A 57,671-nucleotide genomic window follows, 5' to 3' on the forward strand; every position below is an offset into this window, starting at 1 on the left:
AGTCAAGGAGCTTACAAAAAGATGAAGCCTTCTCTGCTTGATTTTAGACTAAAAGAGTTACAAGAGATTGTTAAACCACAATTTAGGGCTAAGCAGATTTTTGGATGGCTCTATCATAACTATGCTGATAGCTATGAGGATATGAAAAACATCCCAAAAGCACTCAAGGATGAATTAGCCAAAAAATTTGTTCTAAACCCTCTTAAAATAGTAAATAAAGAGTATTCAAGTGATGGGACTATAAAGTATCTATTTGAGCTTCAAGACTCTAAAACAGTAGAAGCAGTTTGGTTAAAGATGAAAGATGCTCAGCTTAATGATAGCGGCGAAGTTATTCAAGAAGCAAAGTACACAATCTGTGTTTCAACTCAAGTAGGGTGTAAAGTCGGGTGTTCGTTTTGTTTAACTGCAAAAGGCGGCTTTAGTAGAGATTTAAGCGTTGGCGAGATTGTAGGGCAGGTTGTAGCACTAAAAAGAGATAATGAACATAAACACAACAGAATGATAAATATAGTCTATATGGGCATGGGTGAGCCGCTTGATAATCTTGATAATCTCTCACGCGCTATAGAGATATTTAAAGAAGAGGATGGACTATCTATATCAGGTAAACGTCAAACTGTCTCTACAAGCGGTCTTAGTAACAAGATAGATAGGCTAGGAGAGATGGATTTGGGCGTTCATATTGCCATATCCCTTCATGCAGTTGATGATAAGCTTAGAAGTGAGCTAATACCTATGAATAAAGCCCATAATATAGCTTCCATCATAGAGGCTGTTAAACGCTTTCCTATAGATACAAGAAAAAGAGTTATGTTTGAGTACTTAGTTATAAAAAATAAAAATGATGATATTGGCTCGGCAAAGAAACTTATCAAGCTTCTATCGGGGATTAAAGCAAAAGTGAACTTAATCTATTTCAATCCATATCCCGGTACCCCGTATGAGAGACCATTAAAAGAGGATATGCTTGCTTTTCAGGAGTATTTGGTAAATCATGGTCTGCTCTGTACTATACGTGACTCTAAGGGCATAGATATAAGTGCAGCCTGCGGACAACTAAAAGAACAAGGTGAATTTAGCAAGGCTAAAGAGAGAGACCACCTGAGCGGGAAGATAGAGGGCGAAGCATAATGGGTTATGTAGAAATTTTTCAAATTGTATTTTTATCTATTGCTTTTGTAGTTGCAATAGTCAGCTTCATTATAGTTTCCACAAAGCGCTAGCTTCTTTAGAAAACGAATATTTTGCAAACAAAGAGAGGCTTTTAAAAGTAGCCCATTTACTTAAAAGAGCTAATAATGCTATTATTCTAACTGCTATTTAATTTAAGGAGTCAAAAATGAGCTATAAAAAAACAAACGCGGATAGGATAAAAAGAATTTATCAACTTTGTGAAGATCACTTTGGTGGTATAGTGTTTGTCGGGATAAAATTTCACAAAAAAATAGGCTGGATAGCAAAAGCACAGTTTGATGATGGTTTTGAAAATTTGACTGCTGATGGAGAGACAAGTGTTGAAGCTCTGCGTAATTTAAAGAATCGTGTTAAGAAAATAATTAAAAGATATAATGCTGTTTAAGAATAAAAATATCAACAACATCTCTATACAAAACGACCAACACACCAGGGAGGTCGTTTATAAGCATAATGATACCTTACATATATAAATAACTCATAAAAAAACTCAATTTATCTCTTAAAAAGAAATTATTCTAAAAAAATTATTCTTTATTTCATCTATTTGTGTACTATTCACACATTGTTCTAATGTGTGAATAGTAGAGCGGTTAATTCAAAAGAATTTGAAAATTTCTCTATAAATTAAGAATAATTTTATATAAATATTTGCTGAAATGCAAATTTTTATATAGCGCTCAAACTCCCTATTTTAGGGAAATTTAACAATTTTAGAAAAATTTGTTATATAATTATATGAAATGTCTTTGAATATTACACAGAACTATTCACATAGATTTTAATTTCGCTCCATTTTCTAGGAGTAGTAGCTATATATGGAGCGATTTGCTACTCATGCTCTTTATGCAAACCTTCTCAAAATCAATACTGCTTTTTATTCTATATTTAACGCCATAAAGCTCGAACTCTAACTCATTGGCATGTAAAAGCAATCTTCTTGCGCCACTTAAACCTACTCTTATTTTGGAATCTAGCTCTTTATCTAGATACTTTACTACGTCTGCTTCCCTCTGTCCATAAATTGGATCACCGACTATAGGATGTTTCACATGAAACATATGTACTCTTATCTGATGTTGTCTTCCTGTATGAGGAGAGCACTCAACTAAGGTAGTATTTAAATCAGAAAAATATTTCAAAGGTTTTACATATGTCAAGGAGCTCTTTCCGCTCTCATCAACTTTAACTACCATTCTTACAAGTGCACTCTTTTTATCATCATATCTAAGCAACGGCTCCTCTATCTTTAGCTCATCTTTTAGCTCCCCATGAACCATAGCCAGATACCTCTTCTTTATCTTACGCTCTTGAAACATCATTTTCAAATCAATTTCACTTCTCTTATCTTTTGCGCATAACACAAGTCCGCTTGTCTCTTGATCTATTCTGTGAGTTATATTTGCATCTTTTCCATATTGAGCTTTTAGCTCATCTATAAGAGAGTAGGGTGTATATCTATTTTGAGGATGAATAAGCATTCCGCTTGGCTTATCAAATAAAACAAACCTCTCATATTCAGCATGAGCTTTTAAACCTTTTGTGAGCGGTTCAAAAGCAATAAACTCTACTTCACCCTCTATCTCTCTAGAGGATACGTTTACAATTTCGCCGTTTACTCGCAAGCGGCCTCTAGCTATAAAACTTTGAGCCTCTCTTTGCGTATAGCCAAGTTCCTTGATAAGAAAAATAAAAGCTCTCTGCTTCTCTTTAACAAACAATTTTTTTAAAACAAACGGCAAATTTTAATCCTTTGTAAGTCTAAACTTTGTAAAATAAAGCACTATTAATTGTGCGAATTTTAGCACAAAAACATAAGATAATAATCATAAGGGCAATAAATATGATCGAAAGATACGCAAGAGAAGAGATGAGTTCCAAGTGGACAATGCAGGCAAAATATCAGGCTTGGCTTGATGTTGAAAAAGCTGTTGTAAAAGCATGGGCTAAACTTGGAAAGATTCCACAAGAAGATGCTGATAAAATCATTAAAAATGCAGGCTTTGATATTAAGAGAATAGATGAGATTGAAGCTGTAACCCGTCATGACCTTATCGCATTTACTACCAGCGTATCTGAAACACTTGGCGAAGAGAGTAGATGGTTTCACTACGGCATGACAAGTTCTGATACTGTTGATACCGCAGTAGCGCTTCAGATTAAAAGCTCTTTAGAGTTAATCATAGAAGATGTTAAGATGATTATGGAGTCTATCAAAAAAAGAGCGCATGAGCATAAGATGACTCTTATGGTAGGAAGAAGCCACGGAATACATGGAGAGCCTATAACATTCGGTCTCGTGTTAGCTGTATGGTATGATGAGATGGCAAGACATTTAGAGAATCTTGAACAAACACTTGATGTTATAAGCGTTGGGCAAGTTAGCGGAGCGATGGGCAACTTTGCACATGCACCCCTAGAGCTTGAGGAGTATACATGTAAAGAGTTAGGGCTTAAGCCTGCACCTGCATCAAACCAAGTTATACAACGCGACCGTTATGCAAGACTTGCAACGGCACTTGCTCTTATGGCAAGCTCTATTGAGAAGTTTGCCGTTCAAGTTCGTCACTGGCAAAGAACAGAAGTGTATGAGTGTGAAGAGTATTTTGCTAAAGGGCAGAAAGGCTCATCTGCAATGCCACACAAACGAAACCCTATACTAACAGAAAATATAACGGGACTAGCTAGAATGATAAGAGCCTACGCAACACCAGCAATGGAAAATGTAGCTCTTTGGCATGAGAGAGATATTAGCCACTCCTCAACTGAGAGATTTTGGCTGCCCGATAGTTTTATAACAAGTGATTTTATGCTTCACCGAATGAATAACGTTATAGCCAACTTAACTATTTATCCTGAGAACATGATGAAAAATCTAAACCTAACTGGTGGACTTGTTTTTTCTCAAAGAGTACTTTTAGAGCTTCCGCTTAAAGGTGTAAGCCGTGAAGATGCTTATAAAATTGTTCAAAGAAATGCAATGAAGGTTTGGGAAGAGATACAGCAAGGTAAACCTACTATAAATGAAAAGGGTGAATCTCTTTATCTAAATCACCTCTTAGCAGATGAGGAGTTAAGAAGTTCGCTAAATGAAGAAGCTATACGTGAATGTTTTAACTACGACTACTATACTAAAAATGTAGATAAGATTTTTGAGAGAGTTTTTAGAAAATAAATGACATAATTGTGCTAATATTCCTTTAGCGCAAATAGAGATTTAAAATGAATATCAAACTACATGAACAATCTAGGAAAGTGAATGATAACTATAATAAAAAGAAACGGCAGAACAGAAACGCTGGACATAACTAAGATTCAAAAGTACACTTCAGCGGCTGTTAAAGATTTAGATAATGTATCTCAAAGTGAACTAGAAGTCGATGCACAGATTCAATTTCGTGATGGTATAACATCAAAAGAGATTCAGCAAACCCTTATAAAAACAGCAGTTGATAAGATAGACATAGATGCTCCAAACTGGACATTTGTCGCTTCAAGGCTATTTTTATTTAATTTATATCATCAAGTAAACGGATATACAGGCTACTCATCTCTAAAAGAGTACTTTGAGAGATGTGAAAAAGAGGGGAAAATTCTTCTGGGTCTAAAAGAGATGTATAACCTTGATGAGTTAGAGAAACATATAAAGCCCGAACGTGATATGCAGTTTAACTACCTTGGAATAAAAACACTTTACGACAGATATTTGATAAAAGATAAAAAGGGCAATCCCATAGAGCTTCCTCAACATATGTTTATGGCAATAGCAATGTTTTTAGCTCAAAGAGAAGAGAACAAAGAGGAGTGGGCTATAAAGTTTTATAACATGGTTTCAAAGTTTGAAGTTATGCTCGCAACTCCTACTCTATCAAATGCAAGAACACCTAGACACCAACTTAGCTCATGCTATATCGGTTCAACTCCTGATAACATAGAAGGAATTTTTGACTCATATAAAGAGATGGCACTTCTTTCAAAATTTGGCGGAGGAATAGGTTGGGACTGGAGTAACGTTCGCTCAATGGGCTCATTCATAGATGGGCACAAGAATGCGGCAGGCGGAACTATTCCTTTTCTAAAAATCACAAACGATATAGCAGTCGCAGTTGATCAGCTAGGAACTAGAAAAGGTGCTATAGCCGTTTATATGGAGCCTTGGCATATTGACGTAAACGACTTTTTAGATCTAAAGAAAAACTCAGGCGAGGAGCGTCGCCGTGCTCATGACCTTTTTCCTGCACTTTGGATAAATGACCTCTTTATGCAGAGAGTTCAAGAAGATGAAATATGGACGCTTTTTGACCCTTATGACTGTAGTGAGCTATCAACGCTCTACGGCGAAGAGTTTAACAAAAAATATAAGGAGTTTGAAAGCGACGAGAGCGTAATAAAAGAGAGAGTAAAAGCTAAAGATCTTTGGAAAAAAATATTAACATCATATTTTGAAAGCGGTAGTCCATTTTTATGCTTTAAAGATAACGCTAATCGTGCAAACCCTAATAGCCACACCGGAATAATCAGAAGTTCTAATCTCTGTACAGAGATTTTTCAAAACACAAATCCTAATCACTATAAAATAAAATTCATTTTTGAAAACGGCGATAGCGTTAGTTATGAAGAAGAGGAGATGATAAAGGTTGACAGCGGATTAATAAAACCTGCCAAAAAAGTTACCGCTCTTGATTCAATAAACGGGCGAGAAATCTTCATGGTTGAAAAAGAGAAGATAGATGGCGACACGGCAGTTTGTAATCTCGCCTCTGTTAACCTCTCCCGTATAAATACGAAAGAAGATATTGATAGAGTTGTACCGATTGCTATTCGTGCACTTGATAATGTAATAGATCTTAACTTCTATCCGCTTGAGAAAGTAAAACGCACTAACATGAAAACCCGTGCAATAGGTCTTGGTGTTATGGGTGAAGCACAAATGCTTGCACAAAAGGCTATAACTTGGGGATCACAGGAGCACTTTGATAAGATAGATGAGATAATGGAAGCTGTTAGTTTCAACGCTATCTCTGCATCTAGTGATATTTCTCTTGAAAAAGGTTCATACCCAGAATATGAAGGCTCAAAGTGGAGCAGAGGTATAATGCCAATGGACCATGCAAACCCTGAAGTTAAAAATCTCGTTGATCGCGGTGGACTCTTCGCATCATCTTATGAGTGGGAAGAGCTTCGCGCAAAAGTTAAAAAACAGGGTATGCGAAACGGTTATTTAATGGCTGTAGCACCTACTAGCTCCATCTCTATTTTAACCGGAACAACTCAAGCTATAGAGCCGGTTTTTAAACGAAAGTGGTATGAAGAGAATCTATCTGGACTTATTCCTATTGTAGTTCCGGAGCTTTCGCCAGAGACATGGGCATACTATACTCCTGCATATGACTTAAATCAGACGATTCTAATCAAAGCAGCCGCAATTCGTCAAAAATGGCTAGATCAAGGTCAGAGTCTAAATATATTTATAACGCTTGATAAAGCAAGCGGGAAATATCTAAATGAGATTTATATGCTAGCTTGGAGGCTTGGTCTAAAATCTACTTACTATCTTCGTTCTCAGTCTCCTGAGATGGCAAGTGACGTTGAAGACAGAAGTATGGAGTGTGTAGGTTGTCAATAAAATGAAACCCCTGCTTAAAAAAGATATAGAGGGCTTTTTAAAGAGATTTAATAGCTTTATAGACTCAGAGTTTAGATCTATAGAGATTATCTCTCCTACAGCTCTTAAAATTACTCTAGCTACGCAAGATTCCGCAAGAGGATTTGACTGGATAACAGTTAATATGGAGTTTAGCAATATTAGTGATGCACAACTGCCCAAGAGCTCAAAACTCCAACATTTAGATATGGATGAAGGTATAACACTAATATCTGAAGATAACCAATTTGGTTTTGGGGTAGGCAGCTACAGTAGTTTCTCTAACATAACAGACTCGGTATGTTATATAAAAGCCGACTCCATAAAATACCTAGAGGGTCAATTTTAAAGTCTTCGTTAGCTCTTCATAAACAATTTAGTTATAAAATTTTATCAATTATAAAAAATTGAAGGAATTTAATCATGAAAAAGCTCTTGATACTATTTACTCTAGCACTTACACTTATCTATGCCAAAGATAGTGTTGATTTTAAATATGCACCTAAAAATTTGGAAAGAAGTTTTCCAAGCACACAAAATCAGATACTCTCCTACAACAACATTTTAGAAAATGTAAGAACAAGTATTGTAAATATCTCTATAAAAAAGGAGATAAAAGGGAATCTCTACAGTGCAAACCCATTCTTTAACGACCCATTTTTCAGAGAATTTTTCAAAGGTTACGGGGATATCCCCCAAGAGAGAATACAAAAGTCGTTAGGCTCAGGCGTCATTGTCTCAAAAGATGGATATATAGTTACCAACAACCATGTAATCGACGGAGCTGATGAGATTATTGTTAATTTGGCAGGAGATAAAAAAGAGTATGAGGCAAAGCTCATAGGAAAAGATGAGAAGAGTGATTTAGCTGTCATTAAAATTGATGCAAAAAACTTAAATGCAGTAACTTTTTATGACTCAGATAGAGTAAAAGTAGGCGATATAGTTTTTGCTCTTGGAAATCCTTTTGGAGTCGGCGAGACAATAACACAAGGAATAGTCTCTGCAACAGGCAGAAGCGGTGTTGGAATAGTAGAGTATGAGGATTTTATACAGACAGACGCCTCAATAAACCCAGGTAATTCAGGCGGTGCACTTATAAACTCTGCCGGACATCTTATTGGAATAAACTCGGCTATTATCTCAAAATCGGGCGGAAATGTCGGTATCGGCTTTGCAATCCCTTCAAACATGGTAACATCAATAGCAACAAGCTTGATAGATAGCGGTAAATTTACCCGCGCATACCTTGGAGTTACCATAGCAGACGTAAGTGAAGATATGAGTAGCTTTTATGATGAGAACTACGGTGCACTTATAACAGGAGTAGAAGAGAACTCTCCTGCAGCAGAAGCGGGATTAAAGAGAGGCGATTTAATCATCTCTGTAAACGGTAAAAAAATTGAGAGTGCAAGTGAACTTAAAAATACAATAGGTTCTTACGCTCCAGGAAGAGTAGTTAATATAAAGTTCTTAAGAGAGAAAAAAATAGATATTGTAAATGTAGCTCTCTCTACTCTAGATAATAAAATAGTAAGCGGCGAGTTTAAATATAAAGGAATGAAGCTTGTTCAAGTAGACTCAACACATAAACAGCGTTTTAACATTACAATTAACGGTGTTCTTGTCACGGAAGTAGATCAAAATAGCGAAGCTTTTAGCTTGGGAGTAAGAAGCGGCGATATTATTATTCAAATTGAAAATAGTGAAATAAATACTCTAGATGAGTTTATAAAAGCAACTGCAACACAAGAGAAAAAAAGATTTTTTATCTATAAAAGAGGCGGCATATATGCTATTGTCTTATAACAAAAGGAGTCAATCATGAGAGTTATATGTCCACACTGTAAAAGTGTAAACAATGTACCACAAAAAGAGTCGTACAAAAAAGCAAACTGCGGAAAGTGCAAAGGTTCACTTCTAGATACTAAGCCTATTGAGTTGACAAACGCTGATTTTGATGAGGTAGTAGTCAATAGCGATATTGCAGTTATAGTAGATTTTTGGGCGCCGTGGTGCGGTCCATGTAAGATGATGGCTCCAACTTTTCAAAAAAGCGCAGAAAGTTTCCCTCTAAAGGCACTCTTCACAAAAGTAAATACTGAAAATGAACAAGCTCTAGGAGCTAGATTTGGAATCAGAAGTATTCCGACTTTAGTGGTATTTAAAGATGGCAAAGAAGTTCATAGAGTCTCCGGTGCTTTAGATGAAGCCTCTTTAAATAAAATGGTTGCACAATTTATATAGTATAATTGTCAAAGAGAAAAAAGGGGGATATTATGAGTAAAGATACAGTAACACTAACAGACAATCGCAACGGTAAAAGTTATGAATTTCCTATATTAGACGCTACAGTAGGTCCATCGGTAATCGACATCTCAACTCTCTATAAAGAGACTAAGATGTTTACCTATGATGAGGGGTACACCTCTACAGCCTCATGTAAATCCGACATAACTTATATTGACGGCGAAGAGGGAAAACTTATGTACAGGGGCTATGATATAGCATATCTTGCAAAAGAGAAAACTTTTTTAGATACTGCTTATCTTCTTATAAATGGTGAGCTTCCTAGCGAACTTGAGTTAAATAACTTTGCACTAGAGATGAAAAAACGCTCATTTGTACATGAAGGAATAAAAAAACTCTTTGACTCTTTTCCTGATGACGCACACCCTATGGCTATCCTCTCTGCAGGAGTCTCTGCTCTTTCTACATTTTATTTTGGTCACTTAAATGTAAAAGGTGAAGAAGAGTACAGCGAAATGGCAAATAGAATAGTCGCAAAAATTCCTACTTTAGCAGCCTTCTCATATAGATACTCAAACGGATTACCTATAATTTATCCCGATATAGAGAGAGGTTTTACCGAAAATTTCCTATATATGTTAAGATCTTATCCTCATGATTATATAGAACTCAAGCCTATTGAGATAAAAGCTCTTGATACTATCTTTACTCTCCATGCTGACCATGAACAAAACGCTTCAACTACTGCCGTTAGAAATCTAGCCTCTACAAATGCTCACCCCTATGCCGCTATTAGCGCAGGAATAGGCGCTCTTTGGGGAAGAAGTCATGGCGGAGCAAACGAGAGCGTTATTCGCCAGTTAGAGATGATTGGAAGTGTTGATAAGGTAGATGAGTTTATAGCACGCGCAAAAGATAAAAATGACCCGTTTAGGCTAATGGGATTTGGACACCGTGTCTATAAAAACTTTGACCCGCGCGCCACAATCCTTAAAAATATTCGTAACGAACTTATGAGTGAGCTTGGTATAAGCAGTGAACTTGTTGAAGTTGCAAATAAAATAGAGCAGATAGCACTAAGTGACGACTATTTTATAAGCCGCAACCTCTATCCGAATATAGACTTTTATTCAGGCTTAATTCTTCAAGCACTCAAAATTCCAAAAGAGATGTTTGCTGTTATCTTTGTTATAGGAAGAACGCCGGGATGGATTGCACAATGGAGCGAATTAAACCAGCAAGAAACGGTAAAAATCGCAAGACCTAGACAGCTATACAGAGGTCCTAAAGAGAGAACTCCAGAGTATTAAGACTCTGGATAACTCAATAAAACATGATGGCTAATTTAAAAGTAAACCTGCAGAAACCAAACATGCTCTGCTTAACTCCACACGCTTTTTAGCGTCTAAACTACTCTTAATATCAATATTTAATGCAAAAATATATAATTTATTAGATTTTTCCAACCACCCCACAAACCATCCAATGCCCTCATTTGGTGCATTTTGCCAACCTGTTTTACCGTAAAGCCTTAAATCTTTTTTCTGCTCAAGAAGAAGAATATCATGTATACTTTGTTGAGTTTTATCTGAATATGGCAATATTTTTTGCGCTAGTTTTGTTAAAAATAGGACTTGTTCAAGAGCACTGATTTGAAGTGTGCCATCCAACCAAAAACGATCAATATGTTCCCCTATATTTTCATTTCCATAATTAAGTAAAACTATATGCTGTTTCATTTGTTTTAAGCCGATTCGTCGTGCTAACTCTTGATAAATTGGTACATTGAAGAGTTTAATTGCCTCTCTTAAGCCCATATCACGCTTCCACTCTGGAATAAACGGGTTATCTGGACCGATATAAGGTACAAGCTCTTCTACATCCTTTAGAGTACCTGTAGCCAAACCAATTAGTGAGTTTGTAATCTTGAAAGTAGATGCGGGACTGTATCTTTTTATCGACCTGGCATTATTATATATCTCAAACTTATTCTGCTCAACATCATAAAGAACAAAAGTACCTTGGACATCGGCTTTTTGAAAATTCAAATCAAAATCTGAATTTTCATCTACACCAAACAGTAAATTTGGCTGGATAACAAATAGAACTAAAAAAGCATATAAAATATATGCTAATTTTTTATATACGAACAACAGTAGTCAGTAACAGTTCTGATTTTTAAATCAAATGATGAGTTTGCAGGAACATTGAAGCTCTCAGGTGTCTTTAGTGTTTTCCAATCTTCACCCGGAAGTCTAATATCTAACTCTCCAACCATCATCTCCATAATTTCAGCCTCTACAGTGTTAAAAGTATATTTACCCGGCATCATGATTCCAAGAGTTTTTCTTGTACCATCTGCAAACTCAACTGTTCTGCTTGTAACTTTTCCATTATCATAAATATTTGCTTTTTTTATAACTGTAACATTTTCAAATTTTGACATCAATTTTCCTTTTTTTAAAAATTATACTCTATTCCCAATCCAAGAGTCTTTGCTGACCCTCTAACCCCCTGATATGAGTAACATCTTGGGAGACTTCTATAACACCTTTATAGTTGCCTTCATCATCCCTAATAGCAAAATAACGAATATGTACAAATTTACCTTTAAATGTTATCCAAAACTCAGCCTCATCTCTACGACCGGCTTTAAACTCTCGTAAAATCATCAAAACTTGATCAACACTCTTGGGAGGATGGCAGAATTTTACCTCACGACCTATAATCCCTGCACTTCTTGGAAATACTCTATCATCCCCGCGGTTATAAAATATAACAACATCATTCTCATCTACATATGTTATATCAACAGGCATAAATTTTAAAAGCCAGTTTATCTGCTCAGGTAACATGTAACCTTCATCTAGCTTGATTCTGTTTTCAAGTGAAAAAGGTAGTTTACGTTTTTGTTTATCTTGTGAAGGGTGAATATATTCGCCTTCTACATGTGGAGGATAGGCAATAGGTGCTTCATCAAACATCCAGCCAATCTCTTCATCCCCCGCTCTCATCTCTTTCCAATCATCTTCATCAAGCATATTTAAAGCATTTGGCAGAAGTCTTCCCTCTTCAACCTGCATGATATGTTCTAAATTTCCAAAAACTACCTGCAACTGCTGCATCAGTGCAGGCATATTTTTCTCTTCTACTAGAGCTCTTGCAGTTTTTATCTCCGCTCTTATATCATCATGAAATGCCCACATATTTTGACTTGGGCTTGTCCAACCGTACTTTTCCAAATATGGAAAAAGCTGATTCTCTTTTCTTGCAAAATGTTTCTCAACAAGACAAAGTTTTTTAAATTTCTCTTGGAACTCTTCAAAATTTTCTACTATATCTATACTATTAATACTTGAGATGAGTCCTCTCATTAACATATTTTCTTCTAAATAGACTCTTGCCGGATGACCCTCGGGTAAATTTGTAAATGTATTCATAATTTTCCTTAATAATTTAATAACAAAATTATACTGCTTTAAAATTTTTACTCTTTGATATATAACAAGAGAAATTTTGTTAAAGTTTAAATTTAACTCTTTGTGAGTGTGTTATTGCAACGGCAATAGCATCTGTTATATCAAGCGGTTTTATCTCTTTTTTTACATTTAAAAGTCTCTTTGCCATAAAAGCGACTTGCTCTTTCGTAGCTTTACCGTTTCCGGTAAGTGCTTTTTTAACTTGAAGTGCCGTATATTCGTTAAATTGTCCAAACTGTTGTAGAAGCATAAGCATAATTGCCCCTCGAAACTGCGCTAATTTTATAGTCGTTTTAGGATTATGGGCATAAAAAATATCTTCGATTGCAACTTCATCTATTTTATGATTTTTAAATATATTTTCAAAAGCTTCAACCATTTGTGGAATCTGAAACTGCAACTCTTCGGCTTTTATTTTAATAAGCCCTGCTTCAATTAATGAGATTTTACCTTTATCTAAAGATACAAGAGCATAACCCATTTTTCTAGTACCTGGGTCTATTCCTAAAATTGTCATCTTCACCCTATTGCTTTAATATTTACACATTATATATTAACAATTTTAATCTACTCATATATTTCTTATTCACATAGTTCACAAATCTGTTATTCACATGATTTTAACTCTATTTATGGCAACTGTTGCTATTATTCACAAATATTATACATTTAGAGGAAGAGTTGTGAATATAGGTCAAAAAATTTTACTTCTGTTAAAAGATGAAATACCGGAGATTGAGTATAACCGATATATAAAACATCTAATTTACGATATGAAAAAATCAACAAATGCAGCTGCCATTTTTTATGCCCCTAACTCTCTGGTTTTAAACTGGATAAAAAACAGATACAGCGCAAAAATAAAACACCTATTTGAAGTACACTACTCATCTAAAGTAGATGTTAAAATTTTACTAAAAAATCAGATTGAATCTAAAAAAGCAGAACAAAAAAAAGAGCAAAAACATCAACTATCACTATTAAATCCATCACACACTTTTGAAAATTTTATGGTTGGAGGTTCTAACCAGTTTGCGTATGCTGCAGTTAAGAGTGTTAGTGAAAAAGCAGGAATTCTTTATAATCCTCTCTTTATTCACGGTGGAGTCGGACTTGGAAAAACTCACCTTATGCAAGCAGCAGGAAATATTTTTCAAAATCAGGGAAAAATTGTTATATATACCACAGTTGAACAATTTTTAAATGACTTTATACGTCATGTAAGAAATAAAACTATGGAGAGATTTCAAGAGAAGTACCGTAAATGTGATGTTCTCCTTATTGATGATATCCAGTTTTTAAGCAATAAAGAGGGGATTCAAGAGGAATTTTTTCACACCTTTGAAGCTCTTAAAGGTGTCGGTAAACAGATAATATTAACGGCAGATAAACACCCTAAAAAGATAGCAGGATTAGAAAAAAGACTTCAAAGCCGTTTTGAACATGGTCTCGTTGCTGATATTCAACCACCTGAACTTGAGACTAAAATAGCCATTATAGAGAATAAGTGTAAAATAAATAGAGTTGTTCTTTCTAAAGATATTATCAATTATATTGCAACTGTTATTGAGAGCAATGTTCGTGAAATAGAGGGTATTTTATCAAAACTACATGCCTACTCACAACTTATGCATGTAGATATTGATTTACAATTTACAAAAAGTGTTTTAAAAGATCAGCTTCAAGAAAACCGTGCTAATCTAACTCTAGATATTATTACTCAAAGCGTTGCAAAAGATTTAAATATAAAACCAAGTGAAATTCGCTCAAAAAGTAGAAGTAAAAACTTAGTTTATGCAAGAAGAATTGCTATTTATCTATGTCGTGATTTAACACACAATACCATGCCTCAACTCGCTCAATACTTTGGCATGAAAGATCATACGGCTATAAGTCATACACTTAAAAAAATAAATGAATTAATCCAAAATGATGAAGACTTTAAAGTCAAAATTGAGGAATTAACAAACAAAATTACATCTTCTTCTTAAAAAAAAGATATAATTACTTAAGTGAACAGATGTGAAAGAAACACTATCGGTTTTAAACATCTAAAGAGCTCTTAAGATAGGAGTTAATTGGGGATATTCACATTATCACCCCCTCCTACTACTAATACTATAATTTTATAAAATAAATAGGAATTCAGATGAAGATAACAATACAAAAATCTATTATTGAAAATATCTTGGTTCATACTCAACCTTTTTTAGAAAAAAAAGATACTTCACAAATAACATCCCACCTTTTAATAGATGTTTCAAATTCAAAATTAAGCATTAAAGCTACAGATTATGAGATAGGTCTTTTAGTCTCAACTGATAAAGTAAACATTATCGGTAACGGAACAGTTACGGCTAATGGTAAAAAACTCTTAGATATTGTCAGAATTTTAAAAGATGGAGATATTAATCTAGAAGTAAAAAATGATACTCTTTATATCTCTCAATCACACTCTAATTTTAAATTACCAACATTTTCTTATAGTGAATTTCCTTCATTTCCTGCCTATGAACAAAAACCTCGTATAATGATAAATTCACACTCTCTTATAGAGTCTCTTAAAAAGATAACTCCTTCTATAGATATAAATAATCCTAAATTTGAATTAAACGGTGCTCTTATTGATATAAAAGAAGATAGTATTAATTTTGCATCAACAGATACGAGAAGATTAGCAGTAGTTAACATAGAGAATAAAAACAGCGATCAACTATCTATAATTATTCCAAAAAAAGCGATAATAGAGATTCAAAAACTATTTTTTGATAATATTGAACTCTACTACGATGAGACTAATTTAATAATACACTCTGAGCAGTATACTTTTTTTACAAAACTTATCAATGGAAAATTTCCGGAATATTCAAGAATTATCCCAAAAGAGATCTCAAAAACATTAACTCTTCCAAAAGCCATCATGATAGAATCTATCAAACAGATTACTACTATCTCTAGTGATGTAAAGATAACTTTTTTAGATAACACTATAACATTTGAATCACTTAGTGATGATAATATTGAAGCTAAGACAGAAATAAGCCATGAAACAGGCTTCTCATCACCTTTTGTCATTGCAATTAACAGCAGATATCTCTTAGACTTTTTAAATAGCATAAATAGTTCAGAATTTGATATCGGTTTAAATGAAGGCAATCTACCTTTTGTATTAAGTGAAGGTAACTTTAAAACAGTTGTCATGCCTATTGTTATATAAGAAATATTTCATTTATAATAATTTTTAATTATAAATGAAATATATCAACTATCCTCTAAAAGATTAAAATCCGCGCTTATAAGCTTATAAAACTTATTTTTAGAATAAATTAGATAGAATATCCCTAATTATGTAACAAAGTTATAATGGAGTATTAAATGGAAAATTACGGCGCTAGTAATATTAAAATCCTAAAAGGATTAGAAGCAGTTCGTAAACGACCTGGTATGTATATTGGTGATACTAGTCATAGAGGTTTACATCATTTAGTTTATGAGGTTATTGATAACTCAATTGATGAGGCTATGGCAGGTCACTGCGATACAATCAACATAACTCTTACAAAAAACGGTACATGTAGAGTATCTGATAATGGACGCGGTATTCCTACTGATATCCATCCAACTGAAGGAATAAGTGCTGCAACTGTTGTATTAACTGTACTTCATGCCGGAGGTAAATTTGATAAGGATACTTATAAAGTTTCCGGTGGTCTGCATGGTGTTGGTGTATCTGTTGTAAACGCTCTCTCTTCAGAGTTAAAGATGACTATTAATAGAGATGGAAAAATCTATGAGCAAAATTTTAAAAAAGGTATACCTCAAGAGTTACTTTCAGTTACAGGAAAAACTCGCAAAACCGGAACTACAATAGAGTTTGCACCAGATCCTAGTATTTTTACGGAAGTTGTATCTTTTGAGTATGAGTATTTAGCTAGAAGATTTAAAGAGTTAGCATATTTAAATCCATTTATAACAATAATTTTTAATGATGAGAGAACTAATGTTTCACAAACTTACCATTTTGAAGGTGGTATAGAGCAGTATGTTCAAGACTTAAACAAAAAAACTATAATAGCTCAAGCATACTCCTTCTCCGGTAAAATAGAAGATATAGAGTTTGATATTGCACTGATGTATAATGACTCTTATGAAGAGAAAGTAGCATCTTTTGTCAATAATATACGTACTCCAAACGGCGGTACTCATGAAGCAGGTTTTCGTGCAGCTTTGACCCGTGTTATATCAACATATAACTCTCAAAACGGTGCAGCAAAAGAGAAAGATATAAAAATTAGCGGTGATGATACCGGTGAAGGTTTAATTGCTATTATATCAGCTCGTGTTCCTGAACCACAATTTGAGGGACAGACAAAAGGTAAACTTGGAAATACCTATGTAAGACCGTTAATTCAAAAATCTACTTATGAGATATTAAGTAAATATTTTGAAGAGAATCCAATAGAAGCAAAAGCAATAGTTTCAAAATCACTAATGGCTGCACGTGGACGTGAAGCTGCTAAAAAAGCTCGTGAACTTACTCGTAGAAAAGATTCTATGAGTGTTGGAACACTTCCCGGTAAACTTGCCGATTGTCAAAGTAAAGATGCATCTATATGTGAACTTTATCTGGTGGAGGGAGACTCTGCAGGCGGCTCGGCTAAAATGGGTCGTGATAGAGTTTATCAAGCAATCTTACCACTTAAAGGTAAGATTTTAAATGTTGAAAAAGCAAGACTAGATAAAATTTTAAAATCTGAAGAGATTACAAATATGATTACCGCAATGGGTTGTGGTATTGGTGATGAGTATAACGAAGATAAACTTCGTTATCATAAAATTATTATTATGACCGATGCAGACGTTGATGGTTCACACATTCAGACTCTGCTTTTAACATTTTTCTTCCGTCACTTTAGAAGTGTTATTGAAAACGGTTATCTCTACTTAGCACAACCACCGCTTTATCGTTATAAAAAAGGTAAAAAAGAGATATATTTCAAAGATGATCGTCAAATGAATGACTTTCTTATAGATAATGGTGTAGAGTCATTAGATATGCAAGATATTGGACATAATGATTTAGTATCATACTTTAAAATGGTTGATCACTACAGAGGTTCACTTGAAGCTCTAAAGAGAAGATATGCTTTAGTAGATTTAATACGTCATTTTATAGAAAATCCTGACTTGATAGGTCTTGATACAGCAAGTATGTATAAAAAAGTTGAAGAATTTTTAGTTGAGAATGGAAATAATATTCTTACAAAAACAGTTACTGAGGATTCAATTCATATTTTTGTTCAGACAAAAGGTGGAATGGAAGAACTACTAATAAATGATGATCTTTTTGCTGCACCGCACTTTTGTGAAGCAAGTTATGTATATGAAAAGATAAAAGATTGGAATTTGGATTGTAAAGAAGATATTTTAAAAGTACTAAACGATATTATAGAATATGCTAAAAAAGGTGCATATATACAACGTTATAAAGGTCTTGGAGAGATGAATCCAAATCAGCTTTGGGAGACGACAATGACACCTGAAAATAGAATTTTACTCCAAGTTACAATTGAAGATGCAGAGCTAGCAAGCGATACATTTACTCTATTTATGGGTGATGAAGTTGAACCTCGCCGTAACTATATTCAAACACATGCAAAAGATGTTAAACATTTAGATGTTTAATATCTTGATAACAGATGCTACTTCCAGAGATTAAAGAGAGAGAGTACCGTTTTAGGTTAGCACTTAGAATGGTGCTTCCGATTTTTGCTCTTGTCGTTGCTCTTATTTTTCACACATTTACTACAAGTCAAGAGACTTTAAGCACCTCATTTTATATTGAATCGATACTGATTTTAGTCTTTAGTATATACTTTATTTTTTATCTTATCTATAAAGGTTTTGATACAAAAATAACTGATAATGTATCAAAAGTTTTTACAAGAGAGTATATATATGATTATTTAAAAAAAGAGATAAAAGCGTCTAAAGAGTACACACTTCTACTCATAAGTGTTGATAATTTATATGAAATAAACAGCCGCTATGGCATAAAAAACGGTGATAAAGTACTTTGTGAAACAATATCATGGATAGCCAACTATTTAAAATCAAAAGATATATATAATTTTCCAATAGGGCGTATTAAAGGTGGAGATTTTGTAATTGGACTCAATGGAGATAAGAGTCAATATAAAACAGCAATTGAGTTGATGCATCTAAAGAGTGAAGATTTTAAGGTTAGTGATATAGAAGTGCAAATTTCCGGTGCTATAAATGATACACTATTTTCAAAAGATATTGATTATCTTATAGAAAATCTTTTTGAACTACAAAGTAAAAATAAAAATCATAAATTAATAGCAGATAGTAGTGATGAAAATATAAATCCAAATGAACTTGAGTATAGTGTTATAAATGCCATTAAAAGAAGAAATTTAGTAATTTTCACGCAAGCTGTTTTTGAAAATGAGTTAAAAGTTTTTAAAGAGTGTTTTATTAAATTAGGTAGAGAAGATGGCAGATTGCTTCATCAGAAAAATTATATGAAAATTTTAGATAAATTGAGATTAATGGTTGATTATGACTTAATAGTTTTAGAAGAAATAGTTAAGATGTGCAGTAAATCTAAAGAGGATAAATTTGCCGTACAAATTTCAACTACATCAATTAGAAACTTTACTTTTTTATCAAAAATAAAAGAGATTTTTGCAAAAAATGAGTCTATAAAAAATAGAGTTATATTAATTATTAATGAGAGTGAATATTATCCAAATTTGGATAAATTTAATACAATTTTACAACAGTTAAGAGATATTGGAGTAATAATAGCTATTGATAGGTTAGGCTCTTTACATACTAGTTTTTTATATCTGCGAGAATTAAATATCGACATAGTTAGAATCGATTCCTATTATACGAGGGATAATAATGAAAGAGAGTATAAAAATATAATAGAAGGTTTTAATGTTATGGCTCATGAAAAAGGTGTTAAGAGTTGGTTAAAAATGATTGAGAATAAAGATAGTAATAATTTAGCAAAAGAGTTAAAAGTTGATTATCTGCAAGGCAGATATTTAGCACCGTTAGAAAAAAATTAAAAAATTGGAGTTAATTATGAAGTATGGTGAAAAAATTATTAATGAGTTTGATGTAGAGAAAGATTTGGAAATTTGGCCAAATGAGCATAAAAGAGACTATCTTATAAAGATGACACTTCCGGAGTTTTCATGTCTATGTCCTAGAAGCGGATATCCTGATTATGCGACTATATATTTAGAGTATACACCAGATGAGTGGGTAGTTGAGTTAAAGGCTATAAAACTCTACATAAACTCATTTAGAGATAGACACATCTCTCATGAAAATAGTGCAAATGAGATATATAATATCTTAGAGCAAAAACTAAAACCAAAATATATGAAAATAGTGGCTGACTATAATCCCAGAGGAAATGTTCATACCGTTATAGAGATTGACAGCTCAAGAGTTTAGATAATTTTCAAGCCAAACAACGGCACTAGAGTGGTCGTTAAATTCTTCACGCATTTGCGCTTCGTAGGCGTTATTTAAAATCTCAGAAAATAGAGGTGAGGGTTTAAGTCCAAACTCTAAAAGATCTCTTCCCATTAAAATAGCAGGGAGTTGTTTACCCAGTATATTTAACTCTTTTGCTCTTTTTTTTATCTCTTTAAGAGACTTAAGAGCTTTTGTACTATTTTTTGTAAGATATATGGCACTTTTTAAAATAATAAGTTCACCTATGTTTACTTCAGTAGCAAGCTTGTAGAGTCGGTAATTGCTCAATCCTTCACTCTCTATTTTATCTATCTCGTTATGTTTATCAACTAACAAAGCAGACCTCTTTAGGAGCTCTTTTTCATTAGTTAACATTTTTATAAAATTTTGAGTCTGATTTTGTGTAAAATCATAACACAGACCCGATAACATCAAAACAAGGTTTGTTTGAGTGTTAGTTGTTAGTTGTTTTGCTATTTCATCTATAACATATAAATTTTTGCTATATATACTGCTTTTAAACTCTTTTAAAAGCTCAAATCCGCGAGATGGCTTTTTTGCGTATAGAAGAAGTTTTTTAATCTCCTCAAATATTCTCTCTTTTGGAAGTTCTTCTAACATACCCTTTAAAACCATATCTCTACATGTAGAAAAAAGAGCCTTTTCTATTTTAAGCTCAAATCTTGTGGCAAACCCAACCGCTCTTAAAACTCTAAGAGGGTCCTGCCCAAAACTTTGCAAATCGACAGCTCTTAATATTCTGTTTTTAAAGTCATTTAGTCCATCAAAAGGATCTAATATTTTTCTCTCTATAATATCATAACCTATAGAGTTCATCGTAAAATCTCTTCTTGATGAGGCTGCTTTAAAATCAAGGGTTGTATCTATAGTTATATCAAATCCACGGTGCCCGGCTTTTACCTTATTATCAACTCTTGGAAATGAGAAGTCTAAATCATAATCCTCAAAGTATAACTTACAAACACCAAAGCTTTTTCCAACAATATTGACATTGCCAAACTCTTTTAATATAGTTTGCAACTCTAAAAAAGATGAAATTCCGTAAACTTCAATATCAATATCTTTAGACTCAATACCAACTAAAGAATCCCTAATAAAACCACCTACAATTATAGGTTTTATACCGTTATCACTTAGTTTTTTAAATATAATGTTTAATTTATCTGGATAATTAATCATACAAATCCTAAAAATTGTCCATTTAAGTGCATTTTAAAGATATTATAACACTACTTTTACGTTTATATAACATTATTTTAGGTACAATCGCAAAAATTTTTATCTTGGTTTCATAAATTTTTAAGAAATCAAAGAAGGAAGCCTTGTGCAAAAGATTAGAAATATTGCAGTTATAGCCCATGTCGATCATGGTAAAACTACATTAGTTGACGGATTATTAGAGCAGTCTGGAACATATGGAGCTCATGAGCATCATGATGAGAGAGCTATGGATAGCAACGATTTGGAAAGAGAGCGTGGCATCACGATTCTATCAAAAAATACAGCAATTCGATATAAAGATTATAAAATCAACATTATAGATACTCCCGGTCACGCCGATTTTGGTGGAGAAGTTGAGCGTGTACTTAAAATGGTTGATGGTGTTTTAGTTCTTGTTGATGCTTATGAGGGCGTTATGCCTCAAACTAAATTTGTTGTTAAGAAGATGTTAGCGATGGGTAAAAAACCTATCGTTGTTATAAACAAGATTGATAAAGCATCGGCTGATCCAGAGAGAGTTGTTGATGAGATGTTTGATCTGTTTGCAGATATGGACGCTACTGAAGATCAGCTAGATTTTCCTATTATTTATGCTGCTGCTCGTGACGGTATAGCAAAAACAGATATGGATGATTCTGATGGAAATTTTGAGTGTATTTTTGAAGCAATCTTAGAACATATTCCCGAGCCTGAAGGTGACAAAGATAATCATGCTCAAGCACAAGTATTTACACTTGATTATGATAACTATGTTGGTAAGATTGGAATCTCAAGAATATTTAACGGTACTATTAGAAAAGGCGATAATATAATGTTAGCTAAGGCTGACGGTGAGTTAGTAAAGGGTAAAATTTCTAAACTTATAGGTTTTTATGGTCTTAATCGTATGGAGATTGATGAGGCCGAGGCCGGCGATATCGTTGCAATGGCGGGTATGGAGACTATTGATGTAGGAGATACTATTTGTGATCCTATAAACCCTGTACCGCTTGATCCAATGCATATCGAAGAGCCAACACTAACAGTTGTATTTTCCGTAAATGATTCTCCACTTGCAGGTCAAGAGGGTAAACATGTTACATCAAACAAACTCAAAGATCGTCTTGAAGCTGAAATGACTACAAATGTTGCAATGAAACTTGAAGTTATCGGTGAGGGTAAATTTAAAGTCTCTGGTCGCGGGGAGCTTCAAATTACTGTTTTGGCTGAGAATATGCGTCGTGAAAATTTCGAGTTTGGTGTTTCTCGTCCAGAAGTTATCGTAAAAGAGATTGAGGGCGTTAAGTGTGAACCATTTGAGCATCTAGTTATAGATGTTCCTGAAGAGTTAAGCGGTAGTGTTATTGAGCGTCTTGGTAAGAGAAAGGCTGAGATGAAATCAATGCTCCCAATGGGCTCTGGTTTTCAAAGAATTGAGTTTGAAATTCCAGCCCGTGCACTTATAGGTTTTAGAGGTCAATTTTTAACAGATACTAAGGGAGAGGGTGTAATGAATCACTCTTTCTTAGAGTTTCGTCCATATACCGGTACGGTTGAATCAAGAAGCTACGGTGCACTTATTAGTATGGAAAACGGTGAAACACTCTCTTATTCACTATTTAATATTCAAGATCGCGGTGTTCTTTTTATCGGTCCACAAACTAAAGTGTATGAGGGTATGATTGTTGGCGAACATTCACGTTCAAATGATTTAGTAGTAAATCCTATTAAAGGAAAAGCGCAATCAAATGTTAGATCAAGCGGAGCCGATGAAGCTATAAAACTTGTTCCGCCACGCATTATGTCACTAGAGCGTGCACTAGAGTGGATTGAAGATGATGAGCTTCTTGAAGTAACACCTAAGAGTATTCGTATTCGTAAAAAACTCTTAACTGAATCAGAAAGAAAAAGAGACTCTCGTAAGTAATTTTAATAAATTAATGTCCATTTAAAGGATTTGAGTCATGTATATAGTATCTTTAATCGTAGTTGCTTTGTTAGCGGTTACTCTTTATCGCGGCAATAACTTTAAGTTGATGTTTTTGGTTTTGGCAGTAGGTGTTTATATTATATATTCACATGAGGGCGGAAATGCGGTATCAAGTTTTAAAGATGGTGTTGTTGAGTCTGTAGATAAATCCACGCGGGATTTTGTCAAATCCCGCGGTGAGTAAAGATTAAAATCTCTTTACATATCCGTGACAATAGGGCTTGCTTCCCTTCTTCTCATAATAGTTTTGGTGAGACTCGTCTGCTGCATAAAATTCAGATTTATCAACTATTTTAGTAGCAACCTTGTAGCCGTTTGCTTCAAGCTTTGTTATTAGCTTCAAGATAGTCTCTCTCTCCTCTTGGTTATTTACAAAAACTGCCGAGAGATACTGTTCTCCTATATCGGGACCCTGCCCGTTTGTCTGAGTTGGGTCATGAATCTCAAAAAAAGTCTTTGCTATCTCCTCATAAGATATCTTATTGCTATCATAAATCACTTCAACGGCTTCAAGGTGTCCGGTATTTGAGCGGACAACTTCATAATAGCTTGGATTTTTTACATGTCCGCCCATAAATCCTGAAATTACCTCTTTTACGCCGTCAAGTTTCTCTAAATAATACTCCACACCCCAAAAGCAGCCGCCTGCGAAGTAGGCATAAGAGAGGTTTTTATCTTTAGTATCAGGCTTTTTTTTGAGATTTAATGATAGTGAATTGACGCAGTGTCTCGTGTTTTTGGAAGTAAAACCTTCACCCTCAAAAACATGACCCAAATGTGCACCGCAGTTGGCGCAAACTATCTCTACACGTCTGCCGTCAGCATCGGGAACTCTCTTAACAGAACCCTCAATTGCATCATCAAAGCTTGGCCAGCCCGAGCCTGAATCAAATTTATCACTTGAATCATAAAGCGGGGCATCACAAACCTTGCATGTGTATACTCCTCTTGATTTTTCATTTGTATATTTACCGGAAAATGGTCTCTCCGTGCCTTTGTGTAGCAGTATACTCTTTTCTTCATCACTAAGTTGTTCAATCTTTTGTGCCCATGGCTTAAAATCAGATGCATTCATTGTTGTAATTAGAAGTATGAAAAATATGAAAAGTTTCATACACCTCTCCTTATATTATTTGTAAATATCATTATATAGAGTATTGCTGTATTAATATAATGTTATTTTGTTTGAAGAAAATTTATAAAATTATTTTTATAAAAGTGTACAAAAGTTAAACTATTTTTATTGACTAGAGGTTGTATATAGGATATTAATCTTTATCGTGAAGTATCTGATCTAGTGTAAAAAACACTTCATTACTGCCTTCTTCCATCTCATTAAATGCACTCTTAATAGCTTCTATATCAATCTTATCTTTACTCATCAAATCAAAAATTTTATGTGTACCGTTATGAACTACTGCATGAGGAGCTTCCAGTTTATCGTAACTAGAAGTTTTTGAAAAGTTCTCTTTGCCTTCGCCCTCATAGTACCATTTACCCAAACGACAGTTATGATGATTAACAAATTTGAACTGCTCTTTTTTTGTTGCAACTGAGTAGTAAGTATTTACCTTCCAAAGTATATGATCAAGTTTTGCCAAAGACATAAAGACACGATCAGCCGTAAACTCCATACTGATAAATGCTTTTTTCATTTCAGATGAGTCATGTTGAAGACAATCGTTTAGTTTAATAATTAGATTATTTGAGGTGGCTATGCCGTCTTGTACCTCTTTTGATTGTTCTGAGATGCTATCAACATCTTGTTTCATTGATTGAAGTGAGATATTTATTTCGCTTACAGCCTTGTCTGTTCTATCGGCTAGTTTTCGTACTTCATCAGCAACAACCGCAAAACCGCGACCATGTTCACCGGCACGCGCAGCTTCAATAGCTGCATTTAAAGCCAAGAGGTTTGTTTGATCGCTTATATCTTTTATCAGTGATAAAATAGTAGTAATGTCGTTTGTTCTTTCTGCAAGTCCACCAACAGTTGACGCAGAGTTCTCTGATAGCTCATTTAAATGATCAAGGTTTGTTACGGTATCTGATATATGATTTGCAATTCGCTCTATGCTTGCAACAAGTTCATCTGTTTTGATTAAGCTGCTCTTAGACGCACTGACAGACTCAGCCATATTGTTTTGAATATCTACAATATTTGCTCTTAAGTGTTCATTTTGTGATTTCATTAGAGTATCCGCAAGAACCTCCTTGGGTGCGGCTGATAACATCGAGAGTTCACTCTCAAGCTCTGCTATCTTTTCTATATGTTCACTATTGCTATTGCGAAGGAAGATAACTTCCTCTTGCAATTTTTTATACTCATCTTTTGATATACTAGATTTATTAAAAAAGCCCATCTTTTCTCTTTTTTACGCCATTATATCGAAAAATTTAATTTTTATTCTTGAGCAATTTTAATATATAAGCTAATTGAAGAGTTCATAATATAAGGCATTGAAATAAAATTTAATCAAACTATTTTAAAATTTATGAAATCGAAACCTTCATAAAGATATAATCCCTTATTGAATTTTTAGGAGAAGAGATGAATAGAAAAAAGATATATAATCCTGAATCAAATGAAAGTGTAAACGACAGAAGAATATTTGGCGGTAATCCAACCGGAATATTTGAGCTTAACGATATAAAGTATCAATGGGCATATAATCTTTGGGAGATGATGTTAAACAACACTTGGTTTCCAAAAGAGGTTGACATGACGCGTGATGTGAGTGACTATAAGCAGATTACCGATGTTGAAAAAGCAGCTTACGATAAAGCTCTTTCGCAGCTGATTTTTATGGACTCTCTTCAAACAAACAATATTATGGACAACATAAACCCTTATGTAACATCTCCGGAGATTAACCTTATTTTAGTTCGTCAAGCTTACGAGGAGGCACTTCATTCACAAAGTTATGCGGTTATGGTTGATAGTATCTCTGCAAACTCCAAAGAGATTTATGACCTCTGGCGACGTGATATGATGCTAAAGAGTAAGAATGATGCTATAGCGGCTGTTTATGAGGAGTTATCTAAAAATCCTACCGAGCATAACTTCGTAAAAGCATGTTTTGCAAATCAAATCCTTGAAGGAATCTACTTTTATAGTGGCTTTGCGTATATATATACTCTTGCAAGAAGTGGAAAGATGCTAGGCTCAGCCCAGATGATACGTTTTATTCAAAGAGATGAGGTAACGCACTTAGTACTTTTTCAAAATCTTATAAACTCGCTTAGAAAAGAGAGACCGGAACTCTTTACGCAACAACTTAAAAGCGAAGTTATTGAGATGTTTAAAGAGGCGGTTAGACTTGAGTCTGAGTGGGGAAAATATATAACAGGCGGGCAGGTTTTAGGACTTACGGATGCAATTATAGAGCAGTATATTCAATATCTAGCAGATGACAGACTCTCAAGTGTCGGATTTGATAAGCTATATAATGTAGCAAACCCTATAAAGTGGGTTGATGATTTCTCAAAATTTAATGACCAAAAAACAAACTTTTTTGAAGGAACAGTTGCAAACTACTCAAAAGGAAGCTTAAGCTTTGATGACGACTTCTAGGAAGAGCGGATACAAACTCTGCTCACTTCTTTTCAAAACTACAAAAAATTATAACGCTAACTTACAAACCCTTTTGGCGTTAATAGATAGAGCTTCAGAAAATTCGCTTATCGTTGCGCCTGAAGTTGCTCTAACGGGTTTTGATTATGAAAACTTAGATAAAGCCGTAGAGTTCGCTCATGTAGCCCAAGAGAAGTTAAAAAAAGCCTCTTATAAGAAAATAATTATACTAACGATGCTTGAGAAAAGAGAGGGTGAGGTTTTTAATTTTACCAAGATTTTTTTTAACGGCGAAATTGTTTACGAGAGAGCAAAGGCAAAACTGTTTCGCTTTGGTGATGAGCATAAATATATGTCCGAAGGTAATAGTGAAGATATTAAGATTGTTGAAGTTGATGGCATTAAAATAGGTGTTTTAATCTGCTTTGAGCTTCGCTTTAAAGAGTTTTGGAAAAAACTTGAGGGGTGTGACGTTATTGCCGCACCTTCATGGTGGGGAGTTTTAAGAACGGAGCATTTTATAATTATAACAAGAGCGCTTGCTGTTATAAATCAGTGTTATGTAGTTGCTAGTGATTCACAAAATGAAGAGTGCACAAAAATGAGCGGGATTATAGCTCCTCATGGCGAAGATGAGAGAAATGAGAACAGAGCTTCTTTGGAGCTTGTTTATGATAAAAAAGAGATAGTTAAAATGAGAAGATACATGGATGTAGGCATTGGATAGAATAACAGCGACAAAAACAGCAAAATTAGCACAGGAGTGTCATGAAAAGTTCTCTTTGAGCCAAAATGTTAAGAGCGCAATTGCAAAAACAAATAGAGAAGAGTTTGTACCCGCTGGCTTTAGACATAATGCATATAAACTCGATGCTCTGCCTATGGGCTCGGCCCAATGGATAAGCTCTCCTTTGACGGTTGCAAAAATGACTGAGTATCTTGAGCCAAAGGGTGCCGAGAGAGTTTTAGAGATAGGCTGTGGAAGCGGTTATCAGGCGGCGGTCTTATCGCATCTATTTCGGGGCGTTTTTACCATAGAGAGAATAGAGCCGCTTATTTTGGAGGCAAAAGCCCGTTTTAGAAAGCTAGGTATCGGCAATATTCACACAAGACATGACGATGGACAAAACGGTTGGGCACAGTATGCTCCTTATGACAGAATTATTTTCTCGGCAACCGCAAAGGAGATACCGGCAAAACTTTTTGAGCAACTTTGTGATGGCGGAGTGCTAATAGCTCCTATGCAGGTTGGGTCAAAACAGGTTATAACTCGTTTTAAAAAAGTGGGAAGCTCCATAAAAAAAGAGGAGCTGGAGGGGTGTGATTTTGTTCCGATTTTAGATGGGATTCAAAAGTAAACATCTAAGTTTATTATTGTAAAATAAGAGCAGCACAAGGTAGGATGAATCTATGGAAGAGATGTACGGTATAAAATATTTAAAGCCTGAAGTAGTCTTGATGCAAGAGACCGGCATAGGGGTGGCTGAAGCAGCTGCTAGAACTTGCTATGACTCATTTACAAATAGTGAAAATGAGGCAATCAAACATATTGAGACAAATATGCCTGATGATTCTGTTTGTAAAAAAATAAATGCCATAGAGGAGTCGAATCTTTTAAATGATTTGGCTTGGACACATTTTCACCACTCTATTTTAGAGCATGCAAATTTAAGCTATTTAATTAGAGGAACGAGCAGAGGCGTGCTTCAAGAGCATGCTCGTCACCGTATTCAAGCGATAAGCGTTAGAAGTACACGTTACACCATGAGTTCTGTTATAAATGCTTTTGTTGCTTCACAGACGAGTGAAGATAGAGAATTTTTTATAGAAAAAGTTTTGAGCTTTGATATGTTTGTTACATGTGACGTGGAGTATAATAGAATTGAGATAGGCGCAATTTACGATAAGCTAAAATATCAATCAAAAAAAGTACAAAACTTTAATGAAATTGCCGTAGCAAAGAGCTCACTCTCTCTTTTAGATGAGTTTAGAGGTGACGCAAAAGCACTTTTTGAAGCACTTGAGGCTGGAAAGAAGAAGCGCAATGTCGGAGATGCTTTTAAGCATATAATAACGGATAACGTAAAAGTAGATATGGTGGTTACGTTTAATCTTAGAAGCCTGAAAAACTATCTTACACTAAGAGATAGCGGAGCCGCATTCTTTCAGATAAGATGGCTAGCACAGGAGATGATGAGAAAAACACCGTCAAAATATTTAGATTTAATAATTAAAAAAGGTTGAGCAGATGTGGAAGTATATTTTAATAGGCAGTTTTTTATTTAGCGGGTGCTCATATTTTGAGTTTAATTTTGCAATGTGTGAAAATATAGGACCAAACTCTGATCCTCAAATAATAGAAAAGTGCAGAAATTATAATGAAGAAGAGGCACAAAGAGCGTTTGACAACACAAAAACAAAATCTTCTAGCGATGAAGATGTACTAGAGTTTAAAAAGTAAGATAGGAGAAAGAGTAGATGAGCGTAGAAAAAGAGTTAGAAGTAAGAAGCGGCGGTGTGTGTGAACTTTGCGGAGGCAGCGAAGGGATGAGCGTTTTAGAGGTTGCACCCTCTGATGGAAGTGCCCAGCAGTCAATATATCTATGTTCAACATGTAAAGAACAGATACAAGACCCCGATAAAATAGATGAGACTCACTTCAACTGTTTAAACGATAGCATGTGGAGCGATACTCCTGCCGTTGCCGTTATGTCATATAGGCTTTTAAAGAGTCTTGGCAGAGAAGATCTGGTTGATATGATATATATGGAAGATGATATAAAAGCTTGGGCAGATGCCGGCTTAGAGAGTGAGTCAAAAAATGCACCTCTAAAGGACTCTAACGGTGTTGTTTTAAACGCAGGAGACAGTGTTGTAATTATTAAAGATTTAGAAGTTAAGGGTGCCGGATTTACTGCAAAAAGAGGCACTATGGTTAAAAACATCACAATTCCCCAAAATGTTGATGGGCATGTAGAGGGGCGAGTAAATGGAACTAAAATTTATCTAAAAACAGAGTTTTTGAAAAAAGCGTAAATTTTTTTCGCTATTGCAAGTTTGATATAGAAGGTATATATGAATTCTCTAAAATCTGTAGCCGTAAATATATCAATACCGTTTTTTATATTTTTCATATTCGTATTTATTGCACTTTATGAGTCCAAGATTCCTGAGTTTATATTTACTCTTGTACCATATCTCTTTTATGCGATAAGCGTACTCATTTTATGGGTTTCTTGGCACTTTAACCGCAATAGATTTATCTTTATAATTATACCGCTACTACTTATAAGCATAGGATTTGAGTATCTTAGTGCTAACAAAAAGACAGATCTGTTTTTTTATGCCTCCGTGCTCTATCCACTGCATCTGCTTCTCTTTTTATCTCTAAGAGAGAGAGGGCTCTTCTCTATATGGGGTATTTTAAAGATCTCTCTATTTCTGTTTGAAATAGCTTCTGTTGCATATCTTGTTGCATATCCACAGAGTGATTTAATAGCTCTGCTAAAGATTAAACTCTTTGCCCTCTCTTTTTATCCGCTACAAGATATCTCTGTTGCAGTCGGTATTTTTGTACTTTTTATCATAAGCGCGCTACTGATATTTAATAGATATCTGCTATATAACGGCTCTTTTTTAGTTATAGTTATAGCCTTTTACGCAGGCTTTTACTTTATAAAAACACCGCATGCACTTGAGCTTTCAATGTTGGCAATAGGTGTGATAATCTTTATTTTACTCATACGAGAGTCATATCGTCTTGCTTTTTATGATGAGCTTACATCTCTTCCCGGAAGAAGGGCTTTGGTAGAGGATATGGCAAAACTAGGTATGAAGTACTCTCTTGCTATGATAGACATAGATCACTTCAAGAAGTTTAATGATACTTACGGGCATGATACCGGCGATGAAGTTTTAAAAATGGTTGCCTCAAGATTGGCAAATGTCGGCGGTGGCGGAAAAGCGTATAGATACGGCGGAGAGGAGTTTGTACTTCTTTTTCCGTCAAAAGATTCGGATGAGTCCTATACTCATACCGATATATTAAGAGATGCCATAGCAAAAAGCCCATTTAGCGTTAGAAATAAGAAGAGCTCTAAGAGAATATTTATAAATATTTCAGCCGGAGTTGTACAGAAAAGTTCTAAAGATAGAGATCCGTTTGCCGTCATGAAAAGAGCCGATAATGCTCTTTATAAGGCAAAAAAAGCAGGAAGAAATCTGGTAGTAAAAGCATAAAAGGTAGTAGTAACATGGAAGCAAATTATAGATTTTATAAGATAGACAAAGATTTTAGAAACCCTTATGCAAGAGATAAAGATAGGGTTATTCACTCCGGCAGCTTTAGAAAGCTTGAGTATAAAACACAAGTTTTTTTAAACCAAGAGGGAGATTTTTTTCGCACACGACTTACTCACTCTATTGAGGTCTCTCAAATCGCCCGTTCAATCACTTCGCATCTCGGCTTAAATGAATCACTATCTGAAGCAATAGCGCTTTCACATGACTTGGGGCACACTCCTTTTGGCCATATAGGCGGAGATACGCTCGATGAGTGTTTAAGACGTGATGGTTTTAAAAATGGATTTGATCATAATTTTCAGAGCTTTAGAGTTGTCTCTTCGCTAGAGAAGCGATATAGTGAATTTAATGGGCTAAACCTAACGTTTGCAACATTAGAGGGAATTTTAAAACACTCATATCCATATAAAAAAAGCTTTTTGCCTCCCGCAATAGATAAGCAGTTTAATCTCAAGACTCATCCAAGTATCGAAGCCATGGTTGTTGACCGCGCAGATGAAATTGCTTATATAACCCATGATATAGACGATGGCGTCAACTCAGGGTTGATAAGTTTTGATGATTTACAAGAGAGTGAGCTGATAAAGATGATCTTGGAGAAAGTAAAGAGTGAAGGCGTCCAAGAGCAAGAGGATGAGATGTTTAGATACCGTTTTGTTTCGCACCTCATTAATCATCTGGTTTACTCGCTTATAGAGTACTCAAAAGATAGAGTTGATAACTCTAAGATACTCTGCGCGACACTTGATAGCAAAACAAAACTTCCAATAGGTTTTGATGAGAAGCTTGAGTCAGAGATAAAAAAACTCAAAAAACTACTTTTTTCAAAGCTATACCAACATAAAGATATTGTTATTAAAATGTTTGCAGGTAAACAGGCGATAAGAGGACTATATAGCGGCTTAAATGAAGAGCCCAAGATGCTACCTAAGTTTTATTACGCACAACTCCAATATAGAAAAAAGCATAGAGTTATAGCCGATTATATTGCATACATGAGCGACAGACATGCTCTCTCTTTTTATAATGAGATGTATGGAAAAATGTAGTTTCGGAGTGTAGGTTTTTTGAGGGTTATAAGGTAAACCTTAGCCCCGAAGGGCTTAAGCTTATAGGCGTGATTCGTAACGTCTCATCATATAAAGACGCTTAAGCATTTTCTTACGAGATGCAATTAAGAACTTCTTACGCTTTTCAGTTTCCGTTTCATGGAAACGGCGAGCACGAGCTTCCGTAACTATTAAGTTACGGTCAGTCTGCTTCTTGAAACGGCGGTAAGCTGCATCAAAATTATCATCACTGCGTAGTACGATACCTGGCATATCACATCACCCACTTTCTTTAAAATTTGAAATCGAATTATATCATAAACAGCTTTATTTGAGATTTTATTTGGTAAAAAGGCAATTTTTTTCTAAAATTGACACAAATCAAGGAGTAGATTTTTTAAATCGGATAAAATTCCTCTGATTTAAAACTAGAGCGTAATGCGTTCTTACCAAAGGAAATTAAATGAAAATATTCATTTTAACAGTTACATTAGTGTTGGGTGTCCTCCAAGCTGATAGTATCGTACACTACGATACAAAAGATGCAAATACTCAGATAGATAAACCGAATCATCCGAGTACAGATATTTATTAATATCTAAAGTTTTATTTCTCCTTCTAAAATAGGTCATACCGAGACCTATTTTAGTAATCTCATATAACTTTTTTCAAACTCTCTTTAACCAACAATTTTGTACAATACAAACATGATTACTCAAGACTCCATAGAAGCCCTAAAAGCACGCCTTGACATTGTTGATGTAGTAGGTTCATATCTAGAGCTTAGAAAAGCAGGTGCGAATTATAAGGCGCCGTGCCCTTTTCATGACGAAAAAACAGCCTCATTCGTAGTTAGCCCTGCTAAGCAGATATATCACTGTTTTGGATGCGGTGTCGGTGGAGATAGTATCAAGTTTGTTATGGAGCATGAAAAACTAAATTACCCGGAAGCTTTAGAAAAACTTGCCTCCTCATATAATTTCTCACTCTCATACAGCGACAAAAAAAATGACAAACCTCGTTCCGGCTTTATGGAAAAAATAAGTAGTCGGTACCAATATCTACTTACAAAAAATTCAGAGGCACTCTCTTACATAAAGGAGCGAGGTATTTATGAGAGCAGCATGGAGAAGTTTGCTATTGGCTATGCACCGGATTCAAACGCGACAATAAACTATATAAAATCCGAACTTTTAAATATGAGCGAAGCAGTAGAGATGGGCGTTGTGGGAAGTGATGGCTCAAGGCTTTTTGCTAGATTTATAGAGCGCATAATATTTCCTATTCACTCCGCAAATGGAACAGTTGTCGGTTTTGGCGGCAGAACTATAACCGGACATCAAGCTAAATATGTAAACTCTCCTGAGACTCCATACTTCAATAAATCACGTCTTCTCTATGCCTACCATCATGCGAAAAAGAGCATTCATAAAACAAAGCAGATAGTTATAACAGAGGGTTATCTTGATGTTATTATGCTTCATCAGGCAGGGTTTGAGAATGCGGTTGCAACACTTGGTACGGCACTAACAGCGGAGCATCTGCCGCTGCTTAGAAAAGGGGAGCCTGAAGTTATAATGGCTTATGACGGTGACAAGGCAGGGCGAGCGGCAGCTCTAAAGGCATCAAGGCTTTTAAGCGTGAGCGGATTTAGCGGCGGAGTAGTTATCTTTGGAGAGGGGTTAGACCCTGCAGATATGGTTAAAGATGGTCTATCAGAAGAGCTCTCAGAGATGTTTAGAACTCCTCAGCCGTTTATAGAGTTTGTCCTAGATGAGATAATATCTCTTTATAATCTATCCGACCCTAAGGCAAAAGAGTTGTGTATGCAAGAGGCAGTAGGGTATCTTAAGACTCTCTCCGCCATTCTTCAAGATAGATATAAGTCGTATCTAGCACAAAGGTTGGGAATTAATCCATCATTTGTTAAGCTGAGTAATCAAACTAACACTAACTACAGTAAGCCTGTTGATGATAGAAGTCGATATAGAGATATGTGGGAGCTTAGTCTTATTAAGACGGTTTTAGAGCACCCAGAGTTTGTAAAGCAGATACTAGACGTATTAGATCCGTCACTTTTGCAGTTTCACTCACATGAGTTTAGTTTGGCTCTTAAGGGGAGCTTTGACGAACCCTCTTTGATGGCAATTGCTGTAGATGATCAGATAAAACCTTTAAAAAATGAAGAGGCATTAAAAGCTGAACTAATCGCCTTTTTAACTAAACATTATGAACGCGAATATAAAAAGGTAAATATGCAAAAGAATATCTCTTTTGAAGAGAAGGCTTTTTTTATTCGTAAATATAGAGGAAAAATCTCACAACTTCAAAGAGGTGAGCTTGTGGCTTTTAAGAGTTAGTCTCATCAGCATTTTTTGGCTTGCGCTCTTTTATGGATATCTTTCTTCCGGTACTCTTAGACGCTACTTGCCCATCTTTGGGCTTTCCGTCATAGCGGTGGTTTCTCTCGCCGCTTTTACCTGAAAATATTGCCTTTCCATTTTCATCTTTACCTAGAAATTTATTTGGCTTTTTAGAATCTTTTTTAGGTTTGTTAAAAGACTTTTTTTCATGCTTGGGCTTACTGTTTGTATCTTGCTTAAGGGCATACTCCCTTTTTGGTTTTAGCGCCGCTTTTGCTATCTTCAAGCTAGCTTGCTCTTCATATTCAAAACCTGCGATAATCTCCTGCTTAATGACTCTCTTTAAAAGAGTCTCTATAGGATATAGCTGTTTTTGTTCGCTAATATCAAGTAAAATAAGCGCACTCTCGGTAGCTCTAGAAACCCTTTGTATGTAAACATCGGCACTAGACGGCAAATCGTAGCTTATAAGTAGTTTGCATTTTAGCTCAGGCAGTTCTAAGAGTTCATTGTCACTAAGGACTTTAATGTTCTCATTTTTCAACTTATTTTTTATTGGGCTGCTATCTTGTGTTGTAATAACAATAGTGTCAAGATTGCTATTTTGTTCTATCAATAGAGTAAGCAACGATAGCTTTTTGTCATTAGGACATGGATGAACACGATGTTTGTTGTGTTTGAGAGTTATTTGGCTAATTGGCATAAAAAATCCTAAGATAGTTTTTTAATATTTAGTTAATATTATATCTTACATTAGCATAATTTATGCTATTATGTATGAATATTACAAATCAGGAAAAGAATGTCATTTAGCACATTAGGTTTATCGGCTCCTCTATTAAAAGCCGTAAAAGAAGAGGGCTATAGTGAGCCGACACCCATTCAAAAACAAGCAATACCGGTAATTTTAAGCAGAAAGGATATATTAGCGGGAGCTCAGACCGGAACGGGCAAGACAGCGGGTTTTACACTGCCTCTGCTTGAGCTTTTAAGTTCAAAACCCGCAAATGCAAAGCATAAAGTAAGAGCACTTATTATCACTCCAACAAGAGAGCTTGCTGCTCAAGTTGGCGAGAGCGTTGAGATTTATGGAAAATATCTTGGATTTAAATCTGCAGTAATCTTTGGGGGAGTTAAAATAAATCCGCAACTCGTAAAGCTTCGCAAAGGTGTTGATATAGTTATTGCCACTCCTGGGCGGCTTTTGGACCATATATCCCAAAAGAGCATAGATTTAAGAGCAGTCGAGTTTTTAGTGCTTGATGAAGCTGATAGAATGTTGGATATGGGCTTTATAAATGATATTAAAAAGATATTAGCAACTCTTCCAAAGCAGAAACAGACACTTCTTTTTTCAGCTACATACTCAGATGATATTAAAAAACTCTCGGATAAACTCTTAAACTCTCCGGTTCTTATAGAGGTGGCTCGTCCAAATATAGCTTCTGAGAGTGTAAAACAAGCGGTTTATCCTGTTGATAGAGAGCGAAAAAGAGAGCTGCTTACGCATCTAATAAGCGATGGAGAGTGGAAGCAGGTTCTTGTTTTTACAAGAACAAAACATGGAGCAAATCGCCTTGCAGGACAGCTGGAAAAAGATGGTATAACCGCCGTTGCTATACATGGAAACAAGAGTCAAAATGCAAGAACAAAAGCATTGGACGACTTTAAAAATGGTGAAGTGAGAGTTTTGGTCGCAACAGATATAGCAGCTAGAGGAATAGACATAGATCAGCTTCCGCATGTAGTAAATTATGAACTTCCAAACGTACCTGAGGATTATGTTCACAGAATTGGCAGAACAGGACGTGCAGGAAAAGAGGGTGAAGCGATATCGCTTGTTTGTGTAGATGAAAATGAGTACTTGGCAAACATAGAGAAGTTAATAAAGAAGGATATCGCTAAAGTTTGGTTAAAAGAGTTTAAACCAGACCCTTCTATAAAAGCAGAAGCGATAAATCAAGGTGGTGGAAGAGGCAAAAACTCTAGAAGTGGAGCTAAAAATAGACCCTCTGAAAAATCAACTAGAAGAAAAAAGTAGAAATAGTATATAATTATCTAGTTTAAGTTATCAATTTTACAAGGAATTAAGATGAAAGCAGTCGCACTATTTAGTGGTGGATTAGACTCTACTTTGGCAATAAAGCTTATAAGAGACCAAGGTATAGATGTCTTAGCAATAAATATTAATACAGGTTTTGGAAGTACAAAAGATAGGCTTGAACATATGCAAAATATGTGTGAACAAGTTGGAGCTGAACTAAAAATCATAGATATACAGAGCGAATATTTACAAGACGTTCTCTTTGACCCAAAGCATGGATACGGTAAAAATTTTAACCCATGCATAGATTGTCATGCAAAGATGTTTGCAGTGGCAAAAAGAGTTATGGAGGCAGAAGGTGCTTCATTTCTAATAAGCGGCGAGGTTTTGGGACAGCGTCCTATGAGCCAAAACAAAGATGCTCTGCAGATGGTTTTAAATGAGAGTAATTGTGACGGACTCCTGCTTAGACCGCTCTCGGCAAAAGCTCTTGAGCCTACAATAGCTGAGGTAAAAGGGTGGGTGGATAGAGAAAAACTAGAAGGCATCACGGGAAGAAGTCGTGATAGACAGCTAGAACTTGTAAAAGAGATAGGGTTGGAAGATTTTGAAAGCCCTGGCGGAGGGTGCCTTTTAACAGATGAGAACTTCGCTAAAAAAATGTTTGATTTTATAAAGTATGACCTCTTTGAAGTAAGAGATGTTCCGGTTATGAAATATGGTCGTCATCTTAGACTTCCTGATGGAGCTAAGCTTGTAGTTGGAAGAAATAAAGATGAGAATCTCCATCTGCAAGAGATAGATAACGATAAATATTTTCATATAAAAACTATCGGTTTACCCGGTCCCCATTCGCTTCTTAGCAAAAGTGCAACTGCCGCTGACAAAGAGCTTGCGGCAAAGATAATTTTAACATACTGTAAAGCACAAGAGGGTAAGATATACACGCTAGCGCTTGATAAAGATAAAGAAGAGCTTCAGGCAACCCCGTTTATATCTAGAGAAGAGATAAAGCCATACACGATAATGTAGATTCTATATTTTATCGTTAATTTTGATATACTCTGTAAAATCTTAATAAGTTGGGGCAAAATATGGCAGGCGTACATTTTGGATTTGATAACTTTAGACAACTTCTTGATTTAAGTATAGGCTTAGCCCAGAGAGTGGATGAGAGTAGAGCAGAGAGCTTTACTCTGCTTTATTGTGATTTTTTAGAGGTTGAGCAGTCGGTCATAGATAGCTCTTTAGAGCAAATTTTAAGAAATTCCGATGCTATTTTAAACTCTAAATCAGACTACTTTTTCCTACTTCCCTACACAGATAAGTATGGAGCACAAATTGTCAAAGATATGTTTGAAGAGTTTTTTGCAAGAAGCTTGGGTAGCGCTATGGTTAGTTATCCTATAGACGGTGAGAGTTCAAAAGCTCTTGTTGATGAGCTTGCAAACAACGTAAGCGCAATGTATAAAAAAGATTTAAGATGCCTGGATGACTTTAGTTCTTAATTAAAACTATGCTCTTTGGAGTTTTTATAAAACTCAATTGCATCTGAAATCTTCTGCTCTTTATATATTTTTTTATCGCACACTAATCTGCACTTTATTTTACTATTTTTCCCCGCACTCTCGTTTAGCTCATTTTTTTTCGTCTCATAGGCTGACATATCAAAATCAACTTTCTTTGAATCAAAAGGGCTTTTAGCAATTAACAGTAAGGGAAATAGTAAGAGTAATAATTTCATAATTCAAAATTATATCTATATATATTTAATAGTGGAATAGTTTATGCTATTACCTTATATAAAATCTATGAGTAAAAAGGTGGTGTAAAGTGGTATTACTAGATGCTAAAAGTAAAAACGGCTCATCATCGTCATTGACTCTTGTAACCCCAAAAAATGAGAAAGGTAGCTCATTTTCAGATTTTCTAAGGGGTGCGAGCGAAAAAAAAGAGGGCAAAGGTGTTCAAAACGGCTCCTTAATCTTAGCGCTGGGCAGTGATGTTAAAAATGTTAAACCTGCACAGGTCGGCATAAAGGCGGAGAAAAATCTCTCGCTTTTAAATAGTGAAGATAAGCTAACACTGTTAGATAAAGAGGAGTTATCGGAGCTAAATCCAAAACTCACATCTTCTCTTACTAAAGATGATATGAAAGCATTAATAGTCGATGCAAAAAACTATCTCAAAGATAAAATCCAAAATAGCGATGGATATAAAAAGGCAGAGATAAAAGAGCTACCAAAAACTCTAGGTGGCTTAGTCGATGCTGCTAAAAAATTTGGTATAGATATAAGCAAAATAAGTTTTCAAGAGATAAAGTCAAGCGTTAAAAATGATACAAACTTAAAAGAACTCTCCACAGTAACCCAAAAAGAGACAAAAGGCACTACAGAGGGGCAAACAGAGCCAAAGAAAGATGTTGTTCAAGAAAGAAAGAGTGGCTCAGAGAGAGAGATACGCCCAGAGGGTCCAAAAGAGGCACGCCCAGATATTTTAAAAGAGGGGATATCTGTTAAGAAAACTACCGGAGTTGATGAAAAAAAGCTAAATACAGCTGCTGCAAATGCACAAAAAGCAGAGGCGGAAGTATCTAGCGAGATTAGAAATAGTGAAAAAACTACTCACAGAGAGATAAGAGAGACACCACTCTTTAAAGCACAAAATCCGCAGCAACACACAACAACAGAGCAGATTGTTCAAGCTAAAGCAAATAATATACAAAAAACAGATGAAAAAACACCTAAGACAAAAGCAGATGAGACGCTTAAGCTTCTTCTTCGTGAAGAAAAATCATCTACGAGCACTCTTGCACTAACAGCTGATTTCTCTGTAGCTACTGCTAGAGTTATTGCTCCAACCCCGACACAAGACAGTATTAAAACATTAGAGCAACTTTTAGGAGGAGACACCTCCTTGCCTGAATCCAGCAGCTCCTCTTCAAAAACAGAATCATCAATAACGCATAAAGCTGATAGTTTTGAGGTGAAGCTAAACGAAGCAAAACAGATGATTAAATATCTTTCTAATGATATAAAGAGTGCTATTGAGGAGTATAAATCGCCTTTTACTAGAGTTAAGATTCAGCTCAATCCTGCACACCTTGGAGAGGTTGATTTAACGGTAGTACAAAGAGGTAAAAACCTACATGTAAATATTAGTTCAAACAGTGTAGCGGTAAATACTTTGGCGATGAATGCCAATGAGCTAAAAGTACAGTTAAACAATAGTGGAATAAATAATGCTTCATTAAACTTTAGTAATGGTTCACAAGGTGGTGGTGATACAAATGCCGGTGGAGGAAACCAGCATAGACAACATGAGCAAAAAGCTCATGAAGAGTATAACTACTTTGAGAGTGAAGAGACACACGAAGAGATACTAAGCTCTTTAGAAATTGTAGTCCCTAGATATATATAAATAAAATTTGCCTCGAATAATGAGGCAAGCTCCAGTGCCTAAGCGGCTAGCGAAGTAAAAAGGAGTTGTTCTTTTTACGGATAATAAATTAAAGGAAGTATCATGGCAATCACATCAACAGGCTTAAATGCAGCAACAAATGCGGAGTACGCGCCTACAACTACGGTTGAAGATAAGACGGTGCTAGGCAAAGATGACTTTATGACTCTTTTGTTAGTTGAGCTTCAAAACCAAGATCCGACAGAACCTATGGATAGTGAGAAGATTTTGACTCAGACATCGCAACTTGCAACTCTTGAAGCTACCGAGAATACAAATAAAGCATTAGAGGACTTAGCGCTATCGCTAGGTAGTTCGCAGCAGTACAGTACAATATCTGCTATTGGCAAAACAGCAGATATGGGGAGTAATGCTATCGTCTTAGATGAAGGAAGCGAAACTACTTTTGAGATATATTTCCCTGATGAGATAGAGAGAGGAAATGTTGAGATACTTGATGTCAACGGCAATATAATAAAAACAATAGATGTCGGTACAAATCCTAAAGGAGTTTACCAGTTTACATGGGATGGAACAGATCGAAACGGAAACAGTGTTGAAAGCGGAATTTACTATGCAACTGCCTCATACACAAATCCAAACGGTGATGATTTAACAACAAGAGTTGGAGCTTACCCTATTGAATCAGTTAGATTTGATGGTGATGAGACTTACTTCAAGGTAGGCTCTAGCTATGTTTCTCTTACAGATGTAAAAGAGATTTACTAAGAGTAGAGGTACACTAAAATGATGACTCAGGCTTTTTATACAGGGATAAATGGAATTAAAACGCATCAATATGGAATTGATGTAATTTCGGATAATTTATCAAATATAAACACGGTTGGATTTCGTGAATATACGACAGAGTTTTCATCACTTTTTGAAAATGCTCTTGTCACATCTGCGGCGTCTTCAAGTGTAAATAGCAGTATTGGAATAGGTACAAAGCTAAACGCAGTTACCATGAGCCAGAGCAAAGGCTCTATGCAGCTAAGCGATAGAAGTACGGATTTAGCAATCTTTGGTGACGGCTGGTTTGGAATTCAAGCAGAAGGGGAGCCGCTCTATACTCGCAACGGCTCTTTTGTGTTTGATAAAGATAGAGATTTGGTTACCAATGACGGTTATTATGTTTTGGGGACTATGGGGAGCAATATCAACAATGGAGTGTTGAGTGAGCAGTTAGCAGAGGTAGAGCTTGGAGATGTAAACGCGCAGGAGAAACTACGTTTTCCGGATGAGCTGCTCTTCCCGCCCCAAGCAACAACTGAGGCAAATTTTTATGGTAATTTAGGTGCAGGGGATGAGATAGAAGTTATAAGTTCTGAAATTATTGATGCACAAGGTGTTAGAAATAATTTAAGACTTGAGTTTACAAAAAGTGTTCCTCAGCTCTCCCCTGGAAGTCAGTGGGATATAGTCGCTACGGTTGAGAATCTTAAAGGTACAGAAATTTATAGTACAAGCAACGGCGTTGCAAGCTTTGATGATACGGGGGCATTGATATCATCAACACTAACATCAATAGACAATAACGGAACAAATGTAGCAATTAATCTTGGCAGTGGATATGAGGGTGTTATGTCTTTAGGAGATACTTTTAGCGGCTCTAGTTCTTCAAACGGTCTTGTCGGCGGTAGTCTTATTGGGTACGATATAAATAAAAATGCAGATGTAATCGCTACTTTTTCTAACGGCATGCAGAGTGCCGTTGGAAAAATTGGAGTATTTCATTTTCAAAATGACAGAGGACTTGAACGTCAAGGCAGCTCAAGATTTTCAGAGTCTCAAAACAGCGGTAGACCAATATTTTTTCAAGATGAAAACGGTAAAAATATTATAGGAACCGATATTTCAAACTTTAAACTTGAGGGCTCTAATGTTGATATTACGGCCGGTCTTACAGAAATTATAATTATGCAAAGATCATACGATGCAAACTCAAAATCAATAACAACGGCAGACGAGATGTTACAAAAAGCCTTAAGCATGGATGCTTAATAAAGTTGGAACATAAAATGCTATTTTATTTACAATAATAGTTTACCTGTTAAAAAAGGGTAAGTGTTGCCAATAGGGCTTCTTTAACACAATAAGATTTTTTCTTGAGAGTGTTATAAATGAATAATAAGGATTTAAAATGTTAAAATCACTTTTTTCCGGTGTATCCGGACTACAGTCACATCAAGTTGCGATGGACGTAGAATCAAATAATATTGCAAACGTAAATACCATAGGTTTTAAATATTCACGTGCGAACTTTTCTGATCTTCTTGCTCAGACACAAGCAATTGCAACTGCTCCTCAAGGTGAATTGGGTGGTAAAAATCCGGTACAGGTAGGTCTTGGTGCAAGTGCTAGTTCAGTAACTAAGATTTTTGCGCAGGGCTCTGTTCAAAATTCTGATAAAAATACAGACGTTGCTATTCAAGGGGATGGTTTTTTCATAGTCTCTCCCGATGGCGGTAACACATACAAGTATACACGATCAGGTGACTTTAAGTTTGATGCCGGTGGAAATTTTGTTGATAACAACGGTTTTATAGTTCAAGGATGGCTTAGAGATCCAGTGACAGGCAAAGTTGATGCGACAGCACCTATTACGGATATAAATATACCACCGGGGCTTACTACTCCCGCATCTCCAACACAAAATGTCGTTGTTAAGGCAAACCTAAACTCAGGACCTAGAGTTGAGAACTTTTCACCTGCTTACGAAGTTCCTGCAGGTCCTCCGCCGGCACTCCCTACTCCACCTGCTCTTGATGAGAATGGAAACCCAATAGAGTCCGGCGATATGGGTGTTATGTTTAATGACTCGGGAGAGGCGTTTAATCTTCAAACAAATCAAGGTATTTGGGCATCATTTGTGAACTCAACAACAACATCAAGTGTGGCAGTTCCAGGTGGTGGAGCCGAGTTAGATATTACATTTGAATTAGATGACGGTACTACAAAACAGATTACAACAACCGGTGGTCTTGCAACAAACACGGCAGATGAAGATGGTGCAAGATATGTCTCGGCAATTAATGCTCAGACATCTGTAACAGGCATAAGTGCCGCATACGATACCGTAACCGATACAATAACACTAACAAACTCAAACTCAAATGCAAACGCTTCGCATAATATTAGAATAAGCGCCGTTGGAGGTGGAGATGGTAGTGGATTCGTTGTTGGAGATTCAGTTACTACGGCATATAGATATCAGTATGATCCTACTGTATCTACAACAGTAGCCGGAAGTGATAAGAAATTTACTACAATAGCAGATCTCCGTGAGGCTCTTGAGACTCAAGCAAATGCAGACGGTGGTGGTGCAACAAGTAATGTTGAAGTAAAAGTAAATGAGCAAGGTAAGATTGAGTTGTCAAATCCTGGTGGAAGTGCAAACGATTATGATATTAATCTGTCAATTACAGGGATGAATGCAAGTAGTGTTGTAGGCGGTGGAATAACCGAAAATACAAGATTTACAAGAAACATGGAAGCATTAAACTCAACTCTTCCTTCTGGAAGTACGGCAACGGCGTTTTCTCAAGGTTTTAATGCGGCAACACACTCATCTAGTATAGATATTTTTGACTCATTAGGATCAAAACATACTCTTAGAACGGAGTTTAGAAAAGTTTCGGTAGACGCTTCAACAGGAAGTACTTGGAATTTAAAGATAAGTGTTCCTGAGCCTGCTACTATTGACTCAATTGCGCCGTATAATGAAAAGACCGGTTTTGTAAGATTTAATAGTGATGGTTCACTATCTACATATAACCCGCCAAATGTCTCTTTTACAGCAAATAACGGCTCGGCTGCAAATCAGCAAGTTGCAATCGACCTTGGTACTTCCAACGGTTTTGATGGCATGACTAGTTTTGATTCTGCTTCATCAACCTCAGGAATAAGTCAGGATGGTTTTACGGGTGGAGATTTAGTCGGTATTAGAATTGATCAAAGCGGTACGTTAGTCGGCTCATTTAGCAATGGACGCTCTTTTGGATTGGCACAAATCGGTATGGCAAAGTTTACAAACAATGAAGGTCTCTCTACTGAGGGTGGAAATGTTTTTATACAGACTGCGAACTCCGGAGACCCAATCATAGGTACGGCAGCAACGGCAGGGCGTGGTTTTATGCAAGCTGCGGCACTTGAGGCTTCAAACGTTGACTTGTCTCGCTCTTTGACACAGCTTATAATCATTCAAAGAGGTTATCAGGCAAATGGTAAAACAATTACCACTTCAGACACTCTTCTTGAGACACTTATCGGGTTAAAGCGATAAGTTTTAAATCTATTTTGTTATAATTCCTTCTGCTTTTTTAAAGCAAGCTTTAGCCGCGAAAGCGGCGTTTAGCGTTTTAAATTTAATGAAAATCAAGGAATTATCATGCGTTTTTCTGCTCCCCTAAAATCAAATTCAAAAAAAATTATGCTCCTTGGTTCAGGCGAACTCGGTAAAGAAGTAGCCATAGAAGCCCAAAGACTAGGTCTTGAGGTCATTGCCGTGGACAGATACCAAAATGCGCCTGCTCATCATGTAGCTCACCGTTCATATGTTGTAAATATGCAGGATAAAAACGCAGTATTAGAGATTATTTATCGTGAAAAACCCGACTATATTCTTCCGGAGATAGAGGCTATAAGCATTGATGCTCTTTTTGCAGCAGAAGATAAAGGGTATAACGTTATTCCAAACGCAAGTGCAGTTAGTAAGACTATGAATAGAAAAAATATTCGCACGTTTGCGGCAGAGACACTTGGACTTAAAACCGGTTCATATGAGTTTGTTACTACAAAAGATGGACTAAAAAGAGCAGCACAAAATATGGGTTTTCCATGTATAATCAAACCTGTTATGAGTAGTTCAGGTCATGGTCAAAGTGTCGCTAAGAGCATAGAGGATATTGATGCTTCATGGGAGATTGCAAAAGAGGCACGCGGGGATGCAAGCGAGCTTATTGTTGAAGCGTTTGTCGATTTTGACTATGAGATAACAATGCTAACTGTAAGAAACGGAGAGGAGACGGTTTTTTGTGAGCCGATAGGCCATGAGCAAAGAGACGGCGACTACATATTTTCATGGCAACCTATGCAGATGAGCTCCTTGGCAAAAGAGCGCTCGCAGGATATGGCTAAGAAAATTACGGATGGTCTTGGAGGTCGCGGTCTTTTTGGGGTGGAACTTTTTATAAAAGATGATGAGGTCTATTTCTCTGAAGTGTCGCCACGCCCGCATGATACCGGAATGGTAACATTAATCACACAGTCTCAAAGCGAGTTTGCACTTCACTTGCGTGCTATTTTAGGACTCCCCTTAGGGTTTACATTTTATGGGGCGGGTGCTAGTGCCGCATTTAAATCAGAAGTTCATAGCTATGCTCCTGTTATAAGTGTGGACGATAGCCTATTTAGCGATAATAGTTTTGTTAGAATTTTTTCAAAACCCGAAGCTCATAAAGGCAGAAGATTAGCCGTAGCGCTTGTTTTTGATGAAGCAGAAAAAGCACTAGAAAAATCAAGAGAGTTGATTGAAAGTATTAAGGATAGCTAGATGAAGATTGTTATACTTGACGCACTAACATTTGGGGATACATCTCTTAGTGGGTTTTTTGAGCTAGGAGATGTCGATATTTTTCAGACAACTTCGCCCGAGCAGACGCAAGAACGTGTAATCGGCGCTGATGTTATAGTTACTAACAAAGTCATTATAACAGATGCTCACATCTCAAACACCTCCTCTTTAAAACTTATCTGCGTTGCAGCAACCGGTATGAACAATGTAGATATAGAGGCTGCAAACAAAAGAGATATTTTAGTAAAAAATGTCTCCGGATACTCAACTGACTCTGTAATACAACACACCTTCTCTATGCTCTTTTATCTCGTAGGACACTCTAGATACTATGATGAGTATGTAAAAGAGGGTTCTTATGCAAAAAGTGCTATTTTCACTGATGTCTCACATCCATTTTTTGAGATTAAAGGTAAAAAATGGGGAGTAATTGGATTAGGAACGATAGGCAGAGGGGTTGCAGAGATAGCATCTGCTTTTGGGGCAGATGTATGCTACTTCTCAACAAGCGGTAAAAATCACAATCATGATTATCAACATGTAGAGCTTGATGAGATGCTTAAGAGTTGCCATATAATCTCTATACACGCACCGTTAAATGATAAAACTCTTAATCTGTTAGATTATGAAGAGTTGTTAATGTGTAGAGACGGGGCTGTAGTTTTAAATCTTGGGCGCGGCGGTATAATCAACGAAGAGGCAGTTGCAAAAGTAATTGATGAGAAAAATATCTCTTTTGGACTGGATGTTCTTAGCCGTGAGCCGATGGAGGAGAACCATCCGCTTTTGAGTGTGAAAAACGGAGATAATCTCTATATAACACCGCATATTGCATGGACAAGTATTGAAGCCAGAGATAAGCTTATCGCGGGTGTGATAGAGAATATTAAATCATTAAAAAGCAGATAACATAGCGGAGCTCACTCTTTTTTTATCCGCTTTTTTAGCTGCGACGATACTGCCTTTTAGTTCAGAGGTTGTACTTGTTGCTGCTCTCTCAAGCGGTATGCCTGAGTTAAATGCACTTTTATCTGCCTCAAGCGGAAATATTCTTGCTATCGTTTTAAACTACTTTTTAGGCTATTTGCTTTACGAAAAAACAAAAACAAAACTTCTCTCATCTAAAACAGGAGTAAAAGCATACGGCTATGGACATATATACGGCTACTACGCACTTCTGCTTTCATGGTTGCCAATTATCGGCGACCCGCTAACACTTGTTGCGGGAGTTGTTAGACTCAAGTTTGTTTGGTTTGTTTTAATTGCCGGGAGTTTAAGGATAGCAAGGTACTACTTTTTGACTCTTGTGGTATAATTTACTACCTTTAAAAAATCGGTAATATTATGAAATATCTGTTTACTTTTTTACTCTTTTTTGTCTCTATACATGCAGAACAAAAATCTCTAGAAAAAGTCTCCTTACAGCTACAGTGGCTTGATCAGTTTCAGTTTGCAGGATACTATATGGCAAAAGAGAAAGGGTTTTATGAAGATGCCGGTTTTGATGTAGATATAAAAAAATTTACTCATGAGACTGATGCGCTTGGTGATGTCTTAAGTGCAAAAACAACTTATGCCATAGGTCGGTCAAGTCTTATTTTATACTATGCACAAGGAAAAAGTATATCCCTGCTTAGTGCTGCCTTTCAATCCTCCCCACTTGTACTTATAGCACTTGGCTCCTCCGGTATTAACAGCGTAAAAGATTTTAAAGACAAAACTATAATGTCTACTCATGATGCAATTGAGACGGCTTCAATTTACGCCATGATAAATGCAAGCAAAACAAATCAAGAGAGGATAAAGCTTAAAAAACACACTTTTGATATAGAGGAGCTTATAGACAAAAGAGTTGACCTTTATGTTGGTTATATATCAAACGAACCCTATATACTAGAACAAAGGGCGCTACAGTACAAGCTCTTTTCCCCAAGGGATAAAGGTTTTGATTTTTACAGCGATATACTTTTTACATCACAAGAAAATGCAGATAAGAATCCTCAATCTGTAGCAAGGTTTAAAAAAGCATCTATAAGAGGTTGGGAGTACGCTTTTAACAATATTGAGGAGGCTGTTAATATTATATATACAAAGTATAACGCCAAAAACAAAACAAGAGATGCTTTGATGTTTGAGGCACAGGAGTTAAAAAAGCTTGCATATGTAAACGGTATAGATTTTGGAACCATAGAGAGAAATAAAATAGAGAGAATTTTGGACGTATATAAAGTTATAGGTCTTACGGAAACGGACGTAAATCTAGATAATCTTATATTTAGCAACAAAGAGAAGTTTTTAAACAAAGAGGATGTGAACTACTTAAAACAAAAGGGGGAGATAAGTGTCTGCATGGATCTCTCTTTTCTTCCTTACGGTGCTATTAGGGATGGAGAAGTCGTTGGAATAGCTTCAGATGTTTTAGGTTTAACAAAAGAGAGCATAACAATCCCATACAAGTTTGTAATAACCCAAAACCGTAAAGACTCTTTAAAAAGGGTAAAAGAGAGAAAGTGCGACATGCTCCCTATGGCACTACATTCGCTAAAGCAAGATGGAGTAAGGTACACAACACCGTATCACCACGAACATCTAGTCGTTGTAACAAGCAAAGAGCAGAGTTATATTCTTGATATCAATTTAGTTTTAGATAAAGAGTTTGCGGTAGTTAAAGATAGAGCATTTATAGAGGATTTAAAAAGGAGACACCCAAGCATTAAGCTAAATTATGTGGACTCTTTAAAAGATGGGTTTATTGCAGTAGAGAAAAAAAAGTACTACGGTTTTATAGATGAGTTTGTAACGATTGCTTATAGTTTTAAAAATAAACCAAATGGGCATCTCAAGGTTTCAGGACAGCTCGATGAGAGCATAGATATGGGGTTTGGTGTAAGAGATGATGACATTATGCTCTTTAACATTTTTGAAAAATTATCAAACAAGATAACAGACTCGGATATGCGCAGGATTTATAATGAGTGGGTATCGGTAAACTATATACAAAAAATAAAATTTAAATATTTAAAAGAGATTATATTTTTAGCACTTATTATAATCTTTATATTTTTCTATCGTCAGCATATTTTAAAGAAAAAAAATAGCGAGCTTGAGGGGCTTAAGGATGAACTCCTTGAGCTAAATCAAACACTTGAGCTTAAGATAGACGATGCGGTTAATGAGATGCAAAAAAAAGATACCTATTTGCTTCATAAATCTCGATTAGCGCAAATCGGAGAGACGGTAAGCATGATTGGACATCAATGGAAACAGCCTCTTAGCACAATATCGGCACTTAATATATCAATAATAATGGCAATAGAGCTTGAGCAGTATGATCTCTCAGATGAAAAACATAGAGAGGAGTTTTTAGATTTTTTAGAGAAGAAATTGAAAAAAATTGAACTCAACACTAACAACATGGGTCAAATAATTTCTGACTTTAGTGACTTTTACAAACCAAACAAGCATAAAGAAGAGTGTACTTTAAATGATCCTGTATTTCAGGTCTACTGGCTACTTGAAGGTAGTTTAGCATCAGAAGAGATAGATCTTTTTTTAGAGCTTGCTTCCATGAATAGAGTTAAACTCTTTAAAAATGAGTTTGTGCAGGTTTTGGTAAATATTATAAATAATGCAAGAGATCAGTATAGGGAAAAAGAGATAGCCGATGCACAAATCTGTATAAAGAGCTATGATAGAGGAGATGTCGCAATTATGGAGATAAGTGATAATGCGGGTGGTATAGATGAGGAGATAATAGATAGAATCTTTGATCCATACTTCTCAACAAAGTTTGATAAGAACGGTACAGGATTGGGGCTACATATGTCAAAAAGTATTATTAAGCAGCACCGTGACGGTAAGCTCTATGCTGAAAATATACAAAATGGAGTAAAATTTACAATTGAGATAAGCAAAAGTGAGGAAGAGAATGAAAAATAGAGTAATAATCATAGGAGCCGGAGGGGCTGGGCTTGTTGCCGCACTAAATGCACATGAAAACGGTGCAGAAGTAACGATAATAACAAAAGAGTATCCGACAAGAAGTCAAACATGTATGGCTCAAGGCGGAATTAATGCTGTTTTATCAGATAAAGAAGGTGATAGCGTAGAGGTGCATGTTCAAAATACACTTAAATCTGCAAACGGTTTAGCAGATGAGAGGGCAGTTAGACACATGTGCCAAGAAGCGCCAAAAGCTGTAACATGGCTTGATAGTATCGGCGTGCCCTTTAGCAGAACGGCAGAGTCTGGTATTGCACAAAGAAAACTGGGCGGTGCGTATGCTCCAAGAGCATGCTATGCTCAGGACTATACGGGATTAAAAATTCTTCATACTCTCTACGACAGAGTTCTAGGCGCAAAGATAGAGATTTTAAACGAGAGGCATCTTCTGGAGTTTATAACAGAGCTTGACGAGAGTGGCAAAAAGTATGTCTGCGGGGTAAGTCTGCTAAATAAAAGAAGCGGCGAAATAGAGATACATGATGCCTCAAGCGTGGTTGTAGCAACCGGCGGATATAGCAGAGTCTATCATAACTACTCTACAAACTCTGTATCTTCAAGCGGCGATGGAGTAGCTGCAGCATTAAGAGCAGGAGCAAGAGTGAGTGACATGGAGTTTGTACAGTTTCATCCAACGGCACTCAAAGAGTCCTCTATCCTCATCTCAGAGAGTGCTAGGGGCGCAGGTGGACATCTCTTGAACTCAAAGGGAGAGAGGTTTGTTGATGAACTTCTTCCACGTGATGAGGTCTCAAAAGCTATCCATGATGAGATTGCAAAAGGCGAAGAGATTTATCTTGATATTCGTCATTTAGGAGCAGAGTTTATACAAAGAGAGCTTCCGCAGGAGGCAAAACTTGCAAAACTTTATGAAAATATAGATCCTGCCGTAGATTTGATTCCGATAAAGCCCGCCGCTCACTACACAATGGGTGGAATAGAAGTTGACGAGAACTCTTCAACATGTGTTAAAGGACTTTTTGCCGTGGGAGAGTGTGCTAATCACAAAGTCCATGGAGCAAACAGACTTGGAGGAAACTCTCTTTTAGAGCTTGTAGTATTTGGCAGACAAGCAGGAGTAAGTGCCGCTAAATATGCCGATAGTTTTAAAAAGCATACGGATATATCAGGGCATAAGAGCATTTTTGAAAAAGAGATTGATGAGATAAAAAGATATACAAATAAGATAAATTTTTATAAAGAGCATGAGAGGTTAGGAGAGCTGTTTTATAAAAACGTGGGGATAAAGAGGCAAAAAGACTCAATGCTAAGAGTATTAGAGATGTTAAGAGAGATGAAAAGTACTCTACCTCAGATGGGAGTAAGCGATAAAACAAAAGAGTACAACACAAACCTTACGGAGTTTTTGGAGTTTAAAAATATGCTCCAAATTGGAGAGCTTATCTTGCTAAGTGCTATAAATAGAGATGAGAGCAGAGGGGCACACTTTAGAATAGATGCTCCAGCGGTCGATGAAAAATATAGAGCACACACTATTATAAGTATAGATGGAGAAATCAGTTATGAAAATTAATATAAAAAGAGATAGCGTCGTAGAGTATGAAGTCCAGATGCAAGACAAAACCCTCTTAGAGGTACTAAACGAGATAAAAAGCAACCAAGACCCCTCTCTTGCATACAGCAGCGGATGCAGAAGCAGTGTTTGTGGAAGTTGCGCAGTTAGAGTTAACGGCAGAGAGGTTTTGTCATGCTCATACCATGTAAAAGATGGTGATTTGGTAGAGCCGCTAAATAATACTCCCATATTACGCGATCTTGTTGTAGATATGGATAAGGCGTATAGCTTCAATACAAAGGCAAAGGCATGGCAGAGTTTGCCGGTAGATAATGTTTCTCTCTCAATTGATAATCAGAAGATAAACGAGCTTCAAAGCGACTGCATACTGTGCGGCTCCTGTTATAGCGTCTGCCCAGTATATGCGGTAAATAGTGAATTTTTAGGACCGTTTTCACTAACAAGAGTGTGGCGATATGTTAGTGACAAAAGAGAGGCAAATCCAAAAGAGAAAATAGATGCTATTCAGGCAAACGGAGTTTGGGATTGTACGCTGTGCAATGAATGTACCCTTGTATGTCCACAAGAGATATCAAGTAAGGCAGATATAGAGAAATTAAGAGCAAAAAGTAGTGTGTTTGGTTACATGGACCCTAGTTTTAGCAGTTTTGGCAGTAGTTTTGGTGATGGAAGCCCCATTTTTTAGAATAACTAACACACTTTAAAAATATGTTATAATCTAAACATCATGTTATAAAAGGTTTTAAAAATGGCAAAAGAGCACTCGTTTGATATAAGCGCAAAGATTGATATGCAAAACTTTAAAAATGCTATAAATTTAGTGGATAGAGAGGTCGCTAACCGTTACGATTTTAAAGGAACTCCTTATGAGATTAACTACAAAGAGAAGGATAAGCTTTTAGTGCTTGTCGCTTCTAGCGATAACAAACTCGATGCGCTAAAGGATATAGTTATAGCAAAACTTTTAAAACAAAATCTCTCTTCAAAAGTTATAGAAGAGCTAAAGGTTGAAGACTCTAGCGGTAGCAATAGAAAAGCAACTTTTAAGATAGTTGACTACATTGAGTCAAAAGAGGCTAAAAAAATTACCGCAGAGATAAAAAAACTAAAACTTAAAGTCACTGCTCAAATAGAGGGAGATTCCATCAGAGTCAAAGGGGCTAAACTAGACGATTTACAAAAAGTAATCAAAGAGATTAAAGCTCAAGAGTGGGAAGCTCCTCTTGTGTTTGAAAACATGAGATAGAGGAGATTTCTAGATGCTAAAACTAACAATTTCAGATGCCGCCGAGAAGCTTGGTGTCTCAAAAGAGGCGATACATAATCGTATAAGGAGAGGCTCTTTGCAGAGTGTAGTAGAAAACGGGGTAAAGTTTGTCATGTTAAGCCAGCAGAGTAGTAGTGGGGTAAAAGCAACAAAGCAAAGCGACAAAAAAATAGCTGCTCATACAGATGAGAGATACTATAAGTTCCTAGAGGAGCAAAATAGCAAACTTCAGCAAAAAGTAGAGACTCTTCAAAACGAGACAAGAAGCCTAAGAGATCAAAAAGAGCAGATGCTTATAAAAGAGAGAGAGAAAATTGAGCAGATTTATAAAGAAAAAGATGAACAGCTAAAAAACATAATAAATGCAATCTCCTCAAAATTTATCTTAAATGCTCCGGATGAATCATTTGAGGCAGAGATAGAGCATATAGAAAAAGATGAACCGGTTGATGAGAGAAGGCTGACATCTCTTAGTAAATATCTAAAAAGTAGAGATTTCTCAAAGAAGAAGAGGATAAAGATTAAAGAGGAGTTTAAAAGCAGAGCAAAAGATGACTCTAGAGTTATAGTCGTAGGTAAAAAGTACTATATTGATTTGAAAAAATATGATTATAGTGATTTTTCACTCTAAGATACTCTCTTTTTAGAGCTGTTCTTAAGACTTTTGAGGGTAAAATTGCAATCTTAAACGGACAGCTGGCCGAGTGGTCGAAGGCGCTCGCCTGGAACGCGGGTATAGAGCAATCTATCTAGGGTTCGAATCCCTAGCTGTCCACCACACTACTAAATATCACCTATAATAATTTATAAACAATCAGTTTTTATAATTATAAGCTTTTAGCTCATCAGAAGTGTAGCCCATTAAAGGGTTGATTTTATCATATATCGTATCAATATTATCACTATTGTCAAAACCGTGAGCTAAGGCAAATTTTAGAAGATACTCTTTCTCACTGCTATAAATTTTTTCATCAAGAAAAAATGAATTGGGAACGTTGAATTTTTTCATGGCTTCTTGCTTCATGCTAAAGAGTTGCTCAACTGATGCCTCAACAAGACCTAACTCCTCTATTTTTTCTTGATATTGCTTACATTCTTGGGAATTTTTGTACTCATTAGTTCCAACTCTTTTAATCTCTTTATCTATATTTTTCATGTACTTATTTTTATCTTGAGAAATAATAAACATGCTTATAATAACAAGCGCCGATGAGACGGTTATTAATATTATCAACATTTCCATATTATAGTTTTCCTTTTTTAAATTTTAAAGATTATATCATCTGTATATGTGGTATTTAGTTAACAGAGTATTGTTTTAATAGGATTTATTTTTTGTTGGGTATAATAAAGAAAAAAAGTAGCAGTAGTGGAAACAGAATTTATTATAAAAGCTATTATCGGACTGATTTTAATTCTGGCTGTTTTAATATTTTTACTTTTTTTAGAGCCAAACAGAGATCTAAAGAGAGAGAAAAAGTTATCCCCTGTAGCAGAAGCAAAAAAAGATGATAAAGAGAAGCAAAAAGAAGAGATTCCGAAAATAAATACGGACTTATTTTATCTGGTTAATATTATAAAAAACAAAAGCTCTAGTGCAAAAGTTCTTTCAGAAGCGCTAGAGCTTGTTATAAAGCATCATGGAAAGGTTCACAAAAAATTGGGGCTAAGACCTCATCCTGACTTTGATATATATATAGACATTCTCTTTACTATATGTAGGCACCCAAATGCAAACAAAGATATGATTATAACCTTTGATAGAGACCTAGAGAAGTTAAACCCAGAGTATAAACAGGAGATAAACGAAGCAATAGCCAAAGGATTAAACTCCAGAGGATTTTAAGGCAGCTCTATTGACTCGGTAACTTCCCCTTGTATAATGTGAATATCTTTCTCTTTTAACGACTCAAGTGTATCCAAGTCGCTCACACCAACAGCTATTAAGGATATACCAACGCTGTCTGTAATTAATCTCAAAGATGAGATTGATTGAGTACTTTGAGTTAAGAAGTAGCTAGCCTCAGCTTTTATATAAGATGGTCTTAGCTCTTGGAGGTATTGATAGTCGTCACTCTCCCCGATAAATTCAAACACCCCTATATCTATCCCGTATCTTCTAAAAAGCTCTATATACGCTCTAATCTCTTTTGAGTCTTGGCGTACAAGCTTATCGGGAAGTTCTATAATAAGTTTAAACGGCAACATCGCTGCATTAGCGCGAAGAAGCTCATTTATATTACTGTAGGTATCTTTCTCTTGGAGATACTCTTGCGGAAGCCTTAAGGAGTAGATAGACGCACTAAGAAGAGCAAGGGAGTTATTAAAAAGCATATGTACAATTTTTTTGTAAATCTCAGAACTTAAGCCTGATTGGATTGCCGGTGCCATAAATTGAGCATAACTATAAGAGCTATTTTTATCAAGTATAAGATGTATACTAAGTACGTTATGGGTTAGTTTCTCTTTTTTAGTGTCAATAACACTCCAAGAGACAAAGCTAAATCTTTCTTTATCAATCGCTTTGTTGATAAGAAGTCTCCAAGCCTCTTTTCCCATTACCTCAATTACACTATTTGCCTTCTCTATGTGTATATGTTCGTGTTTAAACTTTGCCTGTGCAAGTGCATTGTCTGAACGTGAAAAGAGCTCGGCTATGCTATCTTTATGGTTATACTCATATATTCCTATACTAACAAAGGTCTCGTTTTGCTCAAGGCCTGCCGAATCAATTGCGTTAAAACAGTGTTTTTGTATGTTTTTTGCAAGTTCAACTGCATCGCTACTTGAACAGTCCGGAAGCAGTAGGCAAAACTCCGTACCGTTAATTCTAGCTACTACAGGCTCTTTCATGCCTTTTGTATTTTTTTTGAAAATATCTGCAACGGCTAGAAAAAGGTTATCTACATTTTTATGACCTATTTTCTCGTTGGCTTCTATGATTCCGTCAAATGCAATAATCATGCTAATCCCGCCTTTATACGAAGCGTCAATCTTTAAGAAAGAGGGAAGTTTGTCGATAAGGTATTTACGATTTTTAAGTTGAGTATTCTCATCAATATACTCAAGCTCCTTGTGAACCTTTAGCTCTTGATTTCCTTTGTCAAACATAGATTTTACTTTTGCAACCATGTTGTTCATTCCAATTACAACATCAGCTAACTCTTTTGTGTATGGAATATTATCTTGAATAATAAATTCGTTTCTAGTAATTGCCGCTGCTTGTTTTTGAACATCTTTTAGTGGTTTTAAAACAGCATGGAGTAGGAGATTAAGAGCCACAAGAGAAAAAATAGTAATAACTGCAAAGGAGATAAGAAGGTCTGTTAAGATTGCGTATAGCTGTTTGTAGGCATATGTTGAGTCACTCTGTATGCTTAATATCCCCACTTGACTCCAACCTGCAGATACATTTGAGAATGCAACAGGTGCCTTTAGGCTTATGAGTTCTTTAAACCACTGAGGAACAGCAGTAATATCGCTCTCTAAGACTCTTTCATAAAGAGGGTTGCTCTCAACATCGACAAGGGTTATTTTACGGTAGTTTCCACTGTCAAAATTAGCATTTATCATAGTTGACATCATGGATATATCACCGTTTGCACTTCCAAGCGAGAGACTAAGTAAAGTTGCGTTGTTTTTTGCATCCTCATAGAGTCTCTCTTGAACACCTTTGTTGGCACTTTGGAAATTCAGCACCAAAACAGTTGATAATATGGTAAGTAAAAATAGTGACAGCATCAAAGCTATCTGTTTATAGAGCGTCATATCTTCTTCCTTTGCATGTTGAGTTTTAGTTCATCCCACTTTTTGTGGGATTTTTTATTTGTTTTGTCTGCTTTATCGAGGATTTCTCCGTTAAAGTTATAGATTGGGGTTAAATCTTCTCTTTGTGAGGCAGGAAATATCTTGAGGTTAATGTTATCTAATATAAGCGGTTCGCTTTTTGGAGTCTCAAAGTATGTCAAAACCATATGCGGTTCTTTAAATTTTGTAGAGCGAACATATGTAAAGAAGAGCTTTTTGTAATCTACCCCTAGGTACTTAAGAGCAAAATATTTACTTATAACATAATCTTCACAGTCGCCTCTATCTTTGCCTAAAAACTCCCATGGAGTCGCCCAGTAGTCACTTTTACCGTATGTTTTCATATCGCTTGCATATCTTACTTCATTAAAAAAATTATTTACAGCTTCAAGTTTTTCCAAGTCGCTCTTATCTGCAACGCTATCTAGCATCTCTTGAAGAAGCAAAAATCTTCTTTTAGCGTATATTTTGTACTTTTCATCAATTTTACTAAGTAATGAATCTTCCACATAGGGCTTCTTCTCAGAAGTTATGCCTATAAAAAACAGTGATAATATTAAAAGCACTTTTAGTTTAAACATAGAGTGATTATATCCAAAAAATTCTGATACTACTGCTGTCTTTTGTTAAAACCCGATGTCCCATGTTTGTTGCTAACAGGAGTGTTCTGAGCATATTTTTTGAGATACTCCGGAGTCGCCCTGCCTTTTATCCTCATCATATCTTCAAGCATATTTTCAGCAACAAACTCTGCATCAATCTCTTTTATCTCACAAAGGTATTTAAAGAGAAGCCTACCGAGCCTCTCTAGAGAAATATGCCATGTAGAGTCTGTTTGAGAGTAAATCCATATACTAAAAGCATAAAAATTCTCAAATACGCTCTCCTCTTGCCAAATCAATTTCACGCTCTGTTTGAAGTTGCCGCTGTTATATGTTAAGTCCCAAAATCTAGAGAATCTCTTCATTTTTTGTATATCCATAAATGTTATCGTTGATGTTTGCAATACTTCATAAGGAGGTATGTCGCTATATATCATGCCGCACTCTATATCATGGCGGTTGATATATGTTCCTGAGAGTTTTTTTAGTATTCCTATCTGTATTTCACAGCTGCTAAGAGCTACCAATTCATCGAGATTGGCACCAAAACTCTCTAGAGTCTCTCCGGGAAGTCCCACTATCAAATCAAGGTGCATATGAACGTTTGTTTCATTTTGCAAAAATTTTATATTCTCTTTAATTTTATCAAGCTTTAGGGGTCTTGAGATATTGTTTGCAATCTCTGAATTTAGTGTTTGTATGCCTATCTCAAACTGAAGAGCGCCATGTGAAAATAGAGCGACTTTAGCTTTTAAAGAGTCCGGAAAATGGTCGGGCACTACTTCAAA

56 protein-coding genes and 1 tRNA gene (1 of these 57 running past the window's edge) are annotated in these 57,671 nt (G+C 35.9%); 42 read left to right on the forward strand and 15 right to left on the reverse strand.

The annotated features are described in order from the left end of the window. Window positions 1-21 precede the first annotated feature (21 nt). On the forward strand, window positions 22-1,134 hold the full coding sequence (gene rlmN / locus M0Q20_RS00770) for a 23S rRNA (adenine(2503)-C(2))-methyltransferase RlmN (protein ID WP_295057964.1): 1,113 nt from the start codon (window positions 22-24) through the stop codon (window positions 1,132-1,134). 208 nt (window positions 1,135-1,342) lie between these two features. Beyond that, window positions 1,343-1,582 carry a hypothetical protein gene (locus M0Q20_RS00775; RefSeq protein WP_295057697.1) on the forward strand — a complete coding sequence of 80 codons (240 nt, stop codon included), beginning with the start codon at window positions 1,343-1,345 and terminating at the stop codon, window positions 1,580-1,582. 427 nt (window positions 1,583-2,009) lie between these two features. Here M0Q20_RS00775 and M0Q20_RS00780 read toward each other — a convergent pair whose 3' ends face one another. Beyond that, entirely contained in the window at window positions 2,010-2,939 is a 930-nt protein-coding gene (locus M0Q20_RS00780) for an RluA family pseudouridine synthase (RefSeq protein ID WP_295057699.1), read from the reverse strand. A 101-nt stretch (window positions 2,940-3,040) separates the two neighbouring features. Between M0Q20_RS00780 and purB the strand changes: the two genes are divergently transcribed. The 6 genes from purB (at window position 3,041) to M0Q20_RS00810 (ending at window position 10,401) form a co-directional block, all read left to right on the forward strand. Next, window positions 3,041-4,372: an adenylosuccinate lyase gene (purB, locus tag M0Q20_RS00785; protein WP_295057702.1), complete on the forward strand. Its 1,332-nt coding sequence runs from the start codon at window positions 3,041-3,043 to the stop codon at window positions 4,370-4,372. 87 nt (window positions 4,373-4,459) lie between these two features. Next, complete coding sequence (locus M0Q20_RS00790; protein ID WP_295057966.1) at window positions 4,460-6,823, forward strand: ribonucleoside-diphosphate reductase subunit alpha; 2,364 nt, start codon at window positions 4,460-4,462, stop codon at window positions 6,821-6,823. 1 nt (window position 6,824) lies between these two features. Further along, on the forward strand, window positions 6,825-7,190 hold the full coding sequence (locus tag M0Q20_RS00795; protein WP_295057705.1) for a hypothetical protein: 366 nt from the start codon (window positions 6,825-6,827) through the stop codon (window positions 7,188-7,190). 74 nt (window positions 7,191-7,264) lie between these two features. Beyond that, the gene (locus M0Q20_RS00800) at window positions 7,265-8,650 is read left to right on the forward strand and encodes a Do family serine endopeptidase (protein WP_295057707.1); all 1,386 of its coding nucleotides are present in this window, start codon (window positions 7,265-7,267) and stop codon (window positions 8,648-8,650) included. A gap of 15 nt (window positions 8,651-8,665) precedes the next feature. Continuing rightward, the gene (gene trxC / locus M0Q20_RS00805) at window positions 8,666-9,088 is read left to right on the forward strand and encodes a thioredoxin TrxC (RefSeq protein ID WP_295057710.1); all 423 of its coding nucleotides are present in this window, start codon (window positions 8,666-8,668) and stop codon (window positions 9,086-9,088) included. 32 nt (window positions 9,089-9,120) lie between these two features. Next, window positions 9,121-10,401 carry a citrate synthase gene (locus tag M0Q20_RS00810; RefSeq protein WP_295057713.1) on the forward strand — a complete coding sequence of 427 codons (1,281 nt, stop codon included), beginning with the start codon at window positions 9,121-9,123 and terminating at the stop codon, window positions 10,399-10,401. Between the two features lie 30 nt (window positions 10,402-10,431). Here the strand turns inward: M0Q20_RS00810 and blaOXA are convergent, their stop codons facing one another. The 4 genes from blaOXA to ruvC all read right to left on the reverse strand — a co-directional run bounded on the left by blaOXA (window position 10,432) and on the right by ruvC (window position 13,087). Beyond that, window positions 10,432-11,244: a class D beta-lactamase gene (gene blaOXA, locus M0Q20_RS00815; protein WP_295057716.1), complete on the reverse strand. Its 813-nt coding sequence runs from the start codon at window positions 11,242-11,244 to the stop codon at window positions 10,432-10,434. Next, window positions 11,223-11,537 carry a pyrimidine/purine nucleoside phosphorylase gene (locus M0Q20_RS00820; RefSeq protein WP_295057719.1) on the reverse strand — a complete coding sequence of 105 codons (315 nt, stop codon included), beginning with the start codon at window positions 11,535-11,537 and terminating at the stop codon, window positions 11,223-11,225. The genes blaOXA and M0Q20_RS00820 overlap by 22 nt, the downstream gene beginning before the upstream one ends. Before the next feature lie 28 nt (window positions 11,538-11,565). Next, complete coding sequence (locus M0Q20_RS00825; RefSeq protein ID WP_295057722.1) at window positions 11,566-12,531, reverse strand: PAS domain-containing protein; 966 nt, start codon at window positions 12,529-12,531, stop codon at window positions 11,566-11,568. A 79-nt stretch (window positions 12,532-12,610) separates the two neighbouring features. Then, entirely contained in the window at window positions 12,611-13,087 is a 477-nt protein-coding gene (ruvC, locus tag M0Q20_RS00830; RefSeq protein WP_295057725.1) for a crossover junction endodeoxyribonuclease RuvC, read from the reverse strand. A gap of 166 nt (window positions 13,088-13,253) precedes the next feature. Here ruvC and dnaA point away from each other — a divergent pair, with 166 nt between their 5' ends. From dnaA to queF, 5 genes are all read left to right on the forward strand, one after another. Next, window positions 13,254-14,561, forward strand: a complete 1,308-nt coding sequence (dnaA, locus tag M0Q20_RS00835; RefSeq protein WP_295057728.1) for a chromosomal replication initiator protein DnaA — start codon at window positions 13,254-13,256, stop codon at window positions 14,559-14,561. Between the two features lie 158 nt (window positions 14,562-14,719). After that, entirely contained in the window at window positions 14,720-15,787 is a 1,068-nt protein-coding gene (gene dnaN / locus M0Q20_RS00840) for a DNA polymerase III subunit beta (protein WP_295057730.1), read from the forward strand. A gap of 158 nt (window positions 15,788-15,945) precedes the next feature. Beyond that, window positions 15,946-18,255, forward strand: coding sequence for a DNA topoisomerase (ATP-hydrolyzing) subunit B (gene gyrB / locus M0Q20_RS00845; protein ID WP_295057734.1), 2,310 nt, complete (start codon window positions 15,946-15,948; stop codon window positions 18,253-18,255). A gap of 14 nt (window positions 18,256-18,269) precedes the next feature. Next, entirely contained in the window at window positions 18,270-19,673 is a 1,404-nt protein-coding gene (locus M0Q20_RS00850) for a GGDEF domain-containing protein (protein WP_295057737.1), read from the forward strand. A 16-nt stretch (window positions 19,674-19,689) separates the two neighbouring features. Then, window positions 19,690-20,067 carry a preQ(1) synthase gene (gene queF / locus M0Q20_RS00855; RefSeq protein ID WP_295057740.1) on the forward strand — a complete coding sequence of 126 codons (378 nt, stop codon included), beginning with the start codon at window positions 19,690-19,692 and terminating at the stop codon, window positions 20,065-20,067. Here the strand turns inward: queF and M0Q20_RS00860 are convergent. Continuing rightward, window positions 20,056-21,291, reverse strand: a complete 1,236-nt coding sequence (locus tag M0Q20_RS00860) for a CCA tRNA nucleotidyltransferase (protein ID WP_295057742.1) — start codon at window positions 21,289-21,291, stop codon at window positions 20,056-20,058. The two genes, queF and M0Q20_RS00860, sit on opposite strands and share 12 nt — an antisense overlap. A 145-nt stretch (window positions 21,292-21,436) precedes the next feature. Here M0Q20_RS00860 and typA point away from each other — a divergent pair, with 145 nt between their 5' ends. Continuing rightward, a complete protein-coding gene (gene typA, locus M0Q20_RS00865; RefSeq protein WP_295057745.1) occupies window positions 21,437-23,239 on the forward strand; it encodes a translational GTPase TypA in 1,803 nt (600 codons plus the stop codon). Window positions 23,240-23,276: 37 nt separating this feature from the next. Further along, on the forward strand, window positions 23,277-23,486 hold the full coding sequence (locus tag M0Q20_RS00870; protein ID WP_295057748.1) for a hypothetical protein: 210 nt from the start codon (window positions 23,277-23,279) through the stop codon (window positions 23,484-23,486). Window positions 23,487-23,489: 3 nt separating this feature from the next. Here M0Q20_RS00870 and M0Q20_RS00875 read toward each other — a convergent pair whose 3' ends face one another. After that, window positions 23,490-24,416, reverse strand: a complete 927-nt coding sequence (locus M0Q20_RS00875; protein ID WP_295057751.1) for a bifunctional methionine sulfoxide reductase B/A protein — start codon at window positions 24,414-24,416, stop codon at window positions 23,490-23,492. Between the two features lie 154 nt (window positions 24,417-24,570). Beyond that, window positions 24,571-25,665 carry a methyl-accepting chemotaxis protein gene (locus tag M0Q20_RS00880; protein WP_295057753.1) on the reverse strand — a complete coding sequence of 365 codons (1,095 nt, stop codon included), beginning with the start codon at window positions 25,663-25,665 and terminating at the stop codon, window positions 24,571-24,573. A gap of 188 nt (window positions 25,666-25,853) precedes the next feature. Between M0Q20_RS00880 and M0Q20_RS00885 the strand changes: the two genes are divergently transcribed. Genes M0Q20_RS00885 through dgt form a run of 8 tightly spaced genes read left to right on the forward strand, consistent with a single transcriptional unit; the run spans window position 25,854 to window position 32,227 of the window. Further along, window positions 25,854-26,876 (forward strand): ribonucleotide-diphosphate reductase subunit beta, encoded by a 1,023-nt coding sequence (locus M0Q20_RS00885; RefSeq protein ID WP_295057756.1) that lies wholly within the window; start codon window positions 25,854-25,856, stop codon window positions 26,874-26,876. Beyond that, entirely contained in the window at window positions 26,863-27,603 is a 741-nt protein-coding gene (locus tag M0Q20_RS00890) for a carbon-nitrogen hydrolase family protein (RefSeq protein ID WP_295057758.1), read from the forward strand. The genes M0Q20_RS00885 and M0Q20_RS00890 overlap by 14 nt, the downstream gene beginning before the upstream one ends. Beyond that, window positions 27,596-28,234: a protein-L-isoaspartate(D-aspartate) O-methyltransferase gene (locus tag M0Q20_RS00895; RefSeq protein ID WP_295057760.1), complete on the forward strand. Its 639-nt coding sequence runs from the start codon at window positions 27,596-27,598 to the stop codon at window positions 28,232-28,234. Before M0Q20_RS00890 ends, M0Q20_RS00895 begins: the two co-directional genes overlap by 8 nt. Before the next feature lie 52 nt (window positions 28,235-28,286). Continuing rightward, the gene (locus M0Q20_RS00900) at window positions 28,287-29,120 is read left to right on the forward strand and encodes an FAD-dependent thymidylate synthase (protein ID WP_295057763.1); all 834 of its coding nucleotides are present in this window, start codon (window positions 28,287-28,289) and stop codon (window positions 29,118-29,120) included. 4 nt (window positions 29,121-29,124) lie between these two features. Next, a complete protein-coding gene (locus M0Q20_RS00905) occupies window positions 29,125-29,337 on the forward strand; it encodes a hypothetical protein (RefSeq protein WP_295057766.1) in 213 nt (70 codons plus the stop codon). A gap of 17 nt (window positions 29,338-29,354) precedes the next feature. Continuing rightward, window positions 29,355-29,912: an alkylphosphonate utilization protein gene (locus M0Q20_RS00910; protein ID WP_295057767.1), complete on the forward strand. Its 558-nt coding sequence runs from the start codon at window positions 29,355-29,357 to the stop codon at window positions 29,910-29,912. Between the two features lie 39 nt (window positions 29,913-29,951). Beyond that, on the forward strand, window positions 29,952-31,115 hold the full coding sequence (locus M0Q20_RS00915) for a GGDEF domain-containing protein (protein ID WP_295057770.1): 1,164 nt from the start codon (window positions 29,952-29,954) through the stop codon (window positions 31,113-31,115). Between the two features lie 14 nt (window positions 31,116-31,129). Next, a complete protein-coding gene (gene dgt / locus M0Q20_RS00920) occupies window positions 31,130-32,227 on the forward strand; it encodes a dGTP triphosphohydrolase (protein ID WP_295057773.1) in 1,098 nt (365 codons plus the stop codon). Window positions 32,228-32,287: 60 nt separating this feature from the next. Here the strand turns inward: dgt and rpsU are convergent, their stop codons facing one another. After that, window positions 32,288-32,500 (reverse strand): 30S ribosomal protein S21, encoded by a 213-nt coding sequence (gene rpsU, locus M0Q20_RS00925; RefSeq protein ID WP_295057776.1) that lies wholly within the window; start codon window positions 32,498-32,500, stop codon window positions 32,288-32,290. A gap of 190 nt (window positions 32,501-32,690) precedes the next feature. Here rpsU and M0Q20_RS00930 point away from each other — a divergent pair, with 190 nt between their 5' ends. Continuing rightward, window positions 32,691-32,822, forward strand: coding sequence for a hypothetical protein (locus M0Q20_RS00930; protein WP_295057779.1), 132 nt, complete (start codon window positions 32,691-32,693; stop codon window positions 32,820-32,822). Window positions 32,823-32,934: 112 nt separating this feature from the next. Continuing rightward, window positions 32,935-34,587: a DNA primase gene (gene dnaG, locus M0Q20_RS00935; protein ID WP_295057968.1), complete on the forward strand. Its 1,653-nt coding sequence runs from the start codon at window positions 32,935-32,937 to the stop codon at window positions 34,585-34,587. Here the strand turns inward: dnaG and M0Q20_RS00940 are convergent. Further along, on the reverse strand, window positions 34,577-35,293 hold the full coding sequence (locus tag M0Q20_RS00940; RefSeq protein WP_295057782.1) for a DEAD/DEAH box helicase: 717 nt from the start codon (window positions 35,291-35,293) through the stop codon (window positions 34,577-34,579). The genes dnaG and M0Q20_RS00940 overlap by 11 nt on opposite strands. 99 nt (window positions 35,294-35,392) lie before the next feature. Between M0Q20_RS00940 and M0Q20_RS00945 the strand changes: the two genes are divergently transcribed. The 3 genes from M0Q20_RS00945 to M0Q20_RS00955 all read left to right on the forward strand — a co-directional run bounded on the left by M0Q20_RS00945 (window position 35,393) and on the right by M0Q20_RS00955 (window position 38,142). Further along, window positions 35,393-36,631 (forward strand): DEAD/DEAH box helicase, encoded by a 1,239-nt coding sequence (locus M0Q20_RS00945; protein ID WP_295057785.1) that lies wholly within the window; start codon window positions 35,393-35,395, stop codon window positions 36,629-36,631. A gap of 51 nt (window positions 36,632-36,682) precedes the next feature. Continuing rightward, window positions 36,683-37,666, forward strand: a complete 984-nt coding sequence (locus tag M0Q20_RS00950; protein ID WP_295057788.1) for an argininosuccinate synthase domain-containing protein — start codon at window positions 36,683-36,685, stop codon at window positions 37,664-37,666. Window positions 37,667-37,728: 62 nt separating this feature from the next. Then, complete coding sequence (locus M0Q20_RS00955; protein ID WP_295057791.1) at window positions 37,729-38,142, forward strand: hypothetical protein; 414 nt, start codon at window positions 37,729-37,731, stop codon at window positions 38,140-38,142. Here the strand turns inward: M0Q20_RS00955 and M0Q20_RS00960 are convergent. Further along, window positions 38,139-38,300 (reverse strand): hypothetical protein, encoded by a 162-nt coding sequence (locus tag M0Q20_RS00960; protein WP_295057793.1) that lies wholly within the window; start codon window positions 38,298-38,300, stop codon window positions 38,139-38,141. The genes M0Q20_RS00955 and M0Q20_RS00960 overlap by 4 nt on opposite strands. A gap of 167 nt (window positions 38,301-38,467) precedes the next feature. Here M0Q20_RS00960 and M0Q20_RS00965 point away from each other — a divergent pair, with 167 nt between their 5' ends. The 13 genes from M0Q20_RS00965 (at window position 38,468) to M0Q20_RS01025 (ending at window position 53,252) form a co-directional block, all read left to right on the forward strand. Next, window positions 38,468-40,054: a flagellar hook-length control protein FliK gene (locus M0Q20_RS00965; RefSeq protein ID WP_295057795.1), complete on the forward strand. Its 1,587-nt coding sequence runs from the start codon at window positions 38,468-38,470 to the stop codon at window positions 40,052-40,054. A 102-nt stretch (window positions 40,055-40,156) separates the two neighbouring features. Further along, window positions 40,157-40,822: a FlgD immunoglobulin-like domain containing protein gene (locus M0Q20_RS00970; protein WP_295057798.1), complete on the forward strand. Its 666-nt coding sequence runs from the start codon at window positions 40,157-40,159 to the stop codon at window positions 40,820-40,822. Window positions 40,823-40,840: 18 nt separating this feature from the next. After that, on the forward strand, window positions 40,841-42,097 hold the full coding sequence (locus tag M0Q20_RS00975) for a flagellar hook protein FlgE (protein ID WP_295057801.1): 1,257 nt from the start codon (window positions 40,841-40,843) through the stop codon (window positions 42,095-42,097). A gap of 139 nt (window positions 42,098-42,236) precedes the next feature. Then, window positions 42,237-44,378 (forward strand): flagellar hook protein FlgE, encoded by a 2,142-nt coding sequence (flgE, locus tag M0Q20_RS00980; protein ID WP_295057802.1) that lies wholly within the window; start codon window positions 42,237-42,239, stop codon window positions 44,376-44,378. A 105-nt stretch (window positions 44,379-44,483) separates the two neighbouring features. Beyond that, window positions 44,484-45,647 (forward strand): formate-dependent phosphoribosylglycinamide formyltransferase, encoded by a 1,164-nt coding sequence (purT, locus tag M0Q20_RS00985; protein ID WP_295057805.1) that lies wholly within the window; start codon window positions 44,484-44,486, stop codon window positions 45,645-45,647. Next, window positions 45,648-46,577 (forward strand): D-2-hydroxyacid dehydrogenase, encoded by a 930-nt coding sequence (locus M0Q20_RS00990; RefSeq protein WP_295057808.1) that lies wholly within the window; start codon window positions 45,648-45,650, stop codon window positions 46,575-46,577. 97 nt (window positions 46,578-46,674) lie between these two features. Next, entirely contained in the window at window positions 46,675-46,983 is a 309-nt protein-coding gene (locus M0Q20_RS00995; protein ID WP_295057811.1) for a DedA family protein, read from the forward strand. Between the two features lie 29 nt (window positions 46,984-47,012). Beyond that, a complete protein-coding gene (locus M0Q20_RS01000; protein WP_295057814.1) occupies window positions 47,013-49,607 on the forward strand; it encodes an ABC transporter substrate-binding protein in 2,595 nt (864 codons plus the stop codon). After that, window positions 49,597-51,204 (forward strand): FAD-dependent oxidoreductase, encoded by a 1,608-nt coding sequence (locus M0Q20_RS01005; RefSeq protein WP_295057817.1) that lies wholly within the window; start codon window positions 49,597-49,599, stop codon window positions 51,202-51,204. The genes M0Q20_RS01000 and M0Q20_RS01005 overlap by 11 nt, the downstream gene beginning before the upstream one ends. Further along, window positions 51,194-51,892: a 2Fe-2S iron-sulfur cluster-binding protein gene (locus tag M0Q20_RS01010; RefSeq protein WP_295057820.1), complete on the forward strand. Its 699-nt coding sequence runs from the start codon at window positions 51,194-51,196 to the stop codon at window positions 51,890-51,892. The genes M0Q20_RS01005 and M0Q20_RS01010 overlap by 11 nt, the downstream gene beginning before the upstream one ends. A gap of 63 nt (window positions 51,893-51,955) precedes the next feature. Beyond that, window positions 51,956-52,453, forward strand: a complete 498-nt coding sequence (locus M0Q20_RS01015; RefSeq protein ID WP_295057823.1) for a YajQ family cyclic di-GMP-binding protein — start codon at window positions 51,956-51,958, stop codon at window positions 52,451-52,453. A gap of 13 nt (window positions 52,454-52,466) precedes the next feature. Beyond that, window positions 52,467-53,105: a DNA-binding protein gene (locus M0Q20_RS01020; RefSeq protein WP_295057826.1), complete on the forward strand. Its 639-nt coding sequence runs from the start codon at window positions 52,467-52,469 to the stop codon at window positions 53,103-53,105. 59 nt (window positions 53,106-53,164) lie between these two features. After that, a tRNA-Ser gene (locus M0Q20_RS01025) sits at window positions 53,165-53,252 on the forward strand. A gap of 36 nt (window positions 53,253-53,288) precedes the next feature. Here M0Q20_RS01025 and M0Q20_RS01030 read toward each other — a convergent pair. Next, window positions 53,289-53,717, reverse strand: coding sequence for a hypothetical protein (locus tag M0Q20_RS01030; protein ID WP_295057829.1), 429 nt, complete (start codon window positions 53,715-53,717; stop codon window positions 53,289-53,291). Window positions 53,718-53,843: 126 nt separating this feature from the next. On the opposite strand from M0Q20_RS01030, the gene M0Q20_RS01035 reads away from it, so the two are divergent. After that, window positions 53,844-54,320: a hypothetical protein gene (locus M0Q20_RS01035; protein WP_295057832.1), complete on the forward strand. Its 477-nt coding sequence runs from the start codon at window positions 53,844-53,846 to the stop codon at window positions 54,318-54,320. Here M0Q20_RS01035 and M0Q20_RS01040 read toward each other — a convergent pair. The 3 genes in view from M0Q20_RS01040 to M0Q20_RS01050 are tightly spaced (at most 29 nt apart) and all read right to left on the reverse strand, a layout consistent with a single transcriptional unit that may run on beyond the window. After that, complete coding sequence (locus tag M0Q20_RS01040) at window positions 54,317-56,242, reverse strand: LapD/MoxY N-terminal periplasmic domain-containing protein (protein ID WP_295057835.1); 1,926 nt, start codon at window positions 56,240-56,242, stop codon at window positions 54,317-54,319. The two genes, M0Q20_RS01035 and M0Q20_RS01040, sit on opposite strands and share 4 nt — an antisense overlap. Next, window positions 56,239-56,862: a transglutaminase-like cysteine peptidase gene (locus tag M0Q20_RS01045; protein WP_295057838.1), complete on the reverse strand. Its 624-nt coding sequence runs from the start codon at window positions 56,860-56,862 to the stop codon at window positions 56,239-56,241. Before M0Q20_RS01045 ends, M0Q20_RS01040 begins: the two co-directional genes overlap by 4 nt. 29 nt (window positions 56,863-56,891) lie before the next feature. Further along, on the reverse strand, window positions 56,892-57,671 hold the 3' portion of the coding sequence (locus M0Q20_RS01050) for a radical SAM protein (protein WP_295057841.1). The gene runs 720 nt beyond the window's last position; only the last 780 of its 1,500 coding nucleotides appear in the window; the start codon falls outside the window, past its right edge; it ends in the stop codon at window positions 56,892-56,894.

Source organism: Sulfurimonas sp., assembly GCF_023229025.1.
Taxonomy (GTDB): domain Bacteria; phylum Campylobacterota; class Campylobacteria; order Campylobacterales; family Sulfurimonadaceae; genus Sulfurimonas.

What these genes read in the sequence shown, in the direction of transcription:
- rlmN (WP_295057964.1), top strand. Translation starts at nt 22, where the DNA reads ATGAAGCCTTCTCTGCTTGATTTTAGACTAAAAGAGTTACAAGAGATT.
- M0Q20_RS00775 (WP_295057697.1), top strand. Translation starts at nt 1,343, where the DNA reads ATGAGCTATAAAAAAACAAACGCGGATAGGATAAAAAGAATTTATCAA.
- purB (WP_295057702.1), top strand. Translation starts at nt 3,041, where the DNA reads ATGATCGAAAGATACGCAAGAGAAGAGATGAGTTCCAAGTGGACAATG.
- M0Q20_RS00795 (WP_295057705.1), top strand. Translation starts at nt 6,825, where the DNA reads ATGAAACCCCTGCTTAAAAAAGATATAGAGGGCTTTTTAAAGAGATTT.
- M0Q20_RS00800 (WP_295057707.1), top strand. Translation starts at nt 7,265, where the DNA reads ATGAAAAAGCTCTTGATACTATTTACTCTAGCACTTACACTTATCTAT.
- trxC (WP_295057710.1), top strand. Translation starts at nt 8,666, where the DNA reads ATGAGAGTTATATGTCCACACTGTAAAAGTGTAAACAATGTACCACAA.
- M0Q20_RS00810 (WP_295057713.1), top strand. Translation starts at nt 9,121, where the DNA reads ATGAGTAAAGATACAGTAACACTAACAGACAATCGCAACGGTAAAAGT.
- M0Q20_RS00820 (WP_295057719.1), bottom strand. Translation starts at nt 11,537, where the DNA reads ATGTCAAAATTTGAAAATGTTACAGTTATAAAAAAAGCAAATATTTAT.
- M0Q20_RS00825 (WP_295057722.1), bottom strand. Translation starts at nt 12,531, where the DNA reads ATGAATACATTTACAAATTTACCCGAGGGTCATCCGGCAAGAGTCTAT.
- ruvC (WP_295057725.1), bottom strand. Translation starts at nt 13,087, where the DNA reads ATGACAATTTTAGGAATAGACCCAGGTACTAGAAAAATGGGTTATGCT.
- dnaN (WP_295057730.1), top strand. Translation starts at nt 14,720, where the DNA reads ATGAAGATAACAATACAAAAATCTATTATTGAAAATATCTTGGTTCAT.
- gyrB (WP_295057734.1), top strand. Translation starts at nt 15,946, where the DNA reads ATGGAAAATTACGGCGCTAGTAATATTAAAATCCTAAAAGGATTAGAA.
- M0Q20_RS00850 (WP_295057737.1), top strand. Translation starts at nt 18,270, where the DNA reads ATGCTACTTCCAGAGATTAAAGAGAGAGAGTACCGTTTTAGGTTAGCA.
- queF (WP_295057740.1), top strand. Translation starts at nt 19,690, where the DNA reads ATGAAGTATGGTGAAAAAATTATTAATGAGTTTGATGTAGAGAAAGAT.
- M0Q20_RS00860 (WP_295057742.1), bottom strand. Translation starts at nt 21,291, where the DNA reads ATGATTAATTATCCAGATAAATTAAACATTATATTTAAAAAACTAAGT.
- M0Q20_RS00870 (WP_295057748.1), top strand. Translation starts at nt 23,277, where the DNA reads ATGTATATAGTATCTTTAATCGTAGTTGCTTTGTTAGCGGTTACTCTT.
- M0Q20_RS00875 (WP_295057751.1), bottom strand. Translation starts at nt 24,416, where the DNA reads ATGAAACTTTTCATATTTTTCATACTTCTAATTACAACAATGAATGCA.
- M0Q20_RS00880 (WP_295057753.1), bottom strand. Translation starts at nt 25,665, where the DNA reads ATGGGCTTTTTTAATAAATCTAGTATATCAAAAGATGAGTATAAAAAA.
- M0Q20_RS00885 (WP_295057756.1), top strand. Translation starts at nt 25,854, where the DNA reads ATGAATAGAAAAAAGATATATAATCCTGAATCAAATGAAAGTGTAAAC.
- M0Q20_RS00890 (WP_295057758.1), top strand. Translation starts at nt 26,863, where the DNA reads ATGACGACTTCTAGGAAGAGCGGATACAAACTCTGCTCACTTCTTTTC.
- M0Q20_RS00900 (WP_295057763.1), top strand. Translation starts at nt 28,287, where the DNA reads ATGGAAGAGATGTACGGTATAAAATATTTAAAGCCTGAAGTAGTCTTG.
- M0Q20_RS00905 (WP_295057766.1), top strand. Translation starts at nt 29,125, where the DNA reads ATGTGGAAGTATATTTTAATAGGCAGTTTTTTATTTAGCGGGTGCTCA.
- M0Q20_RS00910 (WP_295057767.1), top strand. Translation starts at nt 29,355, where the DNA reads ATGAGCGTAGAAAAAGAGTTAGAAGTAAGAAGCGGCGGTGTGTGTGAA.
- M0Q20_RS00915 (WP_295057770.1), top strand. Translation starts at nt 29,952, where the DNA reads ATGAATTCTCTAAAATCTGTAGCCGTAAATATATCAATACCGTTTTTT.
- dgt (WP_295057773.1), top strand. Translation starts at nt 31,130, where the DNA reads ATGGAAGCAAATTATAGATTTTATAAGATAGACAAAGATTTTAGAAAC.
- rpsU (WP_295057776.1), bottom strand. Translation starts at nt 32,500, where the DNA reads ATGCCAGGTATCGTACTACGCAGTGATGATAATTTTGATGCAGCTTAC.
- M0Q20_RS00930 (WP_295057779.1), top strand. Translation starts at nt 32,691, where the DNA reads ATGAAAATATTCATTTTAACAGTTACATTAGTGTTGGGTGTCCTCCAA.
- dnaG (WP_295057968.1), top strand. Translation starts at nt 32,935, where the DNA reads ATGATTACTCAAGACTCCATAGAAGCCCTAAAAGCACGCCTTGACATT.
- M0Q20_RS00940 (WP_295057782.1), bottom strand. Translation starts at nt 35,293, where the DNA reads ATGCCAATTAGCCAAATAACTCTCAAACACAACAAACATCGTGTTCAT.
- M0Q20_RS00945 (WP_295057785.1), top strand. Translation starts at nt 35,393, where the DNA reads ATGTCATTTAGCACATTAGGTTTATCGGCTCCTCTATTAAAAGCCGTA.
- M0Q20_RS00950 (WP_295057788.1), top strand. Translation starts at nt 36,683, where the DNA reads ATGAAAGCAGTCGCACTATTTAGTGGTGGATTAGACTCTACTTTGGCA.
- M0Q20_RS00955 (WP_295057791.1), top strand. Translation starts at nt 37,729, where the DNA reads ATGGCAGGCGTACATTTTGGATTTGATAACTTTAGACAACTTCTTGAT.
- M0Q20_RS00960 (WP_295057793.1), bottom strand. Translation starts at nt 38,300, where the DNA reads ATGTCAGCCTATGAGACGAAAAAAAATGAGCTAAACGAGAGTGCGGGG.
- M0Q20_RS00970 (WP_295057798.1), top strand. Translation starts at nt 40,157, where the DNA reads ATGGCAATCACATCAACAGGCTTAAATGCAGCAACAAATGCGGAGTAC.
- M0Q20_RS00975 (WP_295057801.1), top strand. Translation starts at nt 40,841, where the DNA reads ATGATGACTCAGGCTTTTTATACAGGGATAAATGGAATTAAAACGCAT.
- flgE (WP_295057802.1), top strand. Translation starts at nt 42,237, where the DNA reads ATGTTAAAATCACTTTTTTCCGGTGTATCCGGACTACAGTCACATCAA.
- purT (WP_295057805.1), top strand. Translation starts at nt 44,484, where the DNA reads ATGCGTTTTTCTGCTCCCCTAAAATCAAATTCAAAAAAAATTATGCTC.
- M0Q20_RS00990 (WP_295057808.1), top strand. Translation starts at nt 45,648, where the DNA reads ATGAAGATTGTTATACTTGACGCACTAACATTTGGGGATACATCTCTT.
- M0Q20_RS00995 (WP_295057811.1), top strand. Translation starts at nt 46,675, where the DNA reads ATGCCTGAGTTAAATGCACTTTTATCTGCCTCAAGCGGAAATATTCTT.
- M0Q20_RS01000 (WP_295057814.1), top strand. Translation starts at nt 47,013, where the DNA reads ATGAAATATCTGTTTACTTTTTTACTCTTTTTTGTCTCTATACATGCA.
- M0Q20_RS01005 (WP_295057817.1), top strand. Translation starts at nt 49,597, where the DNA reads ATGAAAAATAGAGTAATAATCATAGGAGCCGGAGGGGCTGGGCTTGTT.
- M0Q20_RS01010 (WP_295057820.1), top strand. Translation starts at nt 51,194, where the DNA reads ATGAAAATTAATATAAAAAGAGATAGCGTCGTAGAGTATGAAGTCCAG.
- M0Q20_RS01015 (WP_295057823.1), top strand. Translation starts at nt 51,956, where the DNA reads ATGGCAAAAGAGCACTCGTTTGATATAAGCGCAAAGATTGATATGCAA.
- M0Q20_RS01020 (WP_295057826.1), top strand. Translation starts at nt 52,467, where the DNA reads ATGCTAAAACTAACAATTTCAGATGCCGCCGAGAAGCTTGGTGTCTCA.
- M0Q20_RS01030 (WP_295057829.1), bottom strand. Translation starts at nt 53,717, where the DNA reads ATGGAAATGTTGATAATATTAATAACCGTCTCATCGGCGCTTGTTATT.
- M0Q20_RS01040 (WP_295057835.1), bottom strand. Translation starts at nt 56,242, where the DNA reads ATGACGCTCTATAAACAGATAGCTTTGATGCTGTCACTATTTTTACTT.
- M0Q20_RS01045 (WP_295057838.1), bottom strand. Translation starts at nt 56,862, where the DNA reads ATGTTTAAACTAAAAGTGCTTTTAATATTATCACTGTTTTTTATAGGC.